Source organism: Azospirillum tabaci (genome assembly GCF_014596085.1).
GTDB classification, from domain to species: domain Bacteria; phylum Pseudomonadota; class Alphaproteobacteria; order Azospirillales; family Azospirillaceae; genus Azospirillum; species Azospirillum tabaci.
This window is the reverse complement of record NZ_JACCJY010000005.1, coordinates 56,771-109,376: the sequence shown is the minus strand read 5'-3', so window position 1 is coordinate 109,376 and position 52,606 is coordinate 56,771. Positions and strand designations below refer to the sequence as shown.

The 52,606-nt window shown below is 67.8% G+C and carries 65 protein-coding genes and 2 tRNA genes (2 of these 67 cut by a window edge); 21 read left to right on the top strand and 46 right to left on the bottom strand.

What is annotated here, in order from left to right:
* The 5 genes in view from fliR to flgB are tightly spaced (at most 49 nt apart) and all read right to left on the bottom strand, a layout consistent with a single transcriptional unit that may run on beyond the window.
* On the bottom strand, positions 1–53 hold the 5' end (the start) of the coding sequence (gene fliR, locus H0B54_RS08680; protein ID WP_188259971.1) for a flagellar biosynthetic protein FliR. It extends 718 nt beyond the left edge of the window; only the first 53 of its 771 coding nucleotides appear in the window; it begins with the start codon at positions 51–53; the stop codon falls past the left edge of the window.
* Positions 50–370, bottom strand: a complete 321-nt coding sequence (locus tag H0B54_RS08675; RefSeq protein WP_094302991.1) for a flagellar biosynthetic protein FliQ — start codon at positions 368–370, stop codon at positions 50–52. The genes fliR and H0B54_RS08675 overlap by 4 nt, the downstream gene beginning before the upstream one ends.
* Before the next feature lie 45 nt (positions 371–415).
* Positions 416–715 carry a flagellar hook-basal body complex protein FliE gene (gene fliE / locus H0B54_RS08670; RefSeq protein WP_014240969.1) on the bottom strand — a complete coding sequence of 100 codons (300 nt, stop codon included), beginning with the start codon at positions 713–715 and terminating at the stop codon, positions 416–418.
* 37 nt (positions 716–752) lie between these two features.
* A complete protein-coding gene (gene flgC, locus H0B54_RS08665) occupies positions 753–1,163 on the bottom strand; it encodes a flagellar basal body rod protein FlgC (protein ID WP_094302992.1) in 411 nt (136 codons plus the stop codon).
* Between the two features lie 49 nt (positions 1,164–1,212).
* Positions 1,213–1,617 (bottom strand): flagellar basal body rod protein FlgB, encoded by a 405-nt coding sequence (flgB, locus tag H0B54_RS08660; RefSeq protein ID WP_094302993.1) that lies wholly within the window; start codon positions 1,615–1,617, stop codon positions 1,213–1,215.
* A gap of 225 nt (positions 1,618–1,842) precedes the next feature.
* Between flgB and H0B54_RS08655 the strand changes: the two genes are divergently transcribed.
* The 5 genes from H0B54_RS08655 (at position 1,843) to H0B54_RS08635 (ending at position 5,763) form a co-directional block, all read left to right on the top strand.
* On the top strand, positions 1,843–2,169 hold the full coding sequence (locus H0B54_RS08655) for an EscU/YscU/HrcU family type III secretion system export apparatus switch protein (RefSeq protein WP_094302994.1): 327 nt from the start codon (positions 1,843–1,845) through the stop codon (positions 2,167–2,169).
* Positions 2,166–2,546, top strand: a complete 381-nt coding sequence (locus tag H0B54_RS08650; protein ID WP_188259970.1) for a hypothetical protein — start codon at positions 2,166–2,168, stop codon at positions 2,544–2,546. The genes H0B54_RS08655 and H0B54_RS08650 overlap by 4 nt, the downstream gene beginning before the upstream one ends.
* Before the next feature lie 8 nt (positions 2,547–2,554).
* Positions 2,555–2,875 carry a FliO/MopB family protein gene (locus H0B54_RS08645; protein WP_188259969.1) on the top strand — a complete coding sequence of 107 codons (321 nt, stop codon included), beginning with the start codon at positions 2,555–2,557 and terminating at the stop codon, positions 2,873–2,875.
* Positions 2,872–3,645 (top strand): flagellar type III secretion system pore protein FliP, encoded by a 774-nt coding sequence (fliP, locus tag H0B54_RS08640; RefSeq protein WP_188259968.1) that lies wholly within the window; start codon positions 2,872–2,874, stop codon positions 3,643–3,645. The genes H0B54_RS08645 and fliP overlap by 4 nt, the downstream gene beginning before the upstream one ends.
* A 219-nt stretch (positions 3,646–3,864) precedes the next feature.
* Positions 3,865–5,763, top strand: coding sequence for a potassium transporter Kup (locus H0B54_RS08635; RefSeq protein ID WP_094302997.1), 1,899 nt, complete (start codon positions 3,865–3,867; stop codon positions 5,761–5,763).
* A gap of 83 nt (positions 5,764–5,846) precedes the next feature.
* Here H0B54_RS08635 and H0B54_RS08630 read toward each other — a convergent pair whose 3' ends face one another.
* From H0B54_RS08630 to H0B54_RS08590, 9 genes are all read right to left on the bottom strand, one after another.
* Positions 5,847–9,299 (bottom strand): tetratricopeptide repeat protein, encoded by a 3,453-nt coding sequence (locus tag H0B54_RS08630; RefSeq protein ID WP_188259967.1) that lies wholly within the window; start codon positions 9,297–9,299, stop codon positions 5,847–5,849.
* Between the two features lie 5 nt (positions 9,300–9,304).
* A complete protein-coding gene (locus tag H0B54_RS08625; protein ID WP_188259966.1) occupies positions 9,305–10,042 on the bottom strand; it encodes a flagellar motor protein MotB in 738 nt (245 codons plus the stop codon).
* A complete protein-coding gene (locus H0B54_RS08620; protein WP_246472411.1) occupies positions 10,039–10,725 on the bottom strand; it encodes a hypothetical protein in 687 nt (228 codons plus the stop codon). The genes H0B54_RS08625 and H0B54_RS08620 overlap by 4 nt, the downstream gene beginning before the upstream one ends.
* A 4-nt stretch (positions 10,726–10,729) precedes the next feature.
* On the bottom strand, positions 10,730–11,446 hold the full coding sequence (locus tag H0B54_RS08615; protein WP_188259965.1) for a protein phosphatase CheZ: 717 nt from the start codon (positions 11,444–11,446) through the stop codon (positions 10,730–10,732).
* Positions 11,447–11,896: 450 nt separating this feature from the next.
* Positions 11,897–12,235: a con-10 family general stress protein gene (locus H0B54_RS30400; RefSeq protein ID WP_094303000.1), complete on the bottom strand. Its 339-nt coding sequence runs from the start codon at positions 12,233–12,235 to the stop codon at positions 11,897–11,899.
* A gap of 203 nt (positions 12,236–12,438) precedes the next feature.
* Complete coding sequence (locus H0B54_RS08605; protein ID WP_188259964.1) at positions 12,439–13,395, bottom strand: magnesium transporter MgtE N-terminal domain-containing protein; 957 nt, start codon at positions 13,393–13,395, stop codon at positions 12,439–12,441.
* Entirely contained in the window at positions 13,392–14,102 is a 711-nt protein-coding gene (locus H0B54_RS08600; protein ID WP_188259963.1) for a DUF6468 domain-containing protein, read from the bottom strand. Before H0B54_RS08600 ends, H0B54_RS08605 begins: the two co-directional genes overlap by 4 nt.
* Positions 14,099–15,181, bottom strand: coding sequence for a flagellar motor switch protein FliM (gene fliM / locus H0B54_RS08595; RefSeq protein ID WP_035674995.1), 1,083 nt, complete (start codon positions 15,179–15,181; stop codon positions 14,099–14,101). The genes H0B54_RS08600 and fliM overlap by 4 nt, the downstream gene beginning before the upstream one ends.
* Before the next feature lie 18 nt (positions 15,182–15,199).
* Complete coding sequence (locus H0B54_RS08590; protein WP_014240986.1) at positions 15,200–15,721, bottom strand: flagellar basal body-associated FliL family protein; 522 nt, start codon at positions 15,719–15,721, stop codon at positions 15,200–15,202.
* Positions 15,722–16,214: 493 nt separating this feature from the next.
* On the opposite strand from H0B54_RS08590, the gene flgF reads away from it, so the two are divergent.
* The 4 genes from flgF to flgH are packed head-to-tail and all read left to right on the top strand — an operon-like array spanning position 16,215 to position 19,382.
* Positions 16,215–16,937: a flagellar basal-body rod protein FlgF gene (gene flgF, locus H0B54_RS08585; protein ID WP_188259962.1), complete on the top strand. Its 723-nt coding sequence runs from the start codon at positions 16,215–16,217 to the stop codon at positions 16,935–16,937.
* 25 nt (positions 16,938–16,962) lie between these two features.
* Positions 16,963–17,748: a flagellar basal-body rod protein FlgG gene (gene flgG, locus H0B54_RS08580; RefSeq protein WP_094303005.1), complete on the top strand. Its 786-nt coding sequence runs from the start codon at positions 16,963–16,965 to the stop codon at positions 17,746–17,748.
* 44 nt (positions 17,749–17,792) lie between these two features.
* Positions 17,793–18,584: a flagellar basal body P-ring formation chaperone FlgA gene (gene flgA / locus H0B54_RS08575; RefSeq protein WP_188259961.1), complete on the top strand. Its 792-nt coding sequence runs from the start codon at positions 17,793–17,795 to the stop codon at positions 18,582–18,584.
* Positions 18,585–18,596: 12 nt separating this feature from the next.
* Positions 18,597–19,382, top strand: coding sequence for a flagellar basal body L-ring protein FlgH (gene flgH / locus H0B54_RS08570; protein WP_246472410.1), 786 nt, complete (start codon positions 18,597–18,599; stop codon positions 19,380–19,382).
* Between the two features lie 171 nt (positions 19,383–19,553).
* Here the strand turns inward: flgH and H0B54_RS08565 are convergent, their stop codons facing one another.
* The 3 genes from H0B54_RS08565 to H0B54_RS08555 all read right to left on the bottom strand — a co-directional run bounded on the left by H0B54_RS08565 (position 19,554) and on the right by H0B54_RS08555 (position 21,721).
* Positions 19,554–19,940 carry a hypothetical protein gene (locus tag H0B54_RS08565; RefSeq protein ID WP_188259960.1) on the bottom strand — a complete coding sequence of 129 codons (387 nt, stop codon included), beginning with the start codon at positions 19,938–19,940 and terminating at the stop codon, positions 19,554–19,556.
* A 755-nt stretch (positions 19,941–20,695) separates the two neighbouring features.
* The gene (gene dksA, locus H0B54_RS08560) at positions 20,696–21,115 is read right to left on the bottom strand and encodes an RNA polymerase-binding protein DksA (RefSeq protein WP_035675009.1); all 420 of its coding nucleotides are present in this window, start codon (positions 21,113–21,115) and stop codon (positions 20,696–20,698) included.
* Positions 21,116–21,304: 189 nt separating this feature from the next.
* Entirely contained in the window at positions 21,305–21,721 is a 417-nt protein-coding gene (locus H0B54_RS08555; protein WP_014240995.1) for a flagellar assembly protein FliX, read from the bottom strand.
* A gap of 297 nt (positions 21,722–22,018) precedes the next feature.
* Here H0B54_RS08555 and H0B54_RS08550 point away from each other — a divergent pair, with 297 nt between their 5' ends.
* The 7 genes from H0B54_RS08550 to H0B54_RS08520 all read left to right on the top strand — a co-directional run bounded on the left by H0B54_RS08550 (position 22,019) and on the right by H0B54_RS08520 (position 28,307).
* On the top strand, positions 22,019–23,152 hold the full coding sequence (locus H0B54_RS08550) for a flagellar basal body P-ring protein FlgI (RefSeq protein ID WP_188260077.1): 1,134 nt from the start codon (positions 22,019–22,021) through the stop codon (positions 23,150–23,152).
* Positions 23,152–23,559 carry a rod-binding protein gene (locus tag H0B54_RS08545; protein WP_188259959.1) on the top strand — a complete coding sequence of 136 codons (408 nt, stop codon included), beginning with the start codon at positions 23,152–23,154 and terminating at the stop codon, positions 23,557–23,559. Before H0B54_RS08550 ends, H0B54_RS08545 begins: the two co-directional genes overlap by 1 nt.
* A complete protein-coding gene (locus H0B54_RS08540) occupies positions 23,552–24,067 on the top strand; it encodes a flagellar basal-body protein (RefSeq protein WP_094303010.1) in 516 nt (171 codons plus the stop codon). Before H0B54_RS08545 ends, H0B54_RS08540 begins: the two co-directional genes overlap by 8 nt.
* 227 nt (positions 24,068–24,294) lie before the next feature.
* Entirely contained in the window at positions 24,295–26,310 is a 2,016-nt protein-coding gene (locus tag H0B54_RS08535; protein ID WP_188259958.1) for a flagellar hook-length control protein FliK, read from the top strand.
* 40 nt (positions 26,311–26,350) lie between these two features.
* Positions 26,351–27,079: a flagellar hook assembly protein FlgD gene (locus H0B54_RS08530; protein ID WP_094303012.1), complete on the top strand. Its 729-nt coding sequence runs from the start codon at positions 26,351–26,353 to the stop codon at positions 27,077–27,079.
* A gap of 175 nt (positions 27,080–27,254) precedes the next feature.
* Complete coding sequence (gene sciP / locus H0B54_RS08525) at positions 27,255–27,617, top strand: CtrA inhibitor SciP (RefSeq protein WP_425490023.1); 363 nt, start codon at positions 27,255–27,257, stop codon at positions 27,615–27,617.
* A gap of 234 nt (positions 27,618–27,851) precedes the next feature.
* Entirely contained in the window at positions 27,852–28,307 is a 456-nt protein-coding gene (locus H0B54_RS08520) for a MaoC family dehydratase (protein ID WP_188259957.1), read from the top strand.
* An 85-nt stretch (positions 28,308–28,392) separates the two neighbouring features.
* On the opposite strand, the gene H0B54_RS08515 is transcribed toward H0B54_RS08520, so the two are convergent.
* Both H0B54_RS08515 and H0B54_RS08510 read right to left on the bottom strand, forming a co-directional pair.
* Positions 28,393–28,468, bottom strand: a tRNA-Lys gene (locus H0B54_RS08515).
* A gap of 76 nt (positions 28,469–28,544) precedes the next feature.
* Positions 28,545–28,620, bottom strand: a tRNA-Lys gene (locus tag H0B54_RS08510).
* A gap of 294 nt (positions 28,621–28,914) precedes the next feature.
* Between H0B54_RS08510 and H0B54_RS08505 the strand changes: the two genes are divergently transcribed.
* Complete coding sequence (locus tag H0B54_RS08505; protein WP_188259956.1) at positions 28,915–30,441, top strand: class I SAM-dependent methyltransferase; 1,527 nt, start codon at positions 28,915–28,917, stop codon at positions 30,439–30,441.
* A 15-nt stretch (positions 30,442–30,456) separates the two neighbouring features.
* On the opposite strand, the gene H0B54_RS08500 is transcribed toward H0B54_RS08505, so the two are convergent.
* Entirely contained in the window at positions 30,457–31,254 is a 798-nt protein-coding gene (locus H0B54_RS08500) for a DUF2243 domain-containing protein (protein ID WP_188259955.1), read from the bottom strand.
* A gap of 66 nt (positions 31,255–31,320) precedes the next feature.
* Positions 31,321–33,123, bottom strand: a complete 1,803-nt coding sequence (locus tag H0B54_RS08495) for an ABC transporter transmembrane domain-containing protein (protein ID WP_343068918.1) — start codon at positions 33,121–33,123, stop codon at positions 31,321–31,323.
* Positions 33,124–33,502: 379 nt separating this feature from the next.
* Between H0B54_RS08495 and rpmE the strand changes: the two genes are divergently transcribed.
* Entirely contained in the window at positions 33,503–33,727 is a 225-nt protein-coding gene (rpmE, locus tag H0B54_RS08490; RefSeq protein WP_014241009.1) for a 50S ribosomal protein L31, read from the top strand.
* 114 nt (positions 33,728–33,841) lie between these two features.
* On the opposite strand, the gene H0B54_RS08485 is transcribed toward rpmE, so the two are convergent.
* A complete protein-coding gene (locus H0B54_RS08485) occupies positions 33,842–34,249 on the bottom strand; it encodes a DUF1465 family protein (RefSeq protein ID WP_094303016.1) in 408 nt (135 codons plus the stop codon).
* 294 nt (positions 34,250–34,543) lie between these two features.
* Between H0B54_RS08485 and H0B54_RS08480 the strand changes: the two genes are divergently transcribed.
* Complete coding sequence (locus tag H0B54_RS08480; RefSeq protein WP_038526830.1) at positions 34,544–35,005, top strand: Hsp20 family protein; 462 nt, start codon at positions 34,544–34,546, stop codon at positions 35,003–35,005.
* A gap of 83 nt (positions 35,006–35,088) precedes the next feature.
* On the opposite strand, the gene H0B54_RS08475 is transcribed toward H0B54_RS08480, so the two are convergent.
* The 5 genes from H0B54_RS08475 to H0B54_RS08455 form a co-directional block, all read right to left on the bottom strand.
* Positions 35,089–36,981: a sensor histidine kinase gene (locus H0B54_RS08475; protein WP_343068914.1), complete on the bottom strand. Its 1,893-nt coding sequence runs from the start codon at positions 36,979–36,981 to the stop codon at positions 35,089–35,091.
* A 98-nt stretch (positions 36,982–37,079) separates the two neighbouring features.
* On the bottom strand, positions 37,080–37,877 hold the full coding sequence (locus H0B54_RS08470) for an alpha/beta fold hydrolase (protein WP_188259952.1): 798 nt from the start codon (positions 37,875–37,877) through the stop codon (positions 37,080–37,082).
* Between the two features lie 10 nt (positions 37,878–37,887).
* Positions 37,888–39,198, bottom strand: a complete 1,311-nt coding sequence (locus tag H0B54_RS08465) for an O-acetylhomoserine aminocarboxypropyltransferase (RefSeq protein ID WP_188259951.1) — start codon at positions 39,196–39,198, stop codon at positions 37,888–37,890.
* Between the two features lie 174 nt (positions 39,199–39,372).
* Positions 39,373–40,503, bottom strand: a complete 1,131-nt coding sequence (locus H0B54_RS08460) for a carboxylate-amine ligase (RefSeq protein ID WP_188259950.1) — start codon at positions 40,501–40,503, stop codon at positions 39,373–39,375.
* 6 nt (positions 40,504–40,509) lie between these two features.
* Positions 40,510–41,382 carry an N-formylglutamate amidohydrolase gene (locus H0B54_RS08455; RefSeq protein WP_188259949.1) on the bottom strand — a complete coding sequence of 291 codons (873 nt, stop codon included), beginning with the start codon at positions 41,380–41,382 and terminating at the stop codon, positions 40,510–40,512.
* 185 nt (positions 41,383–41,567) lie between these two features.
* On the opposite strand from H0B54_RS08455, the gene H0B54_RS08450 reads away from it, so the two are divergent.
* Complete coding sequence (locus H0B54_RS08450; protein ID WP_188259948.1) at positions 41,568–42,482, top strand: DMT family transporter; 915 nt, start codon at positions 41,568–41,570, stop codon at positions 42,480–42,482.
* A gap of 109 nt (positions 42,483–42,591) precedes the next feature.
* Positions 42,592–43,350: a FadR/GntR family transcriptional regulator gene (locus tag H0B54_RS08445; protein ID WP_247895073.1), complete on the top strand. Its 759-nt coding sequence runs from the start codon at positions 42,592–42,594 to the stop codon at positions 43,348–43,350.
* Between the two features lie 120 nt (positions 43,351–43,470).
* Here the strand turns inward: H0B54_RS08445 and H0B54_RS08440 are convergent, their stop codons facing one another.
* The 19 genes from H0B54_RS08440 to rplB form a co-directional block, all read right to left on the bottom strand.
* Complete coding sequence (locus H0B54_RS08440) at positions 43,471–44,118, bottom strand: adenylate kinase (RefSeq protein WP_014241019.1); 648 nt, start codon at positions 44,116–44,118, stop codon at positions 43,471–43,473.
* Positions 44,118–45,458 carry a preprotein translocase subunit SecY gene (secY, locus tag H0B54_RS08435; RefSeq protein WP_014241020.1) on the bottom strand — a complete coding sequence of 447 codons (1,341 nt, stop codon included), beginning with the start codon at positions 45,456–45,458 and terminating at the stop codon, positions 44,118–44,120. Before secY ends, H0B54_RS08440 begins: the two co-directional genes overlap by 1 nt.
* A gap of 118 nt (positions 45,459–45,576) precedes the next feature.
* Complete coding sequence (gene rplO, locus H0B54_RS08430) at positions 45,577–46,062, bottom strand: 50S ribosomal protein L15 (RefSeq protein WP_014241021.1); 486 nt, start codon at positions 46,060–46,062, stop codon at positions 45,577–45,579.
* Between the two features lie 4 nt (positions 46,063–46,066).
* The gene (rpmD, locus tag H0B54_RS08425) at positions 46,067–46,258 is read right to left on the bottom strand and encodes a 50S ribosomal protein L30 (protein ID WP_014241022.1); all 192 of its coding nucleotides are present in this window, start codon (positions 46,256–46,258) and stop codon (positions 46,067–46,069) included.
* Between the two features lie 2 nt (positions 46,259–46,260).
* Positions 46,261–46,842, bottom strand: a complete 582-nt coding sequence (gene rpsE / locus H0B54_RS08420) for a 30S ribosomal protein S5 (RefSeq protein ID WP_035675037.1) — start codon at positions 46,840–46,842, stop codon at positions 46,261–46,263.
* A 12-nt stretch (positions 46,843–46,854) separates the two neighbouring features.
* Entirely contained in the window at positions 46,855–47,217 is a 363-nt protein-coding gene (rplR, locus tag H0B54_RS08415; protein ID WP_014241024.1) for a 50S ribosomal protein L18, read from the bottom strand.
* An 8-nt stretch (positions 47,218–47,225) separates the two neighbouring features.
* Positions 47,226–47,759 (bottom strand): 50S ribosomal protein L6, encoded by a 534-nt coding sequence (rplF, locus tag H0B54_RS08410; protein ID WP_014241025.1) that lies wholly within the window; start codon positions 47,757–47,759, stop codon positions 47,226–47,228.
* Between the two features lie 13 nt (positions 47,760–47,772).
* Positions 47,773–48,171 (bottom strand): 30S ribosomal protein S8, encoded by a 399-nt coding sequence (gene rpsH, locus H0B54_RS08405; RefSeq protein ID WP_035675041.1) that lies wholly within the window; start codon positions 48,169–48,171, stop codon positions 47,773–47,775.
* 13 nt (positions 48,172–48,184) lie between these two features.
* Complete coding sequence (gene rpsN, locus H0B54_RS08400; protein WP_038526805.1) at positions 48,185–48,490, bottom strand: 30S ribosomal protein S14; 306 nt, start codon at positions 48,488–48,490, stop codon at positions 48,185–48,187.
* Between the two features lie 19 nt (positions 48,491–48,509).
* Positions 48,510–49,052, bottom strand: coding sequence for a 50S ribosomal protein L5 (gene rplE / locus H0B54_RS08395; protein WP_094303024.1), 543 nt, complete (start codon positions 49,050–49,052; stop codon positions 48,510–48,512).
* Positions 49,053–49,063: 11 nt separating this feature from the next.
* Entirely contained in the window at positions 49,064–49,384 is a 321-nt protein-coding gene (gene rplX / locus H0B54_RS08390) for a 50S ribosomal protein L24 (RefSeq protein ID WP_094303025.1), read from the bottom strand.
* Entirely contained in the window at positions 49,381–49,749 is a 369-nt protein-coding gene (gene rplN, locus H0B54_RS08385; RefSeq protein WP_012973215.1) for a 50S ribosomal protein L14, read from the bottom strand. Before rplN ends, rplX begins: the two co-directional genes overlap by 4 nt.
* 17 nt (positions 49,750–49,766) lie before the next feature.
* Entirely contained in the window at positions 49,767–50,021 is a 255-nt protein-coding gene (gene rpsQ / locus H0B54_RS08380) for a 30S ribosomal protein S17 (protein ID WP_014241029.1), read from the bottom strand.
* A gap of 12 nt (positions 50,022–50,033) precedes the next feature.
* The gene (gene rpmC / locus H0B54_RS08375; RefSeq protein WP_094303026.1) at positions 50,034–50,240 is read right to left on the bottom strand and encodes a 50S ribosomal protein L29; all 207 of its coding nucleotides are present in this window, start codon (positions 50,238–50,240) and stop codon (positions 50,034–50,036) included.
* Positions 50,237–50,668 carry a 50S ribosomal protein L16 gene (gene rplP, locus H0B54_RS08370; RefSeq protein ID WP_014241031.1) on the bottom strand — a complete coding sequence of 144 codons (432 nt, stop codon included), beginning with the start codon at positions 50,666–50,668 and terminating at the stop codon, positions 50,237–50,239. The genes rpmC and rplP overlap by 4 nt, the downstream gene beginning before the upstream one ends.
* A gap of 15 nt (positions 50,669–50,683) precedes the next feature.
* Entirely contained in the window at positions 50,684–51,460 is a 777-nt protein-coding gene (rpsC, locus tag H0B54_RS08365) for a 30S ribosomal protein S3 (protein ID WP_094303027.1), read from the bottom strand.
* A 1-nt stretch (position 51,461) separates the two neighbouring features.
* Positions 51,462–51,857: a 50S ribosomal protein L22 gene (rplV, locus tag H0B54_RS08360; protein ID WP_014241033.1), complete on the bottom strand. Its 396-nt coding sequence runs from the start codon at positions 51,855–51,857 to the stop codon at positions 51,462–51,464.
* Positions 51,858–51,860: 3 nt separating this feature from the next.
* The gene (rpsS, locus tag H0B54_RS08355) at positions 51,861–52,139 is read right to left on the bottom strand and encodes a 30S ribosomal protein S19 (protein ID WP_014241034.1); all 279 of its coding nucleotides are present in this window, start codon (positions 52,137–52,139) and stop codon (positions 51,861–51,863) included.
* Between the two features lie 12 nt (positions 52,140–52,151).
* Positions 52,152–52,606: the 3' portion of a 50S ribosomal protein L2 gene (gene rplB, locus H0B54_RS08350; RefSeq protein ID WP_188259947.1), read on the bottom strand. Its footprint extends 373 nt past the window's final position; only the last 455 of its 828 coding nucleotides appear in the window; its start codon lies off the right edge, out of view — the gene reads right to left on this strand; it ends in the stop codon at positions 52,152–52,154.

Genomic DNA, 52,606 nt, shown 5'->3' with positions numbered 1-52,606 from the left:
ACCAGCAGCCAGACGAAGATCTGGTCGCCCAGAAACTGCTGGAGCAGGTTCATCCGCCGCCGCCGGGCAGGTTTCCGGCGTTGGGCACGCTGTTGACCCCGGTGCCGATGGCGACGATGCGGTCGGCGACCTCATGCTCGAAGAAGGCCCGCAGCTCGCCCAGCATGAAGGGCATCAGCAGGATCGACAGGCCGAAGACCAGCAGGACCTTCGGCACCATGGCCAGCGTCTGCTCACTGATCTGGGTGACCGCCTGGAACACCGAGATGACCGTGCCGACCACCATCATGGCAACCAGAACCGGCGCCACCACCAACACCAGCGTGACGATGGACGTGCGGCAGATCTCGATGACGTCGGTTTCGCTCATGATGCTTCGCCCGCGGCGCTTTCGCACAAGGAAGGGGCGCCGCCGTCAGATCGGCATGCGCAGGATTTCCTGATAGGCCGACAGCACCTTGTCGCGCACGGCGGTGACGGTCTGCAGAGTCACCTCGGCGTTGGTGACGGCCTGGACCACGTCGGTCAGGTCGGCCTGCCCGACGGCGGCCTTGGCGGTCATCGTCTCGCCCTGCTTCAGGTCGCCGATAACCTCCTTGGCGGTCTGCTCCAGAACGTCGCCGAAGCTGACGCCGTTGCGCGGGGCCATTCCCGGCCCGGTCGTGGAGGCGGCCGTGTTCGCGTAGGCCGCGGCGGCGTTGATCGGGTTGACCATGGGACCTGCGTCCTTCCTTTAAAAAAGCGTCGCTGCGTCAGGCGCGGAGAATGTCGATGGTGCGAGTCAGCATCTGGCGGGCGCTGTCCACCGCCGACAGGTTGGCCTCGTAGGAACGCTGCGCCTCGCGCATGTCCATCGCCTCGACCACCGAATTGACGTTGGGCAGCAGCACGTAGCCATCGGCGTCGGCGGAGGGGTGCGAGGGGTCGTAGCGCCGCTCGAAGTCCTTCTTGTCCACGTCGATCTTGGCGACGCGCACGAGATCGACCCCCATCTGGCGGTCCAGAGCGTTCTGGAACATCACGACCTTGCGCCGATAGGGCAGATCGCCCGGCGTTTCCGCCGTGGTGTTGGCGTTGGCCAGATTTTCCGCGATGGTCTTCAGGCGCGTGCCCTGCGCCTTCATTCCGGACGCGGACACTGCCATCGACGTGTAGAGATCCATCTTCCGCCTCCTTCGCCCCGAACCCTGCCGACCCGAACCCTGCCGCTTCTTAACCGCCGCTGCGGATGGAGGACCGGATCAGGTTGACCTGCTTCTTGTAGAGGTTCGTAATCGTTTGAAAGTCCATGCCGGTCTGGCCCTGCTTCAGCATCTGCTCTTCCAGGACCACGGTGTTGCCGTCCGGCGCCGTCTCGTAGGGATTGCGCTGGCGCTGCTCCTGGTTCAGACCGCCCGCGCCGCGCGTTCCCTGGAGATGCGAGGCGTTGGTCGCGGCGGGCTGAAGGCGGCGGCTGTCGGACAAGGCGTCGCGGAAGGTGAAGGGCTTCAGGTCCCGGCCCTTGTAATCCGGCGTGTCGGCGTTCGCGATGTTCTGCGCGATCACGTTCTGGCGTTCGGTCAGCCAGCCCATCTTGCGCGACATCAGCTTGAAAAGGCCGAGATTCTCGAGATTCATCGCCGGGTTCCGGTCTGAGGGCCTGCCGCCCGGACGCGCGAAGGCGCGCACCAAGGCGGGCGGGATGCATCACAGCATTCCGATCTTCCGCCGTTTCAGTTAATCAAAGATGAATCCCATCCATGACGCCGCCCCATCCTCCGCCGCCACGCTTGAGCTTCATGCTTCGTTAAGCATGTTCCGCCAGGATACGCCCATCGACACAGGCCATCCGGCAGGAGCCCCTTGTCCGAGCCGACTCCGAACCACCGCCCTCTCCCCAACCGGCCCGTCGCGGTCGCGCTGAAGTATGAGTTGGGCGACCAATCCCTGCCCCGCGTGGTCGCCACCGGCAAGGGCCATGTGGCCGAACAGATCCTGGAGCTGGCCTTCGCCAACGGCGTGAAGGTGCGCGAGGACGCCGACCTCGTGCAGATCCTGTCGGCGGTGGACATCGACTCGGAAATCCCCATCGAGGCCATCGCCGCCGTGGCCGAGATCCTCGCCTACGTCTACCGCGCCAACGGCACGCTGCCGACCGGCGCGGAGCCTGACCCCGGAGAGGTCCCGTGACCGGCACCGCGCCGCTCCGCCGGGACATCCAGGCGCTGGCCGCCGCGCTCGAGGACACCCGCGACCAGATGGAGGCGGGACTGGCGGCGGACCTCACCGGGCTCGACACCCGCGTCGCCGCCCTGTGCGCCGAGGCGCAGTCCGCCCGCGGCGACGCCGAGCTGGCCGCCGCCTTGGAACTCCTGCTTCCCGCGCTGGACGCCGTCGCGGCCGCGCTGACCCGCCAGAGGGAGACGCTGGCCGCCGCCGCCGAAGGGCGCCACGACCCCCACACCGCGCGCCAGCGCGCCAGCGCCGCCTATGGCCGCGGCACCGCCGCCGCAGCGCCCGGCGACCTTCCGTCCGACCCGCCGGCCAAGCCGACCCGACAGAGCTGACCTGATCCATGGGCCTCGACCAGTACATCCAATTCGTTTTCGCCCTCATGTTCGTCATCGCGCTGATCGTGCTGGTGGCCTGGGTGATGCGCCGCATCGGCTTCGGCGGCATGACCGCCACGTCGGGACGCCAGCGCCGGCTGGGCGTCGTCGAGGTGCTGCCGCTCGACGGCAAGCGCCGGCTGGTGCTGGTCCGCCGCGACGACCGCGAGCATCTGCTGCTGTTGAGCGCCTTCGGCGACCAAGTGGTCGACCAGGCGCCGCGGGGCGGGTTCCAGGGCGCGCTGGCCGAAGCCTCCGCACCGCCGTCCGCCGGGGATCGGTCATGAAGACCGGCACCGGCACGACGAGACGGCTGGCGCTCGCCGGCCTGCTGGCTCTGGCGGTCGGGATGGCCGGGGCGCTGGCCGCCGGGCCGGCGCTGGCGCAGAGCATGACCTTCGACCTGGGCGACGCCGGGGGATCGACCACCGGGCGCATCGTCCAGATGGTCGCGCTCATCACGGTGCTGTCGCTGGCGCCGTCGATCCTGATCATGATGACGGCCTTCACCCGCATCGTGATCGTGCTTTCCTTCCTGCGCTCGGCTTTGGGCATCCAGCAGGTGCCGCCGAACACGGTGCTGATGTCGCTGGCGGTCTTTCTGACCTTCTTCGTCATGGCTCCGGTGTTCGAGCGGTCCTACAATCAGGGCATCCAGCCGCTGATCAACCAGGACATCGACGAGACGGAGGCGTTCCGCCGCACGGTCGCCCCCTTGCGCGAGTTCATGCTCAAGCACACCAGCGAGAAGGACCTGCGCCTGTTCATGGACATGGCGCGCATCGAGAACGTGACCGACGCCGAGCAGACGCCGCTGCACGTTCTGGTCCCCGCCTTCATGATCTCGGAGATCAAGCGGGCCTTCGAGATCGGGTTCCTGCTGTTCCTCCCCTTCCTGATCATCGACATGGTGGTGTCGTCGATCCTGATGTCGATGGGCATGATGATGCTGCCGCCGACCATGGTGGCGATCCCGTTCAAGATCATCTTCTTCGTGCTGGTGGACGGCTGGTACTTGATCGCCGGGTCGCTGGCCCGCAGCTTCGGCACGCTGTAGGCGCTCCTTCCGGGGATTCCGCCGGTCGGAGATCGCCTCCGGCACAGATCGTCGCAGGCGAAACGGCCTGCGGACGGGCGCATCGGCTTGCGCTAGTATTGGATCAGGGAAGAGCGTAAGAGGATCGGCCGCGCGAGCGCACCGACCGGCGCCGTACCCGCAGCTTGTGGCTTCTTCGTCCCCCGCTCGGACTCCCAACGGACCCCCTCCACGTCCCACATGTCAGACACGACCCTGAAAGCCGCGGCACCCGACAAGGGCAGGCTGGCCGCGCTCACCCTCGGTGCGCTTGGCGTCGTTTACGGCGACATTGGCACCAGCCCGCTCTACACGCTGCGCGAATGCTTCTCGCCGGAGCATGGGCTCGCCCTGACCCCGCAGAACATCCTGGGCATCATGTCCATGGTCTTCTGGGCGCTGGTGCTCGTGGTCACGGTGAAGTACGTGCTGTTCGTCATGCGGGCCGACAACAAGGGCGAAGGCGGAATCCTGGCCCTGCTGGCGCTGGCGACCACCAGCCGTCCCGACTCCACCGGGCGGCTGTCCGGCCTGATGGCGATGGGCCTGTTCGGCGCCGCCCTGTTCTACGGCGACGGCATGATCACCCCGGCCATCTCCGTCCTCTCCGCGGTGGAGGGGCTGGAAGTGGCGCAGCCGGCGCTGGAGCGGGTCGTCGTGCCGGTGACCGTCGGCATCCTGATCGCCCTGTTCGCGATCCAAAGCCGCGGCACCGAGAAGGTCGGGCGGCTGTTCGGCCCGATCATGGTCGCGTGGTTCGCCACGCTGGGCCTGCTCGGCCTGATCGAACTGGTCAAGGAGCCGCAGGTCCTGGCCGCGCTCGACCCGCGCCACGCCATTCATTTCTTCGCCTCGAACGGCTGGATCGGCTTCCTGGTGCTGGGCGCCGTCGTGCTGGCCGTCACCGGGGGCGAGGCGCTCTACGCCGACATGGGCCATTTCGGCCGTCGCCCCATCAAGGTGGCGTGGCTGGCGGTGGTGCTTCCCGCGCTGCTGCTGAACTATCTCGGCCAGTGCGCCCTGCTGCTGAGCGATCCGACGGCGGTGCGCAGCCCCTTCTATCTGCTGGTGCCGGAGTGGGGCCTCTACCCGATGGTCCTGCTGTCGACCTGCGCGGCGGTGATCGCCAGCCAGGCGGTGATCTCCGGTGTCTTCTCCCTGACCCGGCAGGCGGTGCAACTCGGCCTGTGCCCGCGACTGGACATCCGTCACACCTCGCAGGAGGAGGGCGGGCAGATCTACATCCCGCGCGCCAACTGGGGCCTGCTGCTCGCGGTTATCGGTCTGGTTCTGTGGTTCGAATCCTCCAGCCGGCTGGCGACCGCCTACGGCATCGCGGTGACCGGCGACATGGTCATCACCACCATCCTGGCGCTGGTCGTGGCGCACCGCCGCTGGAACTGGAGCCTGCCGGCCTGTCTGGCGCTGGGCGCGCTGTTCCTCAGCGTCGATCTGGCGCTGTTCCTCGCCAACGCCGTGAAGATCCCGCACGGCGGCTGGGTGCCGCTGGTCATCGCCGCGGTGACTCTGGGGCTGATGTCCACGTGGCGCCGCGGCCGCGCCGTTCTGAACCGCCGGCTGGCCGAGGATTCCCTGCCACTGGACGGCTTCGTCAAGCGGCACGCCAAATCCTCGGACATCCAGCGGGTGAAGGGCACGGCGATCTTCCTGACCTCCAGCGCCGATACGGTGCCCATCGCCCTGCTGCACAACCTGAAGCACAATCAGGTGATGCACGAGCGCATCGTCTTCCTGACCGTGCTGGTCGAGGACGTGCCCCGCGTTCCGGCCAAGGAGCGCGTCGTCCTGGAAGGGCTGGCCGACGGCTTCTACCGCCTGACGGTCCGCTACGGCTTCTCGCAGGAGCCGAACATTCCCAAGGCGCTGCGGCTGTGCAAGGCGTTCGGGCTGGAGTTCGACGTGATGACGACCTCCTTCTTCCTGGGTCGCGAGACGCTCATCCCCCGCATCAACCCGCAGATGGCCCAGTGGCGGGAGAAGCTGTTCGTCGTGATGTCGCGCACCGCGGTCAGCGCCACCGACTTCTTCAAGATCCCGCCGAACCGCGTGGTCGAGCTGGGCACCCAGGTTCAACTCTGAGGTCCGACGCCGCGCCCACGAAAAAGCCCCTTTCCATCGGAGAGGGGCTTTTTTTCGTTGAGGACGGCAATCCGGAAACGGGTTCAGTTGATCGCCGCGCTCTGCTTGCCGCGGTAGTTCTTCAGGAACTTCTGGAACACATCCACCTCGGCCACGCGGGAACGGACGGTGTTGACGTCGATCAGGCCCAGCGCCTGCTCCGGCCGGGTCAGCACACGGAAAGCGTCGGCGTCGGGGCCGTTGGTCATGGCCATGCCGAACTCTTTGCGCAGCAGGTTCAGGTTCGTCCCGTCCCCCGCCAGCGCCAGCGCCACCGCGCGGTTCAGGACGAGCTGCGAGGTTGCCGGGTTGATCGGCTGGGCCGGCGGCGGCGGCGGGCCGATCAGCTTGTTCAGCGCGAAGGCCGCAGCCTCCCACTTCTGGGCCTTCCACGCGATGTCCACCCGCAGCGAGTTGGCCGGCTTGCCGTCGTCTTCGGAGAGCAGAAGCAGCGCTTCGTCGCCACGGCCCAGCTCGGCCAGCGCCTTAGCCTGCATCAGGCGGCGTTCGCCCACCAGATCCGCCGGCAGGTTCGGCACGTTGGACAGTTCCAGCGCGCGCAGGGCGTCCTCCGGCTTGTTGTCGAGCAGGCGGACGGAGGCGAGCCGGGTGCCGACGCGCGCCTTGTCCTCGCCGGACAGGCGGTATTCAACCTGATGCTGCAGCAGATCGGCGGCGCGGTTCAGCAGGTCCACGGAAATCAGCCGCTCGGCGAGCTGCCGGATCACCTCGTCGCCCGCCTCCCCCACCGGGGTCAGCTCGCGGAACTGGTCGTAGAGCTGGAGCGCCTCGATGGTCGGCAGCTTCTGCGCCCCGTCCTTGTAGAGGTCGGCGAAGATGCGCGACATCTCGCGGGTGATCTCCTCCGCCCGCGGCGTGTCGGCGACCAGCGCGGCGGTCTCCTTCATGGCGTTGAAACCGTCGGCGTACTGGCCGGCGGCGATCAGCACCTCGCCCATGCGCTGGCGGATCTGCATCTCCAGCTCGTCGCCGCGCCAGGTGAAGGTCAGTCCAGCCAGTTGCTCCGCCGCGGCGGGCGGCGACATGCGGCCCTCCGCCAGTTGCAGGTTGACCAGCGCCAGCCCGGCCTTGGCCCGGTAATAGCGGTCGAGACTGTTGTAGGAGGCGGTCAACTGCTCCAGCGCCCGCTCCGGCTCGTTGGTCTGGGCGTAGTGGAGGCCGCGGAGATACTGGACGTCGGGCCGCTCCTCCGCGTCCGTGCCGCCGCGCTCGACGATGCGGTCGAGCAGCCGCTTGGCAAAGGGCGCGTCGCCGGTCTTCAGCGCGGCCTCGGCGGCGCGGGTCGCCAGCTTGGTCAGGATCGGGTCGGGGTAGGAATTCAGGATTGGCGCCGCCGCCTTGAAGCCGGCCTGGGCCGCCGGCCAATCGTTGCGGTCCGCCGCGATGGCGGCGCGCCACAGCGCGGCCTCGCCGTTGTTGGCGAGGTTCGGATGGGCGAAATCCTCCGCCGCGGCGTCGGTGTTACCGGCCAGGAAGCGCGCGGCCCCGCGCAGGGCGCGGAATTCCGGCCAGCCTTCCAGGTCGGGCTGGGCCTCCTGCAGCACATCCATCATGCCGATGGCCTCCTGCCCGAAGCCGTTGGCCAGATAGAAGCGGGCGAGGTCAAGCTGGGCGCGGGGCCGTTCGGAATCCGGCGCGTTGACGATGTTGAGCTGAAGATTCTGCCGCGCCTCGGTGTAATGGTCGAGGTCGCCCTTTTTCCAAGCCGGCAGGTCGAACAGGCGGCGCCCGGAGGGCACCGGCTTCGGATCGGTGGGCGGCGTCAGCGTGTTGGAGGCGCCGCCGGGAGACGGCTTCGGCGGAAGCGACGCGGTCTGCGCCGCGGCCGGGCGGCTTCCGGCGTCGGCCATGGGCGACAGGTGGAGCCCCCCGGCCGCGGTCACCTCCACCCCTTCCTTGACCGGGCGGACTGTGACGGCGTCGGCGATCGGCCGAACGACGACACCCTGGTAGCTGGGCAGCAGTTCCAAGTCCGCGTAGCGGTGCGATTCGGGAATGGCGTTGCCGGGAACCGGCAGCGGCACGACCTGGAGACGGTCGCCGACATCGGGGTCGGACAGCGTCACCACGGTCGCCGCATCCGCGGCGCGCACCACCAAGCGGGCGCCCAGCAGGAAGTCCGGTTCCGGGTCGATCTTCAGCTCGAAGGGCGGCGTGCCGGTCAGACGGCTGGTCGGCGTGATCTTCCAGCTCGTCCCCTGCCGTTCGATCTTCGGCCAGACCAGCGGCCCGATTTTGGTGCGGAAGGCGCTTCCGCCGGTGGCCGGCACCGGCTCGATCGCGCCGACCGTCCCGGCCCCGCCGATGGCCTTTCCGGCGCCGATGGGCAGCGGCTTGTCGAACACGATGTAGAGATGCCCGGCGCGCGGGTAGACCGCGATGGACGCCGGACCGCCCGCGTCGAACACCAGCGTCGGCCCCTGCGGCTCGGCTTTCGCCGGATCGGGTTTGGCCGGATCGGGTTTGGCCGGATCGGGTTTGGCCATCTCCGGCTTTGCGGCTTCGGCTTTGGCAACTTCGGGTTTCGCGGGCGCAGGAGGTGCCGCGGCCGGCCTGGCGGCCGGGGGCGTTGCCGCCGCGGACGGTGGAGGTGCAGGTGCGTCGGACGGTGGACGCACTGTGGTCGTGGTGGCGCCGGGCGGCGGGGCCGCACTCGCCGCATCGCTCGCCGGCAGACCGGCCCGCGTGCCCGGATTCTGCACGTCGATCACCACGGAACGGCCGGACTTGCTGTCCTTGATCTCCGCGTCCTGCGGCACGGCGAAGGTGACGGCCAGCGCGCCGTTGGCCTGCCGGAACTGCTCCACATTCTGAATGTTGCGCAGCGCCGTCCTGGTCGCCGGCGCCAGATCGGCATTGCCGTTGCGGTCGAACAGCAGCGTGGCCGATGCGCCGTCGCGGCGCAGCGTGTAGTTGGCGCCCTCCGGCCAGGTGAAGGACAGACGGCTCTGCTCCGGCGTGTCGGCCGCGCTGACCGTCACCCGCCCAGCGGACCGCGCCGGAGCGGGAGCGGCCGGCGTCTCGGCCTTGGCCGCTGGAGCGGGGGCTGGGGTTGGCGTCTGGCTTTGGGCCTGGGCCGGCGCCTCCGCGGCGGGGGTCAGGTCGAGCGCCACGGCGTTGCCGTTGCGGAAGCTCTTCAGCGTCACCGGGCGCTTCAGGTCGAAGGTCACCGTCTTGCCGTCGCCGCCGATCCGCACCCCGGACAGATAGCCGGGCAAGGCCGCCACCGTTCGGTCGAGCGCGGCGTTGATCGGCTCGTCGAAGCGGACGACCAGCGTGTTGCCGTCCACCGACGCGCTGTAGCCGGTCTGGCGCGGCCAATCGAAGACCATGCGCCCGAAGGTCTTGTGGGTGGCGGCGCGCACTGGAACGTCAACGGCCCAGGCAACCGGCGAGGCGGCGATCTCGGCGGCAAGCAGGGCCGTGGCGGCCACGAAGCCGCTCAGCCAGCGCCGGTTTGCCCTGCCCCGCCCCATCCGATTCACTCCTCCGGCTCCGCATCGGTGGCCGCCCCGGATATGGGCGGCCCCGCCGTTTCCTCACGCACCACCACATCCACCCGCGCCCCGCCGGGCACCGGATCGATACCGGGCGGCTCGCTCATCAGGCTGCGCGCCACGAGGTCGCGCTTGTAGCCCGTCTCGCGCAGCAGCGCCGCAACGGCGACCGCGCGCGTCAGGGCGCGTTCCCAGGCCAGCCCCGCGGACTGGTCCTCCCGCTCGGCATGGCCGACCACCTCGATCCGGTTGCCGATCCGGCCCACCGCGGCGCCCAGCAGATACAGCACCCGCCGCCCCTGGTCGGTGAAGCTGCCGCCGGTCGGGTCGAACATCACATGGGCCGGCAGGCCGATCACCACACGGTCGTCCTCACGTCGCACCTCCACCGCCGCCAGATCCTCATTGGCGGCGGTCTGGGTCCGCAGAAGGGCGCTGAGATAATCCAGGTTGATCGCCGAATATGACTCCACGGTGGCGGCGTTGAAAGCGGCCTTCGGCTCGGGCGGCGTCGCGGAGGGCGTCACCGCGGTGGAGCGGGCCGACGACAGCGACTTGACCAGTCCGGTCCAGCGTTGCGCCTCAGGCTCGCTCATCGAGTACATCAGAACGAAGAAGGCGAGCAGCAGCGACATCAGGTCGGTGAAGCTGATCAGCCAGATCGTCCGGTTGTGGCCGCCGCTCTTGTCCTCGGCCTTGGGGAGTTTGGGGAGGCGGATCATCGGCGCCCTCCCCCCGGCTCGTCGTCCGTGGCGCGCAGGCTGAACAGCAGGCGGACGGCGCCCGGCGCGCCACGCTCGATGCCCACCGTCACGGCGTCCGGCGGCGCCCCGTCGGCGATCAGCAGGCGGGCCAGCGCGCCGGCCCGCACGACCGGGCCGGGCGGCTGGCTGGGACCGCCCGCCGGACCGATGGACAGCAGCGCGTCCAGCTCGATCCGCTCGCCGGGACGGTTCTGCAGCAGCGCGTCGGCCACCCGGTCGATCAGCCCGATGCGGTCCGGACGCAAAGCGGCCGTGCCGGGCAGGAACAGCTCGTCGGCGGGGAGGCGCACCTCCAGCAGGCGGCCCGGCGTGACGCTGTCCACCTTCGCCACGGCGATGGCGGTGGCGAACAGATTGCCCAGGCCGTCCAGCCGCTGAACGGCGAAGACGGTGCCGGCGCGCGAGGCCAGCGGGTCGGCCGGTTCCCGCAGGCGGGGGTCGATGTAGAAGGCGGGGAAGCTGCGCTCCAGCGACACCAGAACCGTGCGCACCCGCTGGGCGGTCTGCACGGACTGGGCGTTCAGCACGATGAAGAAGACGAGCAGCAGCAGGAACAGCGACAGCAGAAGCACGATGCTTCCGTTGTTCGGGTTCGGCCGGCTGCCCGACAGGTCCGGCTTCCTGTGGCCGGGCGCAGCCATGGGATTAATCGAAGCTCGCCAGCAGGCGGTCGATCTCGTCCTGATCCATGGCGGCACTGGTCATCTGCGGGCCGTGCAGCAGCCCGGCCTCCGGGTCGTCCGCCGGGCGGTCGGTGGCGAAGTTCGGCGCCGGATCGGTGTGAACCTCGGTCGCGGCGACCACGGCGGCGGGGCGGGTGTGGTTCTGCCGCACCTCGTCGCCGAAGGCCGCGACGATCATGTCCACCTTCGATTCGATGTGCTTGAGCGTGCGCACGACCTTGGAAATGCGCTGGCCTGTGATGTCCTGGAAGTTGCAGGCCTCGAAGATCTTGGTCACCTGCTCGGTCAGCTTCGCGGAATTCTCCGCGTCGATCTGGCCGGAGATGCCGGTGATGACGTCGCAGGCGTCGAAGATGGCGAAGGTGGCCTGCTCCGTCGCGCCGACGACGGCGTCCAGCTCATCGGTGGCGTTCGGGATGTGCTGGTCGCGGATTTCCGCGGGCTGGAGCGCCGCCAGCTCCTGCTTGGCGCTCTCGATGAAGCGGGCGAGGTCCACCACCTCCTTGTAAAGGCGCAGGTCGGTGGCGGAAATGTCACCGTCCATGCTGCCCAGGATGGAGCGGACGATGTCCGTCACCTCCTCGCGGGTCAGCGGCTGGGCCGCCTCGGCGTGGGCGGCGTCGAGTTGCTGGCGCAGGATCTTCTGTTCGGCGAGCGAGGTGGAAACGGGCGGGGCCATGTGCGTTCCGATGTGAGCGTTCCGTGGTCTTGTCCGGCCTGCGTGCGATCGGGTGCGTCGGCCGGCCCGGACGCAGGCGCCCGAAGCGGGTCCGACCCAACCTCGCGCCCTCGCACGGCCGCCGCCGACTCGGAGCCTCGTCAGCCTTTCCAACCCTAAATTCGCTCGGTTAACACGCCGTTAAGCGCCTGAAACGTCGCAACGCAAAGATGGGGCGGAATCACTCTGCCGGAAAGAAAGCGGAAGCGTTGTTCTGCACCCGCAGACCTTCAACCAACGCCCCCCATTGTCGAACTTCAAAGAGAGATGCGGCAATTTGTTTCAATCGGAGTCCACAGAACGGACAAAGGGCCGCCTTGGGGGGCGGCCCTTCTTCACCGTTGCACAGAGCGACTGTTCCGTCAGGCTAGTTCGCCAACAAAACAGTCAGGGGTGAAACAGTCCCGGCGGTCAGCTCCCGCTGCTCCGCCCGCCGCCATGGCTGTGTTCGCCGCCCTTGCGGCCCGCTTCCGATGCGCGTTCCGGGTCGTTCTTGAAGTTGCCACCGGACGCCTGACCACCCTTGTGGCCGGCTTCCGCCGCACGTTCCGGATCGTTCTTGAAGTTGCCGCCGGACGCCTGGCCACCCTTGTGGCCGGCTTCAGCGGCGCGCTCCGGGTCGTTCTTGAAGTTGCCGCCGGAAACCTGGCCGCCCTTGTGGCCGGCTTCGGCCGCACGTTCCGGATCGTTCTTGAAGTTGCCGCCGGAATGCTGACCGCCCGAGCTACGGCCCTGGTTCTGGTCGTTCATCTTGTCTCCTTCCTTCTTGTTGTTGGGCAAACTTGCGTTGCCCGAACACGCCGGAGCCAACATGAACCGAAGCCAACCGTTGCGGAGCTTCTACCATCCTGACAGTACGTATACGTATATTCAGCAGATACGGGGCTGGCACTGGGTATGACCATCCGCAAGGTCATACCCAGCCCTCACCTCATCGCAACCAAAAGGCGTATTCAATTCTTCGGTCCCGCGGGCAGACCGCGCCGCTCGATGAGTGCGGAGGTGAGTTCCTTCGCCTTCAGCGGGTCCATCGCGGCCAGGATCGGCGCCGTCTTGGTTTCCTTCATCCGCTCCACCACCCCCAGCAGGACGGGCATGTCCAGTTCCTCGAAGATGCGGGCGGCTTCCTTGGGCTTCATCGTCTCGTAGATCTTCACGAGGCTTTCGAGCTGGGCGGCCTGCTTCTCGTCGCCCTGGCGCATCAGCTTCTGGATGTCGGTGCGGACCTTGTCCATCTCCTGCACCTTCTGATCGATTCGCTTCTCAGCGGCGGTCAGCAGCGCTTCGCGCTGCTCCAGCTCCTTCGTGCGGCGCTCGATCTCGGCGCGGCGCTCGGCGAAATGCTGGAGCAGTTCCTCGTTCTTCACCGGGCCGAGGGCGGCGTTGTCCGGCGGCGTCGGGTTGGGCGGCGCGCCGTTGCTCGACCCGCCCTGGGCCGGAGCCGGTTCGGGCGAGGGCTTGGCGCCGTTGGCGGCAAGCTGCATCGGCGGGGCCGGAACGGCGCTCTGCCCCTGCGCCAGGGTCGCCGGGAACTCCGGCAGACGGGCGTCGCGCGTGGTGATCCGCCACAGGTCGCCGACACGCACCCCCAGCATCAGGACGGCGACGAAGATGGTCAGCGGCAGGATGCGGAACCGCCACGCCTTCAGCTTCTCGCGCATCCGTTCCGAAAGCGGACGGCGTGGTACGGCGGGCTTGCGCTTGGCCTTGGCTTTCACCCTGGCCTTCGGCTTCGCTTTGGCCGCGCTTTGAACGGCGGGTTGCGCGGCGCCTTGGGCCGGTGGCTGACCGGCCACGCTCGGGCTGGTGCGTACGCCGGTCGGGGTGGCCCCGGCCGGGCGGATGACGACTTTGGGCTCCCCGCCGCCGACGGCAGCGGACGCGCCTTTCGTGGTGGTGGCGTCGCTCATCCGACCCCCTTGCCGGCGTTCTCGATGGCTTGCAGAAGTTCACGTTCGGCGCGGGACAGGCTCTCACCCTCGCGCACCATGGGATCGGGCGCCGGCGCCGGGCGGCGCGCTAAAGGATCGGCCCGCAACGGGTCGGCGCGCAGCGGCTCGTTCCGGAAGACGGCGGAGCGCAGCGGCGGCAGGTCGTCGTGATCGTCGTGATCGATGTGACCATCGTCGCGGAGATCGTGGCCATGGAGATCGTGGTCATCGTGATCGTGATCGTCGTGACCGTGATCATCCTCGACGATCGGGCGCGGAGCGGCAATCGGGCGCGAGGCGGCGGGCGGTCGGGCGGACAGGCCGGGGCGCGCCGCCGGACGCGCCGCGGGACCCGGCTTCGGGCGCTCTCCGCCGACGTTGCCCAGCCGGTTCGCCATGGCGTCGGCGGCCTCGATCATGAATTCCAGCTCGTCGCGCAGGGTCTGCGCCTTGGCGACCGTGCGCTGCAGATCGTCGCCGGTTTCGTGGGCCGTCTTCTTCAGACCGCGCACGCCGGTTTCGGCGCGCGACATGGCCTCGTTCAGGCCGCGCACCAGCTCGGCCATCTCGCCGCGGCTCTCGCGCAGCTTGATGATCTGCCGGTTGAGGATGATCGCGTAGGCGATGGTCGCGGCGAGCAGCCCCACCATCACCAGATCGAGGACGAGCGTGAGGGTCGGGCTCATAGCCGCATGACCTCCTGCTTGGGCAGCTCCCGCTCGATCCGCACGGCGATGTGTCCGCCCTTGCGGCCCATGCGGCCTTGGAACATGGAAACGTCGCCGCAGCGCAGCTCGATGGTGCCGTCCGGCGTGGCGTTCAAAAGGATTCGCGTGCCGACGCGCCAGTTCAGCACGTCGTGGAGGGTCATCGTCACCTCGTCCAGAACCGCGGAGATGTCCACGTCGGTGACCAGCAGTTCCGAGGCGAGGTGGGTTTCCCAGATCGAGTCGCGGCCGAACTTCTCACCCATGAACATCTGGAGCAGAAGCTCGCGCACCGGCTCCAGCGTCGCGTAGGGGATCATCAGCTCCAGACGCCCGCCGCGATCCTCCATGTCGATGCGCAGCTTGACCAGCACCGCCGCGTTGGCCGGGCGCGCGATCGTGGCGAAGCGTGGGTTCGTCTCCAGCCGGTCGAAGCGGAAGGTGACGGGCGACAGCGGGTCGAAGGCGGCGGACAGGTCGGACAGCACCACATGGACCATGCGCTCCACGAGGTTGCGCTCGATGGTCGTGTAGGGGCGGCCTTCGATGCGCATCGCCGCCGTGCCGCGCCGGCCGCCCAGCAGCACGTCCACAATGGAATAGATCAGGGCCGAATCCACGACCATGAGGCCGTAGTTGTCCCACTCCTCCGCCTTGAAGACGGACAGCATCGCCGGCAGCGGGATGGAGTTCAGGTAATCGCCGAAGCGCACCGAGGAGATCTGGTCGAGGCTGACCTCGACGTTGTCGGAGGTGAAGTTGCGCAAGCTGGTGGACATCATGCGGACGAGGCGGTCGAAGACCACCTCCAGCATGGGCAGGCGTTCGTAGTTGACCAGCGCCGAGTTGACCAGCGCCATGATGCCGGAGTTGTCGCCGTCCCCGGCCCCGCCCTGGTCGAAGCCGAGCAGGCTGTCGATCTCGTCCTGGTTCAGGACGCGGGTCGAGCCGCCGCCGCCCATGTCCGCCATGTCGCCCATGTCGCCGCCGTCTTCGGCGAGGGCGGCCCATTCGGCGGCAAGGCGTTCTTCTTCGCTCAGTTCCTCGGTGTTGCTCATGGCCCGTTTCCGCCGCCCCTACTGGACCAGCATTTCCTTGAACAGAACGTCCTTGACCTTCACCGGATGGGCGGACGCGGTGATCCGCATCAGCAGCTCCTGGCGCAGGCGGTACATGCCCGCCGATCCCTTCAGATCCTCCAGCCGCAATTCGCGCAGATAGACCTGGAAGTTGTCGATGATGCGCGGCAGCACATGCTCGATCGCCGGTATGTCCTCGCCCTTGGCAAGCTGGATCGAGATCTTGATCTTCAGGAAGGCCGGACGCTTGCCACTGCTGTTCAGGTTCACCAGCATGTCCGGCAGGTCGTAGAAGACCGGCGCCGCGTGCGGATCGGGCTGCGCCGGTTCCGCCGGCACCTCCGCATGCTCCTCCTTCTTGCCGAGCAGCGAATCGAGCAGGCCGCTGAAATACACGCCCGCCCCGGCACCGATCAGCAGGACCAGCGGCAGGATGACGAAAAGGACCAGCTTCTTGCCGCTGAATTTCTTGCGCGGCAGGCCATCGGTCGAAACGTCGTCTTCAGCGTGCGCGGTCATGGAATCCTAAGCGCGAGCGGTGGCGGAGCGTGGCCTTACCAGCCCAGCAACCCTATCTTTCGGATAGTTAACAAAGCCTTTCAGGCATGGCCTGGGGCTGTGACAGAAGCGCAACCACAGGCGGCGGCACGGTTCTTGATTGGGGCATCGCCGGAAATCCCCGTCAACCGAGGAGCGAACGCCCGAGCCACACCCGCAGCCCACTTCAACCGCACCGCCCCGCCTCCCCGCCACCCGTCCGCCCGCTTCAGGCGAAAGGAGCGGCCTTGCGATCCGCGCGCCTCCCGCGCCGCGGCAACGGGACGCTTTTGCCCGGTGTCGGGCGGCAGCCCTTGCCATCCCACCGGCAGTTCTTGCCCGGCAGGCGCTTCCCCGTCACCGCCACCGGCCATCGCCGCCGCCTTTCCAGCCCTCTCCAGCGCTGGCACGTTCCGTGCATTGCCCTTGGCGCCGGTCGGGACGCTCCCCCGGCCCGAATGGAAAGAGGTCGCCGATGGAAAACCCGATCTACGTGTCCCTGTCGCGCCAGATGACCCTGCGCCGCCAGCTGGACGTGATCTCGAACAACATCGCGAACATGAACACCACGGGCTTCAAGCAGCAGCGCATGCTGTTCACGGAGTTCCTGGAGCGTCCGGGCATGCACGAGCAGGTCAGCTTCGTGCAGGACCGCGCCGTGGTGCGCGACCTCTCGGCCGGCGGGATGATGCAGACCGGCAACCCGCTGGACTTGGCGCTGACCGGTCACGGCTACTTCACGGTCGATACGGCGAGCGGCCCCCGCTACACCCGCGCCGGCAACTTCCGCCTGAACGACCAGCGCCAGATCGTCGACGGCGGCGGCCTGCCGGTCCTGGGCGACAACGGCCAGCCCCTCGCCATCCCGAACGGCACGAGGGACATCATGGTGTCCGGTGACGGCACCGTCTCCACCGAACTGGGTCAGGTGGGCCGGCTGAACATCGTCACCTTCCGCAACGAGCAGCTGATGACCGAGGTCGGCGCCGGCCTCTATGTCAGCGACGAGGAGCCGCAGGCGGCCCCCGCCGACACGAAGGTGGCACAGGGAATGCTAGAGAATTCGAACGTGAAGCCGGTGGTCGAGATGACGGCGCTGATCGAGATCCAGCGCCAGTACCAGTCCAACCAGAAGCTGATCGAAAACGAGCACGAGCGCATCCGCAGCGCCATCCAGAAGCTGGGCCGCACGGCCTGATCGACCGCGTAAAGGAGCAAGAACCATGCGCAGCCTCGCCATCGGCGCCACCGGCATGATCGCCCAGCAGCTGAACGTCGAAACCATCTCGAACAACATCGCCAACGCGACGACCACCGGCTTCAAGAAGCAGCGGGCCGAGTTCCAGGACCTGCTGTACCAGAACTTCCGCCGCATCGGCTCCACCTCGTCGGACGCCGGCACCATCGTGCCGACCGGCGTGCAGGTGGGTGCGGGCGTGCGCGTCGCCGCGGTGGCCCGCGTGCTGGAGCAGGGCAACCTGACCGTCACCGACAACAAGCTGGACGTCGCCGTCAACGGCTCCGGCTATTTCCAGGTGCAGCTCCCCAGCGGCGACACGGCCTATACCCGCGCCGGCAATTTCAAGCTGTCGCCGGAGGGCATCATCGTCACCGCCGACGGTTATCCGGTGCAGCCGGCCATCACCATCCCGGCGGAAGCCGTGGACGTCGCCATCAACGCCTCGGGCGAGGTGATGGTGAAGCTGGATGGCCAGGTGGCCCAGCAGAACGTCGGCCAGCTCCAGCTCGCCACCTTCGCCAACGCGGCCGGCCTGGAAGCCGTCGGCGACAACCTGTTCCTGCAGACCGGCGCCTCGGGCGAGGCGGTCAACGGCAACCCCGGCGCTCCCGGCTTCGGCCGCGTGGTGCAGGGCGCGCTGGAGACCTCCAACGTCAACATCGTGCAGGAGATCACTACCCTGATCTCGGCCCAGCGCGCCTACGAGATGAACTCCAAGGTCATCAAGACCACCGACGAGATGATGCAGCAGGCTTCGCAGCTCCGCTGATGCCGTCATCGTCCTAAGGCCCGTTCTTGCAAGGAAGTCCCGTCATGCCCCGCCCCGCCCTCCGCATCCTCGGCACCGCCCTTCTCGCCGCCGCCCTCGCCGGCGGCCAGACGGTCTTTGCCCAGACGGCCCTCGCCCAGACGGCCCTCGCCCAGACGATGGACGGCACCGCGGCGGCGACTCAAGCGGTGGTCTACAGTCCGGCCCACGTCGAGGCGGTGCTGTCCGACGCGCTGTCCCGTCAGATCACCACGGGACGCCTGCAGATGGAGCTGGACAACCGGGCGGTGGAATTGCGCGCCCCGGCGGGCGCCGGCAGCCTGACGGTGGAGAACCTCTACTACAACCCGGCGCAGGGCCGCTTCGCCGCCGAGATGATCGTGGCCGACACCCGCCCGGTCGTGCGCCTTCCGGTGTCGGGTCGTGCCTATGGCGTGGTTCAGGTGCCGGTCCTGTCGCGGCGCATCGCGCCCGGCGACGTGATCGGCCCCGGCGACGTGGATTGGCAGGACGTGCGCGCCGACCTCGCCGGCAGCGACATCGCCGCCACCGACGCCCAGCTCATCGGCCTGACTCCCCGGCGCGGCGTCCCCGTGAACCAGCCGGTCCGGCTGCGCGACCTGCAGTCGCCGCGGGTCGTGGACAAGGGCGCTCTGGTCACCATCACGCTGGCCACCGAGAACCTGACCCTGTCGGCCCAGGGCAAGGCCCTGCAGGACGGCGGCCGGGGCGACGTGATCCGCGTCATCAACACCCAGTCGAACCGCATCCTCGAAGCGACCGTCGCCGGCCCCAACACCGTCGCCGTGGCAAAGCCCGGCGTCATTGCGAAGTAAGGAGAAAGCTCCATGCGCGCCTTCAAGATGCCCGCCCCCACGAACACCGCCCGCACGGCTTTCCGCTTCGCTCTGCTCGCCGCCGTCGCCGCCGGCCTCCCCGCCTGCAACGCCATGTCGCGCGTGGCGGACATCGGCTCCGCTCCGGAGCTTACCAAGATCAAGGACCCGCAGGCCCAGCCCGGCTACCAGCCCGTCAGCCTGCCAATGCCCACCCCGCTGCCGACGGAGCGCAACCCGAACTCCCTGTGGCGGACCGGCGCCAAGGCCTTCTTCAAGGACCAGCGCGCGGCCAAGGTCGGCGATCTGCTGACTGTCGACATCCAGATCAACGATCAGGCCCAGCTCAACAACCAGACCACCCGCACCCGCGGCAACTCCGAGAAGGCCGGCATGCCGAGCTTCCTCGGCTTCGAGGGCAAGGCCCTGCAGCACGTCCTTCCCGACGGGGTGAGCGCCGACAGCCTGGTGGACCTCTCCAGCTCGACCTCCAACGACGGCAAGGGCGCCATCAACCGCAAGGAGCAGATCACCCTCAAGGTCGCCGCTCTGGTCACCCAGTCGCTGCCCAACGGCAACATGGTGATCCAGGGCCGCCAGGAGGTCCGGGTGAACTACGAGGTGCGCGACCTCATCATCACCGGCGTGATCCGGCCGGAGGACATCACCGCGCAGAACACCATCAGCTACGAGAAGGTCGCCGAGGCCCGCATCTCCTACGGCGGACGCGGCCAGATCACCGACGTGCAGCAGCCCCGCTACGGCCAGCAGCTCTTTGACATCATCATGCCCTTCTAAGGACGTTGCGGGAACGCAGGGCTGAAAAGAACCGGCCATCGTTCCGGAAGGGGCGCCAATCCCCTTCCGGCCGGCGGCCGGGAGCCTCGGCCGGTCCACATGCATGTGGGCGGGAAGTTTCTGCCGCCCGGCCGGATCTGCCGCGCCCCTTCCTGCCGCCCCTCGCCCCCGTCACCCGTTCCGAGCCAGAAGCGCCTCGTAACGCCGGGCGGTTTCCCGCATCTCCTCCAGGATCTGGCGCTGCTCTTCGTTCACCGTCCGGGTGCGTTCCGCATCGGCACGCGCTTGCTCGGCATGAAGCCGGGCTTCCTCGGCGAAACGCCGGGTGGCCTCATGGAGCAGCCGCGCCTGTTCCTCGGCGCGCCTCGCCTCCTCCGCTGCAAGTCTGGCCTCCTCGGCGGACCGGCGAAGCTCTTCGTCCAGAATGCGCGTCTCCTCAGCGTCCTGCCGCTGCGCCTCGCCGGTGATCCGCCCCTCTTCCGCGATAAGTCGCGCGCCCTCCGCCTCGACCTGGTGCTGAAAGCTCGCGGCCCGTTCCTTTTCGGCCGCGTCGCGCATCCGTTCCGCCCCGGCACGGGCGTCTTCGGCCCTGCCGCGCCGCGCCTCGCTGCGCCGACGCCAATCCTCCGCGTCAGCGTCCCGTGCCTCAACGTGGTTCACCGGATGGTATCTCTGAGTCATGAGCCTTCCCTTTCAACAGGCGGCGAGACCCTTCCAACGCCTTCTCGGCGGAGCGCAGACGCTCGCAGGATCGGGCCAGGAGGCGCTTCCTCCGTGTTTGCGTCTCACGGACCAGGGCCTTCAATGTCTCGATCCGCTTCAGTACGTCCATCTCACCGTCAACAGGCCGTTCTGGCAACCCGCACCATGGGGCCGAGCAGGCAGCTGAGCCGGGTGCGCCGTCAGGCGCGCGAAAGCGCCACACCGAACGGCGAGGCGGTCATCGGAAGACGTTCTTCAAACGGCGACGGGGGCGATAGGGAGTGGCAAGCCGTTTCCCGGGGTGGCCGGGACCGGTCGGGGCGGGTAGCTTGATGGCTCATTGCAGCGGGCTCGCGGCCGGCCCGAGCGAACCAAGCTCCGACAGAGGGGCGGGCCGCCCATTCTTCAGGTCATAGCCAGGACCTTGCCGGAAGGCCCTTGATCGCCGGGATCCCGATGTCGGAGCGCGTGGCCGGTCCGGGGGCGATCGATCGGCGCGACAGCGGCCCCCGACGGACAAAAGCCCCCACCGGGATCGGTGGAGGCTTGTCCAGAGGCGGCGGCCCGAGACGCAGCCAGTGACGCGGCCAGTGACGCGAGTGACCGCCGCGTCAGTCGTCGCGCTGGGTGCGCTCCATGCGCTCATGCCGTTCCTGGGCTTCCAGGCTCAGCGTTGCGATGGGGCGGGCGTCGAGGCGGCGGACGGAGATGGGCTCCCCCGTTTCCTCGCAGTAGCCGTAGGACCCATCCTGCAACCGCTCCAGCGCCGCGTCGATCTTGGAGATCAGCTTGCGCTCGCGGTCACGGGTGCGGAGTTCCAGCGCGCGGTCGGTCTCCGCCGACGCGCGGTCGGCGATGTCCGGTTCCTGGATGCCGCCTTCCTGAAGGCTGCTCAGGGTCTCGCTGGATTCAGCCAGCAGCTCCGCGCGCCAGCGCAGCAGCTTCTGGCGGAAATATTCCCGCATCACGGGATTCATGAACTCCTCGTCTTCCGACGGGGTGTAGTTCTTAGGCAGAAGCGGAGACGACATCCGAGAGCATCCAACGCAAAAGGGTGATCCGGGCGGCGCGGAGTATAGGTAGGCGCATCGGCAACCGCAACCCTGCGCTTCGCCTATCGAAGCGCGAACAAGCCCTTGGAGAAGCAAAGTTTTGTGAAACGTTCAGCGATGGCCGAATGGGCGATGCCGAAAAGCCGGTCCTATGGCTGGAAAAGGCGCTCAGGGGGTGAGCTTCGCCAGCTCGACCTGGGCGCGCAGGTCGATCTGGTCAAGAATGTCGGCCAGCCGCGGGTCGTCCACATGGACGCGGCGCGACTGCACCACCTTCACGAGGTCCATCAGCTTCTGCGCCGGAAGCGTGCCGGCCAGAAGCCCGTGCTGGATCTCCTCCAGCTTGTCGAGCATTTCCTCGGCGCGCATCTTGCCGCGCGAGGCGCGGGCCGTGGCGTCGTCCACCTCCTGCAACGCCAGCACGCTGGCGATGCCGGCGAGCGGCGCCGCGGCATGGACGCCCTGCGCGGTGTTGGTCTCGCCGACGAGCTGCTTGGAAAACGACGCACCGGACGAGCCTTCGGCCTTCCCCGTGCGCCGGACCGAGCTGCTGCCGCGAAGTTTTCCGGGGCCTTCGACTTTCATGTTCCGTGCAACCGGTTTCGGAAAAGCGCGATACTCTAGATGGAAGCACCTTAACATCCGGTCAAGGTTTGCCGCAATCGGGCAAAAATTGCCCCGCTTCCGTGACATAAAGCGGTCGGGCGCCGTGCCAATTTCCGGCCTTTTCATCCGCCTCCGCCGCGTCCCCTTGCCGAACCTGCCCTTCGCCTGCCGTCCGCGGCTCTGGCACGCCGTTTGTATGGGAAGGGGCAGCCGTTGAGGAGTGTCCCTGCCATGACCGCCACCGCCCTGCCCCGCGCCGCCCTGCGCCATGCCGTCATGCCCCGCGCCGCCGTCCTGCTGCGCGCGGTCGCGATGCTGGCTGCGCTGGCCGCGGCGCTGCTTGCGCTGTCGGCGCCGGTCTCGGCCTCGTCGGCGCGCATCAAGGACGTGGTGGATGTCGAGGGTGTGCGCGACAACATGCTGATCGGCTACGGGCTGGTGGTCGGCCTGAACGGCACGGGCGACAGCCTCAACAACTCGCCCTTCACCGAGCAAAGCCTGGTCGGCATGCTGGAGCGGATGGGCGTCAACACCCGCGGCACCAACCTGCGCACCAAGAACGTGGCGGCGGTGATGGTGACGGCGACCCTGCCGCCCTACTCCGCCCAAGGCACCCGCATCGACGCCACCGTGTCGGCGATGGGCGATTCGAAGAGCCTGCTCGGCGGCACGCTGCTGGTCACCCCGCTGCTGGGCGCCGACGGCGAGGTCTACGCCGTGGCCCAGGGGCCGATCGCGGTGTCGGGCTTTTCCGCCCAGGGCCAGGGGGCCAGCGTGACCCGCGGCGTCCCCACCTCCGGCCGCATCTCCTCGGGCGCCATTGTCGAGCGCGAGATCCAATTCTCGCTGGCCGAGCTTCCGGTGCTGCGCCTGTCGCTGCGCAACCCGGACTTCACCACGGCCCAGCGCGTGGCCACCGCCATCAACATCCAGCTCCGCGGCAACCGCGCGCAGGCCACCGATCCGTCCTCGGTCCTGCTGAGCGTGCCGGAGGCCCGGCGCGGCGACATCGTCGGGCTGATCACCGAGATCGAGCAGCTCCGCGTCACCCCCGACCAGGTCGCCCGCGTGGTGGTGGACGAGAAGTCCGGCGTGATCGTGATGGGCGAGAACGTCCGCATCTCCACCGTCGCCATCGCCCAGGGCAACCTGACGATCCGCGTCACCGAGACGCCGCAGGTCAGCCAGCCCGGCCCCTTCAGCCAGGGCGAGACCGCCGTGGTGCCGCGCACCGACATCCAGGTGGACGACCAGTCCAACAACCGCCTCGCCGTGATGAATTCCGGGGTGACGCTTCAGGAGTTGGTACAATCCTTGAATGCGCTTGGCGTGGGTCCCCGGGACATGATCGCCATCCTTCAGTCGATCAAGGCCGCCGGAGCCCTGCAGGCGGAGATCGAGGTGATCTGATGGATACGACGCTTTCCCTTCCCGGCCTTCCGCCTCCGCGCCTGCCCGCGGCCGCCGAGCGCGCCCAGAGCAACGCCCAATCCAGTGCGCAGGCGAGCTTCCGGGCGGCGGTGCGGACCGATCTGGCCGATCCCAAAAGCGCGGAAAGCAAGGTGGACCCGGCGGTCCGCGCCAAGATCCGCCAATCCGCGAACGAGTTCGAGAGCGTCTTCGTCTCCCAGATGCTGGGCCACATGTTCGACGGGATCGAAGTGGACCAGACCTTCGGCGGCGGCCATGCCGAGGAGATGTTCCGCTCCATGCTGACCAACGAATACGGCAAGCAGGTGTCCCGCAGCGGCGGGTTCGGCATCGCCGATCAGGTTTACCGCGAACTTCTGCGCGCACAGGAGGGCAATCATGGATAAGGTCGACGTCCGTTTCCCGCAGCCGTCCAAGGCTCCCGCCACCAACCTGCCCAAGAACGCGGAGGAGCGCGCCGTCGCCCTGGTCGAGCTGATGAACCGGCTGAGCGCGCATCTGGCGCGCGAGACCGAAGCGGTGATGCGTCACTGCACCAGCGCCGAGCTGGCCCGGCTGGGGCGCGAGAAGCAGCCGATGATGCTGGTCTACGAGGAGGTGTCGCGCCTGCTCCGCGTCGACCGCGAAGGCATGGCCAGCCTGCCCGATGAGGCCAAGGCCCAGCTGCGCGAGGCGACGCGCGGCCTGTACGAGGCGTCCGCCGCCAACGCCGACGCGCTCCGCCGGAACAGCGCGGCGCAGAAGATCCTGGTGGACACCGTGGTCGGCGCCATCAACCGCGCCCGGCAGACCACCACCCCCGCCTACGGCACCGCCCCGGTTCCGCCCCGCGCGACCTACGTCACGCCAAGCCACGGGCCGTCCACCTCCGCCACCCTGAACACCCGGCTCTGACGCTTCCCCAGGCTTCACCGAGATCCGCAGCAAGGGCCGTCCGACCGGGCGGCCCTTCGGCGTTGCCGGGTCCGGCAAGAAGCGCCGGGCACCCGGCGGAATTTGCCGCCCGGCGGCCGGAACTGCCGGGCACGCGATCACAGGGGGGCGCGTCGGCGCCGGCCTGAAACTGGCCCGTTAGTTGCTTCTGGATGGGGTGCACCTGTCCGCTTCGGGGATTCCTTTCCATGGCCATCCAAACGAACATCGCGCCCTCCGCGTTCGAAAGCCTGGTCAGGGGCCAGACCTCCTCCAGCCAGAACACGGCTCCGCGAAGCGACAAGTTCGCCTCCATGATGGACCGGCTGATCAGCGAGGCCGCCACCCGCAAGCGCGATCAGGCCCAGGCGGAAGCCGCGGCCCAGGAACGGCGCAACGCCGCGGCGGGCGCCGCCGATCAAGCTGCTGCAGATCGGGCCGCCGCCAACCGGGCCGCCGACCGCAAGGCCGCGGAGCGCAGCCCGCCATCGCGCCCCGAACCCATCCGCGCGGAACCGGCAAAGCCGCGGCAGTCCGCTGAATCCACCTCCCAGGCCACTGCCCAGGCCGCTGCCCAGCGCACCGCCGAACGCAAGGACGCCCGCGCGTCCGACGCGGCGAAGGCCGGCGACTCCGCCCACGCGACGCGCACCGAACGGCGGGAGGAAGCCGCTGCGAGCCACGCTGCGGCCAAGGACGCGAAGGCCGCCAGCGCCAAGGCGGTGCAGGAAGACGCCGCCGCCAAGCCGGCGCCCACCGATGCCGCCCCGGCCGGCACGACGGAAGAGGTTCCGCCGGACGAAACCGGCGGCGCGATGGGCGATGGCACCGCGCAGGACGATGCCGGCAATCAGGCCGCGGAGGACGGGAACGGCGAGGCGGTGATCCTCGATCTGACCGTCACGGTGACCGAGACCACCGTGGAGCTGGTCACCGCCGACCAATCCACCACCTTGACCGACATGGAGGCCGCCCTGTCGCTGGCCGTCGCCCCGGTGGCCATCGGCACGCCGGATGCCGAAGAGGCCGACAAGACGACGGAAGACGGTGCGATCGAGGCGGCGGCTCCCGTCGAGGCCACGCCGTCCGTCCCCCCGATGCCGGACGGCGACAAGGCCCCTTCGGCGGTTGACGCCGCCGAAGCCGCATTGGCCGCCCTGGCGACCGTCGGCGCTCCCCATCAGGATGGCAAGGCCAAGGTCGCCTCCGACGAGTCCGTGAAAGCCGCAGCCGCGGCCAAGCCGGTCGCGGAAGCGCTTCCGACGATGGCGGACGCCGTGCCGGCGGACGGCTCGCAGACCGAAATCTTCGCGTCCCACACCGAGGCCAAGGACGCCGCCGCCAAGGACAAGCCAGCAAAAGCCGCCGACGCGCTGTCCTCCGGCGCCCTTCCCATCGCCGACCTGCCGAACGACGACAGCGCGCCGCTGCCGCAATCCCTGACCGATCTCGCCGCGGCCAAGGCCAAGGGCGCGAACCGGACCGGGGCGGACGGCGATGCCGGAGCCAACGCCGGCAATCGCGGCAACCAGGACCCGAACGGCAACGCCGCCTTGACGCAGCCTCCGGCGCCCCAGGCACCGGTTGCCGACCCGGCAAAGCCTGCCGGGCAAAGCGCGTTCCTGACCGCTGCCGCTGCGGCCGCAGCCACGGACGCTCCCCCGCCGACCGACAGCGCCGCCCACCCCACCACCCCCACGCACCCGGTTTTCGCCGGGGTCGAGGGCGTGCACACGACGGGCGGCGTGGAGGCGGGGCTGACCACCGCCCAGCTTCGTCCGTCCCGCGGATCCGCCGGTCTGCCGATGGGCGTGCAGGATCAGGTGGCCGTCCACATCCGCAAGAACGTGTCGGACGGCAACGACCAGTTCACCATCAATCTGCGCCCCGCCGAGTTGGGCCGCATCGACATCAAGCTGGAAATCGGCCAGGACGGGCGGGTCACCGCGTCGGTCGCCGTGGAAAAGGCCCAGACCCTCGAACTGCTGCAGCGCGACAGCCGCAATCTGGAACGCGCCTTGCAGGACGCTGGACTGAAGGCGGACAGCAACAGCCTCAACTTCAGCCTGCGCGGCGAAGGCGGCCAGTCGTTCCAGGATTCGGGACGGCAGGGCGGCTCGGGCCGGCGGGGTCGCGGCTTCGGCGGTGGCTCGGGTGAGGTGGAGGATGCGCAGGCCGCCTACACCCTGACGCTGGCCCCGGGCCGCGTCGACATCCAGGCCTGATTCAGACCAGCCGCAGCCATTCCAGCGAAGGACCACGACCATGGCCACCACCAACACCGACTACGGCAGCAGCTGGAACCTGAACCAGACCAAGACGAAGACGGACACCACCACCAAGACCACCAAGAGCGCCGACGAGCAGAAGCTCGACACCGCGGTGAAGGGGCTGGGCGACAACTTCGAGCATTTCCTGAAGCTGCTGACCACGCAGATGCAGAACCAGGACCCGCTGAAGCCCATGGACACGAACGACATGACCAAGCAGTTGGTCGACTTCGCCAACGTGGAGCAGAACATCGGGACCAACAGCCGCCTGGACAAGCTGCTGAAGCTGCAGAACGCCTCGACCAACTCGACCAATCTCGCCTATCTGGGCCGCACGGTCACCTTCGAGGGCGACAGCTTCGACTACACCCAGGGCATGACGGCGGCCCCGCTGGCCTACGAGTTGGAAAAGTCGGCCAAGTCGGTGCGCGTGGACATCCTGGACAGCAAGAACCGCGTCGTCCGGTCGATGACCGGCGAAACCGCCGCCGGCACCAAGCATGTCGTGAACTGGGACTTCAAGGACGACAGCGGCAACGCCGTTCAGCCGGGCCAGTACCGCCTGAACATCGCCCCGGTGTCGGAGAAGAAGGACGACATCATCAAGGCGACCCCCTACACCTTCGGCACGGTCAACGGCATCGGGTCCAACAAGGACGGTGAAACGGTGGTTTCCGTGGGCAGTGTCGAGGTTCCACTGTCCAAGCTCACCAAGGTGTATTGAGGGCCTCGCCCTCCCCCTCATAGGCGTCGTCCAAACGCATGGAAAAAGGCATGGGCATGGGTCCGGATGGGTCTATGCGCCATGCCTTTTATGCTTAAAACATTAACCCTATCGTTTAGGCTTTTGTTAAGCGGAGAAGGGGTAGGTTACCACCAAATCGTGGAATACACTGCTGATGGTGGAGCGTCCGCGCATGTCATCTCGCGAGCTTGAAATGAGCGACGATGGCTCCAGTGGAGCGTCGGTCATCGGTCCAGCAGGACGGCCGATGACAGAAAATGATCTTCCCCCTCCTGATACCAAGCGCTGGGTCATGCGGCGCAAGGCGGAGGTTGTGGCCGGCGTGCGTTCGGGGCTGATCAGCCTTGAGGAAGCGTGCCGCCGCTACACCCTGTCCGTGGAGGAGTTCCTGTCCTGGCAGAGGCTGATCGACAGCCACGGCATGCGGGGCCTGCGCGCCACGCGGCTGCAGGATTATCGTGGGAACCAGCCGCCGCCGTCCGTGCGCGGCCGCATGGCCAGCACCGCCGCCGAATAAGCGACTCTCAACCGTCCGACCGGACCAGACCGCCGCAGGCCCGCCCTGCGGCGTCGTTGTTTTGTGTCTCGGCGCAATTCATGTCTCGGAGCATTGTGTAGGGGCGTTTTCCGTCCCGACATTTTGCGTCCCGGCTGCTTTGCAATTTTTACGTGGCAGGTATCGCTTTCGTTCCTGCCCTTCGAAGGTTAACGCAAAGCGACGGGGCAACCAGCCACGGGAGTCCACCAGCCAATGCGCTATCTCGACGACCTCAGCCCCGGCGACCGCTTCACCGGCGGCCCGGTGACCGTGACGGAGGAGGACATCGTCGCCTTCGCGCGGCAGTTCGACCCGCAGCCCTTCCACCTCGATCCCGAGGCGGCGCGGGACAGCGTCTTCGGCGGGCTGGCAGCCAGCGGCTGGCACACCGCCGGTCTGACCATGCGGATGATCGTCACGGGAGACGGCGCCCTGGCCGACGGCTTCGTCGGGATGGGGGTGGAGGACATCCGCTGGCCCAAGCCCACCCGCCCCGGCGACGTGCTGCGCATCGAAAGCGAGATCCTGGAGGTCCGCGTGTCGGCCAAGCGCCCCGACCGCGGCATCGCCCGCGTGCGCACCACCACCCTCAACCAGGATGGCGAGACCGTGCAGCAGATGACCGCGAACCTACTCGTCCCCCGCCGCCCCGGCGCCGCTCCGGCGTGATCGCGCGAGCGAAGCCCCAAACGCACAAAGGGCCGCCCGAGGGCAGCCCTTTTTGTGTGCGTCGCTGTCGTGCCGTTTGGGGGAATGGTGGGCGCACAAGGACTCGAACCTTGGACCCGCTGATTAAGAGTCAGCTGCTCTACCAACTGAGCTATGCGCCCATTCCCATCCGGGCATCGAAATGCTCGGCGGCGTGAAAGGGGCCTTGGAAAGGATCCCTTTCGGTCTGGAAAGTGATGGTGGGCGCACAAGGACTCGAACCTTGGACCCGCTGATTAAGAGTCAGCTGCTCTACCAACTGAGCTATGCGCCCATCACGTTCCATTCACACCGGCACCGGAGCCTCGTCTCTGTGTCAGGGGGTGCCTGACCGTATCGACTAGGGTTCCTGTCCGGCCAAGCCGTCGTCCCGGCCGGTGTGGCGCGGTTTATAACGAAGGGTCCGGGGCTTGTCGATACCAAAATGGATAGGATCGAATTTTTTTGCAGGGCTCGTTCCGGCTTCGCATTCACCCTTATACCCGCCTTCTTTGGCGGCCTTCTTTGACAGCCTGCCAAGCCCGGCGCTATCACCCTTTCCCAGCGGATGACGAAGGGGTTGGGGATCATGCAGGGCTGGACCGAGGGTTATGTGGACGGGATCGGCTACATCCACGCCTTCTATCGGGAGCTGTCGCCGGCGCTGCTGTCCTTCGCGCTGACCCTGCGCGGCTGGCGGTCCCCGATGGACCTCGCCGGGTCCTTCACCTGCGCGGAAGTCGGCTGCGGCCATGGCGTGAGCAGCGCCGTCCTGGCGGGCTGCCATCCCGACGCCCTGTTCGAGGCGGTGGACTTCAATCCCAGCCACATCGCCGGTGCCCAGCGCCTCGCCGCCGAGGCCGGGCTGGGCAACGCCGCCTTCCTGGAAGAGAGCTTCGCCGAGTACGCGCAAGGCGGGTCCAAGGACCTGGACGTCGTGACGCTGCACGGCGTCTGGTCCTGGGTCAGCGCGGAGAACCGGGCCATCCTTGTGGATCTGCTGAAGCGGCGGCTGAAGCCCGGCGGGCTGGTCTTCGTCAGCTACAACGCCCTGCCCGGCACGCTCGCCTACATGCCGCTGCGCCGTGTCCTGGTCGAGCATTGCGCCGACCGCACCGGCCCGCTGCCGGCACGGATCGAGGAATCCCTGGCCTTCGCCAGCCGCCTGACCGCCCTCAACGCCGGCTGGTTCGCCCAGGCTGACGCGGTGCCGGCGCGGCTGGATTCGCTGAAGCGCAAGTCGCCCAACTACATCGCCCACGAGTATCTGAACCGCGACTGGACCGCCTTCTACCACGCCGACGTGGCGCGGGAACTTGCCGCGGCCAAGCTGGACTTCGCCGGCCCCGCCGTCCCGATGGAGCAGATGGACGAGCTGTCCCTGCCGCCGGACGCCCTGCCCCTGCTGGCCGAGGCGCGCGACCCCGCCTACCGCGAGACCTTGCGCGACCTGCTGACCAACCGCGCCTTCCGCCGCGACCTGTTCGTGAAGGGGGCGGAGCGGCTGACCGCGGCGGAGCGGCGGGACCGGCTGCGCGCCACCCGCTTTGCCCTTCTGGTGTCGCCCGACGATCTGCCGGAGGTGGTTCTGGCCCCGGTCGGGCGCGTGCCCCTGCCCCAGGACCTGCACGGCCCGCTCGCCGAGGCGCTGGCCGCCGGCACGCCGACGCTGGCCGAGTTGTCCGCCCTGCCCGCCTTGGCCCGCCATGGCGAGGAGGCCGTGCTGCGCGCGCTGATGATCCTGACCAGCTTGGCGCTGGCGGCGCCCGCCCTGCCCGAGGCCGGTCAGGCGGCACGCGCGCTCCAGACCGACCGCTTCAACGCCGCCATCCTGGAGCGCAACCGCCGCGACGACACGTTGGACACGCTGGCGTCGCCCGTCCTCGGCTCCGGTGTCGCCCTGTCGCGGCTGGAGGCGCTGTTTCTGTTGGCGCAACGCACCGGCGCCGACCCGGCGGCGACCGCCTGGGAAGCGCTGTCGGCGGATGGTTTCGCCCTGTCCCGCGACGGCGCGCGGCTCGACGGGGAGGAGGCGAATGTGGCGGAACTGCGTGTCCGGTTCGACCGCTTCACCCGTCAGCGGCTGCCGATCCTGTGCCGCCTTGGCGTGGCGTGACCGCGGAGCTGGCCGTCAGGTCCGAAACCAGTCGAGACAGCCGGTCGGCAGCAGCGTGTTGCTGACCAGCAAGGCGCCGTGCCGGTAGAGCGCCGTCGGATTCCCCTCCTCGCCGAGGTCGATCGCCCAGAGCTGACCGGAGGGGTCCTGCCACACCGTCCGGCCGTCCACCGCGGCCACGGCGGCGAACACGTCCGGCGCCGTCGTTCCAGGCTTGAACAGCACCATCACGGTGGTCACGCCCGGCGGCGGCAGGGCGGCGACCGGCCCGGCGATCAGGACCGCCAGCGTCAGGACGACCGGTGCGGTGCGGCCACCGTCACCCGTTCCCCCACTGCGACGCAACCGCCAGCCCGCCACGACGACGACGACGCCGAAGACGGCGAACCACAGCAGGTCCCAGAGCAGCGGGTTCGCCGAGTCCATGCGGATGCGGTGGATGCCGAGAATCCAATGGGACAGGACGCCGTCGAGGATGTGCCAGACACCGAACCCGATCAGCGCGTTGGCGAACAGCAGGCGGTCCGCCCCCGGTTCGGCGAAGCGGCGCCGGCTCCGCCACAGCGCCCACAGGCCGCCCGCCGCGACGAGGTACATCGCGGCGTGGAACAGCCCGTCCGCCAGGATCTGGACGCGGATGTCCTGGACGGCGGAGGATTCGACGGCCGACAGCAGATGGTGCCACTGCAGCACCTGATGCAGCAGAATCCCGTCGAAGAAACCGCCCAGGGCGAAGCCCAGCAGGTATCCTGCCCAGGGAAAGCCCGCCGTGGCCCGTGCCGGTGAAGGAGGATGCGCCGTGTCTGAAAACATGGCCCGACAACCGCCGCAATCACGGACGGGTTCCGGAATCGGCATCCGAACGGCGGCAGAGGGTCCTTACCCGCCGACCAGCCCGGCCTCGTCCGCGGCGCGGTCGAACTGCAGCGCCGCGAGGCGGGCGTAGAGGCCGCCCTCGCGGACCAGATCGGCGTGGCGCCCGGTGGCGACGACGCGCCCCTGCTCCATCACCACGATCCGGTCGGCGTTCAGGACCGTCGCCAGCCGGTGCGCGATGATGATGGTGGTGCGCCGGGTCATCAGCTTGTCCAGCGCGTCCTGCACCATGCGCTCGCTCTCCGCGTCGAGCGCGCTGGTCGCCTCGTCGAGCAGCAGCACCGGCGGGTCGCGCAGGATGGCCCGCGCGATGGACAGGCGCTGGCGCTGGCCGCCGGACAGCCGCACGCCCTTCTCTCCCAGGAAGGTGTCCAGCCCCTCCGGCAACGCCTGCAGGAACTCCAGCGCGTGGGCGGCCTCGGCGGCGGCGAGCACCTCGGCGTCGCTCGCGTCCGGACGCCCGTAGCGGATGTTCTCCCAGGCGTTGGCGGAGAAGACCACCGGGTCCTGCGCCACGAGGCCGAGCCGCCGCCGCACCTCCACCGGGTCGGCGTCGCGGACGTCCACCCCGTCCAGGGCGACCGATCCGGCCTGCGGGTCGTAGAAGCGCAACAGGAGCTGGAACACCGTGGATTTGCCGGAGCCCGATGGGCCGACCAGGGCCACCGTTTCCCCCGGTTCGATCTCCAGCGAGAAATCCTTCAGCGCCGCCCAATCCGGCCGCGACGGGTAGTGGAAGCGCACGTCGCGGAAGGACAGCGCCCCCTGCGCCGGCTCCGGCAGGGCGCGCGGGTTGGCCGGGGCGCGGATTTCCGGTTCGGTGTCGAGCAGGTCGAACAGCCGCTCCGTGGCGCCGGCGGCGCGCTGCAGGTCGCCGGCCACTTCGCTGATCGCCCCGACCGAACCGGCGACGACCACCGAATAGATGATGAAGGCCGAGAGCTGCCCCACCGACAGCCGGCCGGCCAGCACGTCGTGCCCGCCGATCCACAGGATGAGGCCGACCGAGCCGAACACCAGCACGATGACGATCATCGTCATGATGGCCCGCACGGTCACCCGCCGCCGGGCGGTGGTGAAGGCGTCCTCCACCCGCGCCCCGAACAGGCTGCGGTCGATGGTTTCGTGCGTGTAGGCCTGCATCGTGCGGATGGCGCCCAGCGTCTCCTCGACGAAGGAGCCGAGGTCGGCGATCTTGTCCTGACTTGCCCGCGACAGGGCGCGCACACGGCGCCCCAGGATGATGATCGGCAGGATGACAACCGGCACGCCCAGGAACACCAGCCCGGCCAGCTTCGGCGAGGTCACCAGCAGCATCGCCGTGCCGCCCACGAACATCAGCGTGTTGCGCAGCGCGATCGAGACGGAGGAGCCGACCACGGTCTGAAGCACCTCGGTGTCGGTGGTCAGGCGCGTCAGGATCTCGCCGGTCTTGGTCGTCTCGAAGAAGCCGGGGGAGAGCTTCACCACATGATTGTAGACGGCGCGGCGGATGTCGGCCACCACCCGCTCGCCGATCCAGCTCACCAGATAGAAGCGCCCGAAGGTCGAGGCGGCCATCAGCACGATGACCACCAGCAGCACCAGGAGCGCCCGGTCGAGCAGCGCCGAATCGCCCGCGACGAAGCCCTGGTCCACCAGGACGCGCATCCCTTGCCCCAGCCCCAGAACGGTCCCGGCGGCCACGGTCAGGGCCAGCATGGCACCCAGGATCTGCAGCCGGTAAGGCCATAGGAAGGGGAACAGCCGGCGCAGCGGCGACAGGTTGCGGCGGCGCGTTGCGGCGGAGGGCGTCCCTTCGGACACCCGATCGGACGTGACCGGATTGGACTTGGACGAATGACGGGACACCGGGGCTCCCCAGCGGCAGGACGGGCGGCAGGACGATGTGCAGGCGGTGCACGGGGGCAAGCTCGGCATATAGCAAGAGGGGGACCTATGAACAAGGTATGGTGTAGCCACAGGATTGAACCACTGAGGCACGGAGACACAGGACTCCGGCCGGCAGCGCCCCGTTCCAGAAGCGCGCGAATCCTCAGTGCCTCTGTGTCTCCGTGGTGAATGATGCGGCGGCACACCGAAGCTGCGGTCGTTCGGAAGCGCTTGCCTTTCCGGCGCAGGAACGCGGTTGCATCATGCCGCATGCTTTGCTATAGACCGCGCTCGCTTTGCAGGAACCCCGGCCATGAAGACTGATATCCATCCCGACTACCACGAGATCAACGTGGTGATGACCGACGGCAGCACGTTCAAGACCCGCTCCACGATGGGCAAGCCGGGCGATACGCTGCGCCTCGACATCGACCCGAAGTCGCACCCGGCCTGGACCGGCGTGCAGAAGCTGCTGGACACGGGCGGCCAGATCGCCAAGTTCAACAAGCGCTTCGCGAGCTTCGGCCTGAAGAAGTAAGCTTCTTCGCCCGCAAAACGAAAAGGGGCGTCCGGTTCGCCGGGCGCCCTTTTCGCGTTCGCGGGCCTTGGTTTGCGGGACTTGATGAGGCCGCAGGTCGCGGCCGTTCTCGCCTCAGCCGGCCAGCGCCACCGCATCGCGGGCGCGCTCGTCCAAGCGGGCGACGCGCATGTAGAGCCGGTGGCTGCGCTCCAGAAGGCTGCGCAGCCCCTCTGGCAATTGCTCGTTGTCGGGGCCGGAGGGATCGGTGCAGATGTCCCCGCCCGACAGCGCGAAGTCTTCGCTCGCCGCCTGCTCGCGGGTCATTTCCCCGGCATGGACGGCCTTTTGCGCCAGCAGCCATGCCATGACCTGGGTCAGGCGGCTGGTCACCCGCATGGATTCGTACGAGATCTGGAGCCGGACCTGGGGCGGCAGCGCCCGATGGCTGACGGCGTCGTGATAGGCGATGTAGTTGCGCGCTTCGATGAGCAGCGCCATCGTCTCGTCGTAGGTTCCGTTGAAGAAGGTCGGTGTTTCCATCACGGCCGTACCCCTCCCGCGGCCGAGAGGCCCGATTCCGAGCCTCGCCGCAACTGATTAACAATCGATGAGCGCTCGCGGGCCCCTGCCGTCCGCCCTGTGGACGGTGGCGGCCCGGCCCGGCGATTTTCAAAAAGCGCCCTCTTGAACGGCCCCCTCTTGAACGGCCGGGACGCTCGCTTATCTGTCGCGGTGTCGGCGGACGCCCAGTTGGGGTTCGCCGACACCGCAAGCCGGGAGACCGACGATGATCGTGGTCTCCGATCGCTGTATCGCTCTTTTGGAGGATATGTCATGCGCTCCTACGACCTTTCGCCCCTGTTCCGTTCGACCGTCGGGTTCGACCGCCTCTCGCGCCTCCTGGAGAACGCGATGACCGGCGACGAGGCCGCCGCGTCCTACCCGCCCTACAACATTGAAAAGACGGGCGACGACGCTTACCGGATCACCATGGCCGTCGCCGGCTTTGGCCCGGAGGACCTGGAGATCACCGCTCAGCAGAACTCTTTGGTGGTCACAGGGAAAGCTAAGAAGGAACAGGAGACCGGCCAATTCCTCTACCGGGGTATTGCCGGCCGCGCTTTCGAGCGCCGCTTTCAGCTTGCCGACTTCATCAAGGTGGGCAACGCCAATCTGCTGAACGGGCTGCTCCACATCGATCTGGTGCGCGAGGTTCCGGAAACGATGAAGCCGCGGACCATTCAGATCGGCACCAACGGCACGGCGAAGCCCGCGCTGACCCAGCAGGCCGCCTAACCGCAAACCTCCACGCGTCCGCACGGCGCCCAGGGAAACCTGGGCGCCGTTTCTGCGTTCGCAGCGAACCGTCGCCGCCCTCGTCATGCGCCGCCGATCACCCGGTCCGGCGGCAAGACAACGGTCACCGTGGTCCCCTGCCCCGGCGCGCTGTCGATGCGCAGCGTGCCGCCATGCGCCTCCACCAGCCGTTTCGAGATGGACAGACCGAGCCCCATTCCCTCGTAGCGCCGCGCCATCGACTGATCCACCTGGACGAAGGGGGTCATCGCCTTCGGCAGATCCTCCGCCGCGATGCCGATTCCGGTGTCCGTCACCGACAACTCCAGCCCGCCGTCGTTTCCGCGGCCTGCGCGGATGAGGGCGGTTTCACCGGGATTGGAGAATTTGACGGCGTTCGACAGCAGGTTCACCAGCACCTGCCGCAGGCGCAGCGCGTCGCCGGACAGCATCGGCAGGCCATCCTGCAGGTCGATGTGGATCGGCACGCCGCGTTTGCCCGACTGGATGGCGACGAGATTGAGGGCCTCCCCCACCAGGGCGGACGGATCGATGGGGGTTTCGTTCAACCGCAGCCCGCCGGCCTCGATGGTGGTGATGTCCAGGATGTCGTCGATGATCGCCAGCAAATGCTCGCCCGACTGGCGGATCGACCCGGCATAGTCGATGTAGCGGTCCACCTCGCCCGCGCCGAGCAGACGCATTTCGATCACCTGGGCGAAGCCGATGACCGCGTTCAGCGGAGTCCTCAGCTCATGGCTCATGACTTGGAGGAAGGTCGACTTCGCGCGGTCCGCCGATTCGGCGGCTTCCTTCGCGGCGATCAGGTCGCTTTCGGTCCGCTTGCGCGCGGTGATGTCGCGGATGATGCCGGTGAAGACGCGGCGCCCGCCCGTCTCGACCGCGCTGACCGACACTTCGATGGGAAAGCGGCTGCCGTCGCCGCCCCGCACCGCGACGGCTTCGCGCACGGCCCCGGCGCCGCGGGCCTCACCACCCGGCTGGTAAACAGCCAGGCCGCCATCCTGAAGAAGCGCGCCGATGTCCGGGATCAGCCGGTCGATACGGCTCCACAGCATGTCCGCAGCCGGAACGCCGAACATCGCCTCCGCCGCCGGGTTGAAGCTGTGGACGATCCCCTCTCCGTCCATGGTGACGATGGCGTCGGCGGCGGCGTCCACGATGGCGTTGGTCCGGGCTTCCGCCATCAGGAGCGCGTCGGCGGTCCGCACATATTCGGTCATGTCGGTCAGCGTGCCGACCCAACCCTGCACCCGCCCGTCCGCCTCGGTCAGTGGCGAGCCCTGGCACAGGGCGAAGGCGACCCCGCCATCCGGCCCGCAGAAGCGCAGATTCAGCAGAAGCGGTTGCCCCGACGCCACGGCCTCCGCCCAATCCTCCTCCAGACGCGCGCGGTCGTCCGGATGCAGGACGGCGCGCCAGCCATGACCGGGGAGCGCGTCCGGCGACAGCCCGGTGATGGCGGCAAAGCGGGGGTTGGCGAAGACGATGCCGCCGTCCCGGTCCGTCTGGAAAATGCCGACCGGGGCGGAGCGGGTCAGCGTCTGGTAACGCGCTTCACTGGCCCGCAGCCGCTGTTCGGCCTCCACCCGGTCGGTCACGTCGCGGACGTTGAGGACGATCCCCCTGACGTCAGGGTCGTCCAACCGGTTTTGCGACGTCACTTCCGCGTGCCGCCAGCCACCGGCCGCGTGGCGCAGCCGGCAGGCGAACGGGCCGATGGGGTCGGTGGATGCCCCGCGGCCGCGTCGGGCGAGGCACCGGGCGACCTCCTCCCGGTCATCCGGATGGACGCAGTCCAGCGCGGCTGTGCCCAGCAGCGACTCCGGTGGAATGCCAAGCACGCGCAACGACGCAGCTCCCACATCGGCGAACCGGCCGTCCGGCGCCACCACCGCGACGACATCGCCAGCATTCGCCATCAGGGCATGAACATACCGCTCAAGACTCCGCACAGCTCACCATTCCGCATCGCCACTCCAGTGCAGAACAGTAAGACGCGAACCCGTTAACGATTCATGACGCCATTGTAATCAGTGAAGAAATAGCAGATTCAGAACGCAGAAAATCGAGCGGCGAATGCATCTGTGGCTGCGTTTGGTGCTTCCGTCATAACCATATGGCCTATGCCAGACAGCAGAATAACTTCAGATCCACGAACTTTGGCGGCAAGCGCCTTGCCGGATTTCGCCGGAGTCATACGGTCGACTCCACCCAGCAGGAAGAGCGCCGGGCAGGACACCGCCGCAGCCGCCTCGCCGCCCCGGACGTAGGCGTTGCAGGCGCCCAGATCGACGCCCAGCACACCGGGCCGCGCTCGCTGCATCAACCGCCGCCCACCGGGAACCAGCGACAGCCCCGGAGCCGCCGCACCGCCAACATGACCGCGCGGCCCGTGCCCCCAGCCGATGACCAGCTCGATGGCGGACGGGTCGTTCAGCGCGGCGGCGGCCAGCAGGTCGGGATGGACCGGCATCGTCTCCGCCACCCCCAACAGGGCCAGCGATTCGACGCGGTCGCCATGCCGCGCCGCCGTTTCCAAAGCCACCAGAGCGCCCATGGAATGGCCGGCGAGCGCGGCCTTCGCCACACCCGCGGCGTCCAGCAAAGCCACGATCCAGTCCGCCAACTCCTCGATGGAGGGAAGCGGCGTCCCGGCCGAACGGCCATGGCCGGGCAGATCCACCGCCAGGACCGACCGCCCGTGATGGGCGAGGTAGCGGCTTTGCAGGCTCCACACCGTGTGGTCCATGCCGGCGCCGTGAATCAGCACGATCACCGGCCGCGCCGGATCGAAGGGCCGTCCGCCGGTGTGGGCGTAGACGGCTTGGCCCTTGACGGTCAGTTCCATGACAGCCTCCTCACGCCTTGGTGGCGGCGCGCAGCGCCTGGCGCAGATCGTCGATCAGGTCGTCGCAATCCTCCAGCCCGATGGACAGGCGGATCATGTCCTCCCCCACCCCGGCGGCGGCGAGCGCCTCGGCGTCGAGCTGGGCGTGGGTGGTGCTGGCGGGATGGATGACCAGCGACTTGGCGTCGCCGACGTTGGCGAGGTGGGAGAACAGCGCCAGCTTCTCGATGAAGCGCCGTCCGGCCGCCCGCCCGCCCTTGATGCCGAAGGAGATGATGGACCCGGCGCCGTGCGGCAGGAGCTGGGCGCGCAGCCGGTGGTCGGGGTGGTCGGGCAGTTCCGGATGGGTGACCCAGGCGACGCTGCCGTTCTCCGCGTAAGCCTCCGATTCGAGGAAGCCCAGCACCTTGCGGGTGTTGTGGATGTGGCCCTTCATGCGCAGCGGCAGGGTCTCCACGCCTTGGAGGATCTGGAAGGCGTTCATTGGGCTCATGCAGGCGCCGAAATCGCGCAGGCCCTCGGCGCGGGCGCGCATGATGAAGGCCGCCGGCCCGTACTCCTCCGCGAAGTCGATGCCGTGATAGCCGGCGTAGGGCTCGGTCAGGGTCGGGAACTTGCCGGACGCCTCCCAGTCGAAGGTGCCGCCGTCGATGACCACCCCGCCGATGGCGACGCCGTGCCCGGCCAGCCACTTGGTGCAGGAATGCATGACCAGATCGGCGCCGAAACTCAGCGGCTTGCACAGATAGGGCGTGACGAAGGTCGCATCGACCATCAGCGGCAGCCCGGCCTCATGCGCGATGGCCGACAGGCTGGGGATGTCCAGCACCTCCAGCCCCGGATTGCCCAACACCTCGCCGAACAGCAGCCGCGTCTCCGGCCGGATCGCCGCGCGGAAACCGTCGAGGTCGCGCGGATTGACGAAGGTCGTGGTGATGCCGAATCGCGGCAGCGTGTAGGCCAGCAGGTTGCGGCTGCCGCCGTAGATCGAGGAGGAGGCGACGATGTGCCCGCCCGCGTCCATCAGCGTCATGATGGCGAGCGTCAGCGCCGCCTGGCCGCTGGACGTGCAGACCGCGCCGACGCCGCCGTCCAGAGCCGCCAGCCGTTCCTCCAGCACCGCCACCGTGGGGTTGGAGATGCGGGAGTAGATGTGCCCCGGCCGTTCCAGGTTGAACAGCGAGGCGGCGTGGTCAGTGTCGTCGAAGACGTAGGACGTGGACTGATAGATCGGCACCGCCCGCGCCCCGGTGGCCGGGTCGGGCCGCTGGCCGGCGTGCAGGCTCAGCGTGTCGAACTTGAGGAACTTGGCGTCGGCCATTCCCTTCCCCCTGAAAAAGGTAAGGGCCGCCCGTGGTGCGAGCGGCCCTCTGCTGCTTCGTTTTTTTTGCCTGCCCTGCTCAACTCGGTGAGCTGATTTGCGGCGAGGGTATGGCTGGATGACGCAAAGGTCAAGTAGTGGCTTTCCGAAAGTTGCCTCAGAATTCGAAGCAATTCATTCCACCCCGACCATCGTCTCCTCGACCAGCCAATCGACCACCTGGGCAAGAGCCTCCCAGCCGGTGGCGCCCTGCTCCAGCGCCTCGCGGTAGATGGCCACCTGACGGTGGGCGCTGGTGCCGCGGCGGATGATGTCGCGGGCGTGGGCGACCTCGGCCACGCAGTCGAATCGCTCCGCGTCCTCGCGGGTCAGCTCGATCAGCTCCTCCATCAGGTCGGCGTAGGGAACGATGGTGCCGCGCCCGAAATCGACCAGCCCGTCGTCGAGTCCGTAGCGTTGGGCGCGCCAGCGGTTCTCGCCGATCAGCAGGTTCTTGTAGGGCCGCCACGTCACGTTCCGCAGCCGCAGCCGCCACAGCATCCGCAGCAGGCAGCGGAACAGCGCGGCCACCGTCACCGCGTCGTCCAGCCGGGTGCAGACGTCGGTGATCCGCATCTCCAGCGTCGGGAAGCGCTGGGACGGGCGGATGTCCCACCACAGCTTGCTCGCGTCCTCGATGATCCCGGCGTTGACCAGCACGTTCACCTGCTGCTGGTACTCGCCGAAGCTCTGGAAGCTGTCGGGCATCCCGGTGCGCGGCAGTTCGTTCCACACCGCCAGCCGGTAGGATTTCCGCTGCATGTCCTGCCCCCGCCAGAAGGGCGATGAGGTGGACAGCGCCAGCAGATGCGGCAGGAAATAGCGGACCTGATTCATCAGGTCGATGCGCAGGTCGTCGTCCTCGATCCCGACATGGACGTGCATGCCGCAGATCATCAGCCGCCGCGCCGGTGCGCCCAGATCGCGGGCCAGCATGTTGTAGCGGTCGCGGTTGGTGTGCTTCTGCGGTTCCCACGCGGCGAAGGGATGGGTGGAGGCCGCGATGGGCGCCAGATTGTGGGCGCGCGCCACCCCGGCCACCGTCGCGCGCAGCCGCGCCAGTTCCGCCCGCGCCTCCTTCAGGTCGGAACAGACCGGCGTGCCGACCTCGATCTGGCAGCGCAGGAATTCCGGATGGATCTGGCCCGGCGCCTGCTCCTGGCAGGCCGCCAGCATCTCGTCCGGCGGGTTGCGCGCGATGTCCCGCGAGTTGCGGTCCACCAGCAGATACTCTTCCTCAAGCCCCAGCGTGAAGGCCGGCTCCATGAACGCTCACTCCCGCGGGAACAGTTTGATTTGGTAGAGGCCGGGGTCGGCCAGAATCGGCTCCAGCGCATCGCCGAGCACCGTCGCCCACAGCTCCGCCCCCTCCGGCGTGGCGATCAGGTCCTGGCGCACCTCGACCAGGACGTTGGGCAGCCCGGCGGGGGTCGCGTGGCTTTCCACCGTGCCGCCCAGGGTGGTCCGGCCCGAATAGGGCTCGTTGTCGCCGACGCACCAGCGCCCGTCGGCGCGCAGCCGTGCGATCATCGGGATCGGGATGCGCGGGTCGTGGTCCCAGAGGATGCCGACGTGCCAGGGCCGGGCAACGCCACGCATGGCGGGCGTGAAGCTGTGGATCGACAGCAGCACCGGCACCTGCCCGCGCTCGCGCCGCCGGGCGACCTCGGCGGCGACGGCCTCATGATAGGGCCGGAAGATGGCGTCGATCCGGCGCTCCTCCTCGGCGCGGTCCAGGGCACGGTTGCCGGGTATCACCACGTCGTCGCTGACCACCGGGATCGCCGTGGGATCGTCCAGCGCACGGTTCGGGTCGATCACCAGCCGGGAATAGCCGGACAGCACCGCCGTCGCGCCGAACCGCTGCGACAGCCGCCGCGTCACCTCCGCCGCCCCGATGTCATAGGCGATGTGCCGGCACAGATTCGTCTCGTCCAGCCCCAGTGTCCCGAGTGCCTTCGGAATGGCGCGCGAGGCGTGGTCGCACAGCAGCAGCACCGGGCTGTCCGACTCCGGGCGCAGCACGGTCACCGGCGGCGGATCGTCGGGACCCCGCAACGGTGCGGTCGGCGCGGCGCGGGGCGGCGACGGCAGGGTCACCGGTCGGGGGTGTTCGGTGGGCTTGCAGGGGGATCGCTGCGTCATGATGGCACAGTATTGCAGGGTCTCGGTCGCAGCGGAAGTTCCCGCCGGTTGGTCCCAAGGCAACGGTCCGGACGCGTGGATGATCCCACGGCAAAGGCAATGTCCCACAATCCGGGCCTTCCGCAGGTGAGCCATGCGGCGGGGGGACGTGGCGCCCGTAGGTTGCGTCCGTTATAACGGACGCCATGCCGGACGCCAGCACCCTCGCCCCCGTCGCGCGCGTCGATTCCGCGCAGCGGATCGCGCTGATCGCCCTTCTGACCGGAGCGCTGGGCATCGCCTTCGCCCCGATCTTTGTGCGCCTGTCCGAACTGGGACCGAGCGCCACCGCCTTTTGGCGCCTCGCCTTCGCCATTCCCGCTTTGTGGGTCTGGATGGCCATGGAGCCGAAGGGCGGCGCGCGATCCCGCAGACCCTCCTCGCTCTACGACTACGCCCGGCTGATCGCCGCCGGCCTGTTCTTCGCGGGCGACCTCGCCATCTGGCATTGGTCGATCCGCTACACCTCCGTCGCCAACTCCACGCTGCTCGCCAACTTCGCGCCGATCTTCGTGACCTTGGTGTCCTGGCTGGTGTTCAAGGAGCGCTTCAGCCGGACCTTCCTCACCGGCCTTGGGCTGGCCCTGTGCGGGGCCATGGTGCTGATGGGGCAGAGCCTGCAGTTGAGCCCGGACCATCTGTTCGGCGACGCCCTGGGGCTGCTGACCGCGGTGTTCTACAGCGGTTATTTCCTGGTGGTCGGCCGTCTGCGGGCGGAGTTCTCCACCGCCACCATCATGACCTGGAGCGGCGTGGTCACCGGCGTCGCCCTGCTGCCCATCGCCCTGCTGTCGGGGGAAAGCCTGATCGCCGGCTCGCTCGGTGGCTGGGGCGTGCTGCTGGGGCTCGCCCTGGTCAGCCACGCCGGCGGCCAGAGCCTGATCGCCTACGCGCTGGCCCATCTGCCCGCAGCCTTCTCCTCCGTCAGCCTGCTGCTCCAGCCCGCGGCGGCGGCGGTGCTGGCCTGGGCGCTGCTCGCCGAGCCGCTCGGCATGTTCCAGGCGGTCGGAGGCACCGTTGTGCTGGCGGGCATCCTTGTGGCGCGCCGCGGGAGCCGATGAATCGCCTCTCGTGAGGCCGACCATACGCCGCCGTCCGGATGCGAGTTGACGTGATTTACCCGACTCGGGTACGACCTATGACCGATTGCTGATGAAAGGGCATGCCACCGTGTCCGACACCGAAGAACCCCACCACGTACCGGCCTCCTCCCAGCGCATTTCCGAATGGGTGGCGGAGCGGATTCTCGAACGGATCGCCCGTGGCGAACTCGTTCCGGGTGAGCGTCTGCCCGGCGAACGCCAGCTCGCAGAGCAGCTCCACGTCAGCCGGGTGTCGGTGCGCGCGGCCCTGCAAAAGCTGAAGACGCAAGGCTTCCTGACCGCCGTGCAGGGCGGCGGCACGCGGGTGGTGTCCTCCGCCGGCGCCATGGACGGCGCCCTGACCGAGATGGTCCGGGTGAAGCACGCCAACCTCTGCGACCTCGTGGAGATCCGGCAGGCCCTGGAAAGCTGGGCGGCCCGGCGCGCCACCGAGCGCGCGACCCAGGAGCAGATCGACCACATCGGGCGGGTCCTCGCCGCGATGGGCGAGACGGGCCGCGACGGCAAGCAGGCCGCCGACGACATGGACTTCCACCTCGCCGTCGCCCAGGCGGCGGGAAGCCCGGTCTACCTGCACCTGCTGGCGACCATCCGCGACATCCTGAGCCAGATGATGGAGTACCATCACACCGAGCCCTTCGCGTTGGGCCGCGAGGCGCTGATGATCGACCATCACCGCGCCATCTACGACGCCATCAGGCGTCGCGACGCCGATGCCGCCGCCGCTGCGGCCACCGATCACCTCGGCTGGGTGCTCGACCGCTACAACGACCTGAGCCGCAAGGCGGAAGACCTCTCGCGTCCTGACACCGACGCCGCTCCGTAAAGAGGGGCGGCACCTCCGGAGAGGACCGCCCTCCCCGCCTCATGGTCACGGCATAGAAAAAGCCGCGAGGGTCCGAAGATCCTCGCGGCTTTTCTTTTCAATCGATCACGACGATCCCGGTCAGGCGGCCAGGATGCCCTCGATCTGTTTGGTCACGTCGTCGATCTCGGCCATGCCGTCCACCGTCTTCAGAACACCGCGGCTCTGGTAGTACGGAAGGATCGGCGCGGTCTGCTCGTGATACTGGGCGAGGCGGGTCTTCACCGTGTCCGCGTTGTCGTCAGCCCGGCGCTTGAACTCGGTGCTGCCGCAGACATCGCAGACGCCCTCGACCTTCGGCTTCTCGAAGACGTCGTGATAGCCCTTGCCGCACTTGGCGCAGGTGTAGCGGCCGGTGATGCGCTCCACCAGGATGTCGTCCACGACTTTCATCTCGATCACATGATCGAGCTTGAGGCCCTTGTCCGACAGCATGGTGTCCAGCGCCTCGGCTTGGGCGACCGTACGCGGGAAACCATCGAGGATGAAGCCGTTGGCGACATCCGGCTTGGAAATCCGCTCAGCGATGATTTTGACCATCAGCTCGTCCGGCATCAATTTGCCGGCGGACATGATGTCCTTCGCCTGCTGCCCAAGCGGACCGCCCTCGGCGACCATCGCGCGGAGCATGTCGCCCGTGGAAAGCTGGACGAGCCCGCGCGTGTCTTCGAGACGCCGCGCCTGGGTCCCCTTCCCGGCGCCCGGCGGTCCGAGCAGAATGAGATTCATTACTTTCTCCCCCGAAGCTTCGCTTTTTTAATCAGCCCCTCATACTGGTGGGCCAGCAGATGGGAATGAATCTGCGCAACCGTGTCCATCGTCACCGTGACCACGATCAGCAGACTGGTGCCGCCAAAATAGAACGGAACCGAATGCTGGGAAATCAGGATTTCGGGGAGGAGACAAACCGCCACAAGGTAGGCCGAACCGATCACCGTCAGGCGGGTCAGCACGTAGTCGATATAGTCCGCGGTGTTCTTGCCCGGACGGATGCCGGGAATGAAGCCGCCATACTTACGAAGGTTCTCGGCCGTGTCCGCGGGGTTGAAGACGATGGCCGTGTAGAAGAAGCAGAAGAAGATGATCAGCGCCGAATACAGGATCATGTAGAGCGGCGTGCCGTGCGCCAGATAGCGCGTGACGGTCTGCAGCCACTCCGGACCTTCACCGCCGGCGAAGCCGACCGCGGTCAGCGGCAGCAGCAGCAGCGACGACGCGAAGATCGGCGGGATGACGCCCGACGTGTTGAGCTTCAGCGGCAGGTGCGACGCTTCGCCGCCGAACACGCGGTTGCCCATCTGCCGCTTCGGATACTGGATCAGCAGCCGGCGTTGCGCGCGCTCCATGAACACAATGAAGAACACGACGCCCACCGCCATCAGCAGCAGGAAGACGATGAACAGCGTGGACAGCGCGCCGGTGCGGCCCAGCTCCAGCGTGCTGACGAGAGCGCGCGGCAGTTCGGCGACGATGCCGGCGAAGATGATGAGGGAGATGCCGTTGCCGATGCCGCGGGCGGTGATCTGCTCGCCCAGCCACATCAGGAACATCGTGCCGCCGACCAGCGTGATGACCGTGGCGATCTTGAAGAACAGCCCCGGCTCGGGGACCGCGGCGCCGGATGCGCCGGTCATCGCCTCGAGCCCAACCGCCAAGCCCCAGGCCTGCACGGTCGCCAGCAGCACCGTGCCGTAGCGGGTGTACTGGTTCAGCTTCTTGCGGCCCGACTCGCCCTCCTTCTTCAGCGCTTCCATCTGCGGAGACACCGCGGTCAGAAGCTGCACGATGATGGAGGCCGAAATGTACGGCATGATGTTGAGCGCGAAGATCGTCATGCGGTGCAGCGCGCCGCCGGCCAGCATGTCGAACATGCCCAGGATGCCCCCGCCCTGCTGCCGGAAAATATCGGCCAGGATCTGCGGGTTGACGCCCGGAATCGGGATGTAGGTGCCCAGGCGGTAGATGATCAAGGCACCAAGGGTGAACCAGATCCGCTTCTTCAGCTCGGTCGCCTTGGAGAAGGCACCGAAATTAATGTTCGCGGCAAGCTGCTCGGCCGCTGATGCCATGGGTCGTATCCCTGTCCCTAATGCACGAACGGGGCGGTCCTGCAGGATGCAGGCCGCCCCTCGCAACTTCGCTTCATTTAGTGCCGGAAGATGCCCGCGCGCAAGCGCGGGCTTCCGATCACTCGGCGGCTTCGGCGGCGGACGCGGTCAGCGTGACGCTGCCACCCGCCTTCTCGACCGCTTCCACAGCCGACTTGGAGGCGCCGGCCACGGTGAAGCTGGCCTTCGTCGTCAGGGCGCCCTTGCCCAGCAGACGGATGCCGTCCTTCTTCACCTTGCCGGTGACGCCCGCCGCTTCCAGGGCCACCGCATCGATGGTCTGGCTGGCGTCGAGCTTGCCGGCGTCGATGAACTTCTGGACCAGGCCCAGGTTCACGACCGAGTATTCCTTCGCGAAGATGTTGCGGAAACCGCGCTTCGGAAGGCGGCGGTGAAGGGGCATCTGGCCGCCTTCAAAGCCGTTGATGGCCACGCCGGTGCGCGAGGTCTGACCCTTGACGCCACGGCCGCCGGTCTTGCCCTTGCCCGAACCGATACCGCGGCCGACGCGCATGCGCTCCTTACGGGCACCGGGGTTGTCCCGGAGATCGTTCAGCTTCGTCATGGGTTCAGCCCTCGTTCTCGACGCGGACCAGGTGCGCGACCTTGGCGATCATGCCCCGCACGGCCGGAGTGTCCTCCAGCTCGCGGGTCCGGTGCAGCTTGTTGAGACCCAGACCGACCAGCGTCTCGCGCTGGTCGTGCTTGCGGCCGATCGGGCTGCCGGTCTGGGTGACGATGACGGTCTTCTTCTCGGCCATGATCAAGCCTCCTGCGCACCGGCAGCGCCGGTTTCACGCTTGCCGAGGATGTCGCTCACGCGACGGCCGCGACGGGCGGCGACGCTGCGCGGGCTGGAAACCTGCGACAGGGCATCGAAGGTCGCCTTGATCATGTTGTGCGGGTTCGAGGTGCCGATGGACTTCGTCACCACGTCCTGCACACCCAGCGCCTCGAAGATCGCGCGCATCGGACCGCCGGCGATGATGCCGGTACCGGCCGGGGCGGTGCGCAGCACGACCTTGCCGGCACCGAAGTGACCGTTGGAGTCGTGGTGCAGCGTGCGGCCTTCGCGGAGCGGAACGCGGATCATGCCGCGCTTCGCCTGGTCGGTGGCCTTACGGATCGCCTCCGGCACTTCACGGGCCTTGCCCGATCCGACGCCGACGCGGCCCTTGCCGTCACCGACCACCACCAGGGCGGCGAAGCCGAAGCGACGGCCGCCCTTCACAACCTTGGCGACGCGGTTGATACCAACGAGCTTTTCGATCAGCTCGCTCTCTTCCCGGTCGCGATCGCGCGGCTGCCGATCACGGTCGCTCCGCTCGCCTCTTTCACGTGCCATTTCGGAGCCTCCTTAGAACGACAGCCCGCCCTCGCGGGCGGCGTCAGCCAGGGCCTTGACCCGGCCGTGGTAAATGTAGCCACCACGGTCGAACACGACCTCGGTGACGCCCGCCGCCTTGGCGCGCTCGGCGATGAGCGCACCGATCTTCTGGGCGGCTTCGACGTTCCCACCGTGCTTGAGCTGCTCGCGCAGCTCCTTTTCCACGGACGAGGCCGAGGCGACCGTGCGGCCGTTCTCGTCGTCGATGATCTGGGCGTAGATGTGCAGATTGGACCGGAAAACCGAGAGGCGAGCCCGCCCGCCGGCCTTCTTGGCAATCTGCGCGCGCACGCGCTGCTTGCGGCGCTCGTGGAGTTGCTTTGGCTTGAGCATGGCGGACCTTACTTCTTCTTGCCTTCCTTACGGATCAGCGTCTCGGTCTCGTACTTGATGCCCTTGCCCTTATAGGGCTCCGGCTTCTTCCAACCGCGGATCTCCGCGGCGACTTGACCGACTTTCTGCTTGTCGAAGCCCGACACCGAGATCGCGGTGGGCTTGTCACACTTGATGGTGATGCCCTCCGGGATCGGGTACTTGACGTCGTGCGAGTAGCCGAGCTGCATGACCAGCTCCTTGCCCTGCACGGCGGCACGGTAACCGACGCCGTTGATCTCGAGGTTGATGGTGAAGCCCTGGTTGACGCCCGTGACCATGTTGTTGATCAGGGTGCGCGAGGTTGCCCACATGACGCGGGCGCGCTTGCTGTCGTTCGCCGGGGCGACCACGACCTTGCCGTCTTCCAGCTTGGCCGTGATGTCGTCGATGAGGGTCAGGCTGAGCGAACCCAGCTTGCCCTTGGCCGACACCTGCTGGCCGTTGACGGAGACGTCAACACCAGCCGGAACCGGCACGGGATGCTTTCCAATGCGCGACATCGAAGGGTCCCCCTTAGAACACGCGGCAGAGGACTTCACCGCCGACGTTGGCGGCGCGGGCCTCATTGTCCGACATCACGCCGCGCGGCGTGGAGAGGATCGCGATGCCGAGGCCGTTGAAGACGCGGGGCAGATCGGTGATCTTCGAATAGACGCGGCGGCCGGGCTTCGACACGCGGGCGATCTGCTTAATGACAGGCTCGCCTTCGTGATACTTCAGCTCGATCTTCAGGTTCTTGATGCCGGGGCGCAGCTCCTCCTCGGAGTAGCCGCGGATGTAACCCTCGCGCTTGAGAACCTCAAGCACGTTGCTGCGCAGCTTCGACGCCGGGCTCTGCACAACAGACATACGGGCGTGCTGACCGTTGCGGATGCGGGTCAGCATATCGCCGAGCGGATCGCTCAAAGACATTCTCCGACCCTCCTTACCAGCTCGACTTCACCATCCCCGGGATCTGGCCGGTCGAGGCCAGTTCGCGGAGGGTGACGCGGGACAGCTTGAACTTGCGATAGAACGCCCGCGGACGGCCGGTCATTTCGCAGCGGTTGCGGATGCGCACCTTCGACGAGTTGCGCGGCAGCTCAGCCAGCTTGAGGCGGGCGGCGAACTGCTCTTCCGGCGGGAGGGAGCGATCGGAGGCGATGGCCTTCAGGCGGGCACGCTTGTTGGCGAATTGCTTCACCAGCTTGGTGCGACGCTTGTTCTTCTCGATGGCACTGGTCTTAGCCATGGGGTCGTGCTCCAGCCAATCAGGCCACAAACGGCATGTCGAAGGCCTTCAGGAGAGCCTTGGCCTCCTTGTCGGTCTTCGCCGAGGTGACGAAAATGATGTCCATGCCGCGGATCTGATCGATCTTGTCGTAGTCGATCTCCGGGAAAATGATCTGCTCCTTCACGCCCATGGCATAGTTGCCACGGCCGTCGAAGCTGTTGCCGGGGATGCCGCGGAAGTCGCGGACACGCGGCAACGCGATCGTGACCAGGCGATCCAGGAACTCGTACATGCGGTCACGGCGGAGCGTGACCTTGCACCCGATCGCCATGCCCTCACGCAGCTTGAACTGCGCGATCGACTTGCGGGACTTCGTGACGATCGGCTTCTGGCCGCTGATCGCCGTCAGTTCGCTCACCGCATTCTGGATCTTCTTGGAGTCGCCGACGGCCTCGCCGACACCCATGTTGATGACGATCTTCTCGATCCGCGGAACTTCCATGTCGTTCGCGTAGCCGAACTCAGCCTTGAGCGCGGCGCGGATCTTGGAGTCGTACACTTCCTTCAAACGTGCAGCCATTGGTCCGGTCCTCACACGTCGATGACTTCGCCGGACCGCTTGGCGACACGCACCTTGCGGCCATCCTCAAGGACCTTGAAACCGACGCGGGTCGGCTTGCCGTCCTTGGGGTCGACATGAGCAACATTCGAGACGTTGATCGGCGCCTCGAACTCAACGATGCCGCCCTGCGAGGTGGCGCTCGGACGCTGGTGCTTCTTCACCACGTTCACGCCCTGCACGACGACACGGTTTTCCGCCGGGATGACCTTGAGGACCTCACCGGTCTTGCCCTTGTCCTTGCCGGCCAGGACGACGACCTTGTCCTTGGTCTTGATCTTCGCGGCCATCACAGCACCTCCGGCGCCAGCGAGATGATCTTCATGAACTTCTTGCCGCGAAGCTCACGAGTGACCGGCCCGAAGATACGCGTGCCGATCGGCTCGCCCTGCTTGTTGATCAGCACGGCGGCATTGCGGTCGAAACGGATCGCGGACCCGTCCTCCCGGCGCAGTTCCTTCGCGGTGCGGACGATGACGGCGCGATGCACGTCGCCCTTCTTGACGCGACCCTTCGGAATGGCCTCCTTGACCGAGACGACGATGACGTCGCCGACGGTGGCCACCTTCCGCTTGGACCCGCCAAGCACCTTGATGCACTGCACCCGGCGCGCCCCGCTATTGTCGGCGACTTCCAGGTTGGTTTGCATCTGGATCATGGTTTGTACCCTTCCGTTTACGCGGCGCCGCTAACGGCGGCGGACTCAAGCACGACCGTCCAGCGCTTGCGCTTGGAGATCGGGCGGCATTCGATGATCGAAACGGTATCGCCGACCTTGAACTGGTTGCCCTCGTCGTGGGCGGCGTACTTCTTCGACTGACGAATGAACTTCTTGTACACGGGGTGCATGACGCGGCGCTCGACCAGGACGATAACCGTCTTGTCGCCCTTGTCGCTGACCACCGTGCCCTGCAGAACGCGGCGAGGCATAGGTAGCCCTCCTTACTTGCCGGCTTCGGCAGAGCGCGAACGCTCGCCGAGGATCGTCTTGATGCGCGCGATGTCGCGACGCACCACTCGCACCCGCGCGGTGTTCTCCAGCTGGCCGGAGGCCCGCTGGAAACGCAGGTTGAACTGCTCCTTCTTGAGCTGGAGGAGCTGATCGTTCAGCTCCTCCGTGCTCTTCGCACGAACGTCGACGGGCTTCATGCCGCCACCTCCTCACCGCCGCCGAGGCGGGTCACCAGCTTGGTCTTGATCGGCAGCTTGGCGGCCGCCAGGGCGAACGCCTGCTTTGCCACATCCGCGGGCACGCCGTCCAGCTCAAACAGGATACGGCCGGGATGAACGCGGGCCGCCCAGTACTCGGGCGTGCCCTTACCGGAACCCATGCGGACTTCGGCGGGCTTGGTGGAGACCGGCAGGTCCGGGAACACGCGGATCCACACGCGGCCCTGACGCTTCATGGCGCGGGTGATCGCGCGGCGGGCCGCTTCGATCTGACGGGCCGTGATGCGCTCCGGCTCCAGGGCCTTGAGGCCGAAGGAGCCGAAGTTCAGCTGGGTGCCGCCCTTCGCGTTGCCGTGGATGCGGCCCTTGTGGGCCTTGCGGTACTTGGTACGCTTCGGAGAAAGCATCGCTCGTGCCCCTTACTAGCGGTCAGCCCGCTCGGAGCGGTCACGGTCGCCGCGACCACGGCCCCCACGCTCCTCACGGTCACCACGCTCGCGACGCTCACGCCGCGGCTCGCCATCGGTCGACACCGGCTCGGTGCCCATGCGCTTGTCCTGCGCCATCGGGTCGTGCGCCATGATCTCGCCCTTGAAGACCCACACCTTGACACCGCAGGTGCCGTAGGTGGTCTTCGCGGTCGCGGTGCCGTAGTCGATGTCCGCACGCAGGGTGTGCAGCGGAACGCGGCCCTCGCGGTACCACTCCAGACGGGCGATCTCGGCGCCGCCGAGACGACCGGAGCAGTTGATCCGGATGCCCTGGGCGCCCAGACGCATGGCCGACTGCACGGCGCGCTTCATGGCGCGGCGGAAGGCCACGCGGCGCTCCAGCTGGCTGGCGATGTTCTCGGCGATGAGCTTGGCATCGATCTCCGGCTTGCGGATCTCGATGATGTTCAGGCTCACCTCGCCGCCGGCCATCTTCGACAGCTCGGAACGCAGCTTCTCGATGTCCGCGCCCTTCTTGCCGATCACCACGCCCGGACGGGCTGAGTGGATGGTGACGCGGGCCTTCTTGGCCGGACGCTCGATGACCACGCGCGAGCAGCCGGCCTGCTGCAGGCGACCCTGCAGGTAGCCGCGCAGCTTCAGGTCCTGGTGCAGCAGGTTGGCGTAATCGCGCTTGGCGAACCAACGGCTGTCCCAGGTCCGGTTGATGCCGAGGCGCAGCCCGATCGGATTGACTTTCTGACCCATCTTACTCGGCCCCTTCGGCAGCGGCGGCGTCGCGCTCACGCACGATGATCGTCAGGTTGGAGAACAGCTTCTCGACCCGCGCGCCGCGGCCACGGGCGCGGGCGTGGAAGCGCTTCATCACCAGGGCGCGGCCGACCGTCGCCGAGGAGACGTACAGGCGGTCCACATCGAGCTGATGGTTGTTCTCGGCGTTGGCGATCGCGGCCTGCAGAACCTTCTTCACCTCGCCGGCGATGCGGCGCTTGGAGAAGGTCAGCTCGGCCACGGCGCTGCTGGCATCCTTGTTCCGGATGAGCTGGGCGACGAGGTTCAGCTTGCGCGGGCTGGTGCGGATCATCGGATTGGAGGCGATCGCCTCGTTCTCCGCGATACGGCTGGGGTTGGAGGGCTTGCCCATGGCTTACTTCCTCTTCGCCTTCTTGTCCGCCGCGTGCCCGTAGAAGGTGCGCGTCGGAGCGAACTCACCGAACTTGTGGCCGATCATGTTCTCGGTCACCAGAACCGGCAGGAACTTGTGGCCATTGTACACGCCGAACGTGAGACCCACGAACTGCGGCAGGATCGTCGAGCGGCGCGACCAGATCTTGATGATCTCGTTGCGGCCCGAGGCCCGCGACTTGTCCGCCTTCTTGAGCAGGTAGCCGTCGACGAACGGGCCCTTCCAAACGGAGCGTGCCATCGTCCGCCCTCCTTACTTCGAATGACGGCGGCGCAGGATCAGGCCATCCGTCTTCTTGTTGTGACGAGTCTTCTTGCCCTTGGTCGGCTTGCCCCACGGCGTGACCGGATGACGGCCACCCGAGGTGCGGCCTTCACCACCACCGTGCGGGTGGTCGATCGGGTTCATGGCGACACCACGGACGGACGGACGGATGCCCAGCCAACGGCTGCGACCGGCCTTGCCCTTGTTGGTGTTCATGTTGTCCGGGTTCGACACGGCACCCAGGGTGGCCATGCAGTCGCCGCGGACCACGCGAAGCTCGCCCGAGGGCAGCTTCAGCTGGGCGTACCCACCGTCGCGGCCGACCAGCTGCAGGTAGGTGCCGGCCGAACGGGCCAGCTGACCACCCTTGCCGGGCTTCAGCTCGACGTTGTGCAGCACGGAACCGACCGGGATGTTCTTCAGCGGCATGGCGTTGCCGGGCT

What these genes read in the sequence shown, in the direction of transcription:
- H0B54_RS08535 (WP_188259958.1), top strand. Translation starts at nt 24,295, where the DNA reads ATGGCCATCCAAACGAACATCGCGCCCTCCGCGTTCGAAAGCCTGGTC.
- H0B54_RS08605 (WP_188259964.1), bottom strand. Translation starts at nt 13,395, where the DNA reads ATGAGCGACGCCACCACCACGAAAGGCGCGTCCGCTGCCGTCGGCGGC.
- secY (WP_014241020.1), bottom strand. Translation starts at nt 45,458, where the DNA reads ATGGCATCAGCGGCCGAGCAGCTTGCCGCGAACATTAATTTCGGTGCC.
- H0B54_RS08540 (WP_094303010.1), top strand. Translation starts at nt 23,552, where the DNA reads ATGGATAAGGTCGACGTCCGTTTCCCGCAGCCGTCCAAGGCTCCCGCC.
- rplP (WP_014241031.1), bottom strand. Translation starts at nt 50,668, where the DNA reads ATGCTTTCTCCGAAGCGTACCAAGTACCGCAAGGCCCACAAGGGCCGC.
- H0B54_RS08505 (WP_188259956.1), top strand. Translation starts at nt 28,915, where the DNA reads ATGCAGGGCTGGACCGAGGGTTATGTGGACGGGATCGGCTACATCCAC.
- flgF (WP_188259962.1), top strand. Translation starts at nt 16,215, where the DNA reads ATGGAAAACCCGATCTACGTGTCCCTGTCGCGCCAGATGACCCTGCGC.
- rpmD (WP_014241022.1), bottom strand. Translation starts at nt 46,258, where the DNA reads ATGGCCGAGAAGAAGACCGTCATCGTCACCCAGACCGGCAGCCCGATC.
- H0B54_RS08460 (WP_188259950.1), bottom strand. Translation starts at nt 40,503, where the DNA reads ATGGAGCCGGCCTTCACGCTGGGGCTTGAGGAAGAGTATCTGCTGGTG.
- rplO (WP_014241021.1), bottom strand. Translation starts at nt 46,062, where the DNA reads ATGACGAAGCTGAACGATCTCCGGGACAACCCCGGTGCCCGTAAGGAG.
- flgC (WP_094302992.1), bottom strand. Translation starts at nt 1,163, where the DNA reads ATGGATCTCTACACGTCGATGGCAGTGTCCGCGTCCGGAATGAAGGCG.
- H0B54_RS08520 (WP_188259957.1), top strand. Translation starts at nt 27,852, where the DNA reads ATGCGCTATCTCGACGACCTCAGCCCCGGCGACCGCTTCACCGGCGGC.
- H0B54_RS30400 (WP_094303000.1), bottom strand. Translation starts at nt 12,235, where the DNA reads ATGAACGACCAGAACCAGGGCCGTAGCTCGGGCGGTCAGCATTCCGGC.
- rpsS (WP_014241034.1), bottom strand. Translation starts at nt 52,139, where the DNA reads ATGGCACGCTCCGTTTGGAAGGGCCCGTTCGTCGACGGCTACCTGCTC.
- flgA (WP_188259961.1), top strand. Translation starts at nt 17,793, where the DNA reads ATGCCCCGCCCCGCCCTCCGCATCCTCGGCACCGCCCTTCTCGCCGCC.
- H0B54_RS08550 (WP_188260077.1), top strand. Translation starts at nt 22,019, where the DNA reads ATGCCCCGCGCCGCCGTCCTGCTGCGCGCGGTCGCGATGCTGGCTGCG.
- H0B54_RS08465 (WP_188259951.1), bottom strand. Translation starts at nt 39,198, where the DNA reads ATGGCCGACGCCAAGTTCCTCAAGTTCGACACGCTGAGCCTGCACGCC.
- rpsC (WP_094303027.1), bottom strand. Translation starts at nt 51,460, where the DNA reads ATGGGTCAGAAAGTCAATCCGATCGGGCTGCGCCTCGGCATCAACCGG.
- rpsQ (WP_014241029.1), bottom strand. Translation starts at nt 50,021, where the DNA reads ATGCCTCGCCGCGTTCTGCAGGGCACGGTGGTCAGCGACAAGGGCGAC.
- H0B54_RS08635 (WP_094302997.1), top strand. Translation starts at nt 3,865, where the DNA reads ATGTCAGACACGACCCTGAAAGCCGCGGCACCCGACAAGGGCAGGCTG.
- rpmE (WP_014241009.1), top strand. Translation starts at nt 33,503, where the DNA reads ATGAAGACTGATATCCATCCCGACTACCACGAGATCAACGTGGTGATG.
- H0B54_RS08455 (WP_188259949.1), bottom strand. Translation starts at nt 41,382, where the DNA reads ATGACGCAGCGATCCCCCTGCAAGCCCACCGAACACCCCCGACCGGTG.
- H0B54_RS08485 (WP_094303016.1), bottom strand. Translation starts at nt 34,249, where the DNA reads ATGGAAACACCGACCTTCTTCAACGGAACCTACGACGAGACGATGGCG.
- H0B54_RS08555 (WP_014240995.1), bottom strand. Translation starts at nt 21,721, where the DNA reads ATGAAAGTCGAAGGCCCCGGAAAACTTCGCGGCAGCAGCTCGGTCCGG.
- H0B54_RS08615 (WP_188259965.1), bottom strand. Translation starts at nt 11,446, where the DNA reads ATGGCCCCGCCCGTTTCCACCTCGCTCGCCGAACAGAAGATCCTGCGC.
- H0B54_RS08470 (WP_188259952.1), bottom strand. Translation starts at nt 37,877, where the DNA reads ATGGAACTGACCGTCAAGGGCCAAGCCGTCTACGCCCACACCGGCGGA.
- rplR (WP_014241024.1), bottom strand. Translation starts at nt 47,217, where the DNA reads ATGCTCAAGCCAAAGCAACTCCACGAGCGCCGCAAGCAGCGCGTGCGC.
- rpmC (WP_094303026.1), bottom strand. Translation starts at nt 50,240, where the DNA reads ATGAAGCCCGTCGACGTTCGTGCGAAGAGCACGGAGGAGCTGAACGAT.
- H0B54_RS08440 (WP_014241019.1), bottom strand. Translation starts at nt 44,118, where the DNA reads ATGAATCTCATTCTGCTCGGACCGCCGGGCGCCGGGAAGGGGACCCAG.
- sciP (WP_425490023.1), top strand. Translation starts at nt 27,255, where the DNA reads ATGGTGGAGCGTCCGCGCATGTCATCTCGCGAGCTTGAAATGAGCGAC.
- rplF (WP_014241025.1), bottom strand. Translation starts at nt 47,759, where the DNA reads ATGTCGCGCATTGGAAAGCATCCCGTGCCGGTTCCGGCTGGTGTTGAC.
- H0B54_RS08530 (WP_094303012.1), top strand. Translation starts at nt 26,351, where the DNA reads ATGGCCACCACCAACACCGACTACGGCAGCAGCTGGAACCTGAACCAG.
- flgG (WP_094303005.1), top strand. Translation starts at nt 16,963, where the DNA reads ATGCGCAGCCTCGCCATCGGCGCCACCGGCATGATCGCCCAGCAGCTG.
- rpsE (WP_035675037.1), bottom strand. Translation starts at nt 46,842, where the DNA reads ATGGCACGTGAAAGAGGCGAGCGGAGCGACCGTGATCGGCAGCCGCGC.
- H0B54_RS08630 (WP_188259967.1), bottom strand. Translation starts at nt 9,299, where the DNA reads ATGGGGCGGGGCAGGGCAAACCGGCGCTGGCTGAGCGGCTTCGTGGCC.
- H0B54_RS08675 (WP_094302991.1), bottom strand. Translation starts at nt 370, where the DNA reads ATGAGCGAAACCGACGTCATCGAGATCTGCCGCACGTCCATCGTCACG.
- H0B54_RS08565 (WP_188259960.1), bottom strand. Translation starts at nt 19,940, where the DNA reads ATGCGCGACGCGGCCGAAAAGGAACGGGCCGCGAGCTTTCAGCACCAG.
- H0B54_RS08590 (WP_014240986.1), bottom strand. Translation starts at nt 15,721, where the DNA reads ATGACCGCGCACGCTGAAGACGACGTTTCGACCGATGGCCTGCCGCGC.
- flgB (WP_094302993.1), bottom strand. Translation starts at nt 1,617, where the DNA reads ATGAATCTCGAGAATCTCGGCCTTTTCAAGCTGATGTCGCGCAAGATG.
- flgH (WP_246472410.1), top strand. Translation starts at nt 18,597, where the DNA reads ATGCGCGCCTTCAAGATGCCCGCCCCCACGAACACCGCCCGCACGGCT.
- dksA (WP_035675009.1), bottom strand. Translation starts at nt 21,115, where the DNA reads ATGTCGTCTCCGCTTCTGCCTAAGAACTACACCCCGTCGGAAGACGAG.
- H0B54_RS08625 (WP_188259966.1), bottom strand. Translation starts at nt 10,042, where the DNA reads ATGATCCGCCTCCCCAAACTCCCCAAGGCCGAGGACAAGAGCGGCGGC.
- rplN (WP_012973215.1), bottom strand. Translation starts at nt 49,749, where the DNA reads ATGATCCAGATGCAAACCAACCTGGAAGTCGCCGACAATAGCGGGGCG.
- H0B54_RS08450 (WP_188259948.1), top strand. Translation starts at nt 41,568, where the DNA reads ATGCCGGACGCCAGCACCCTCGCCCCCGTCGCGCGCGTCGATTCCGCG.
- fliP (WP_188259968.1), top strand. Translation starts at nt 2,872, where the DNA reads ATGAAGACCGGCACCGGCACGACGAGACGGCTGGCGCTCGCCGGCCTG.
- rpsH (WP_035675041.1), bottom strand. Translation starts at nt 48,171, where the DNA reads ATGTCTTTGAGCGATCCGCTCGGCGATATGCTGACCCGCATCCGCAAC.
- rplV (WP_014241033.1), bottom strand. Translation starts at nt 51,857, where the DNA reads ATGGGCAAGCCCTCCAACCCCAGCCGTATCGCGGAGAACGAGGCGATC.
- fliM (WP_035674995.1), bottom strand. Translation starts at nt 15,181, where the DNA reads ATGAGCAACACCGAGGAACTGAGCGAAGAAGAACGCCTTGCCGCCGAA.
- rplE (WP_094303024.1), bottom strand. Translation starts at nt 49,052, where the DNA reads ATGGCTGCACGTTTGAAGGAAGTGTACGACTCCAAGATCCGCGCCGCG.
- H0B54_RS08645 (WP_188259969.1), top strand. Translation starts at nt 2,555, where the DNA reads ATGGGCCTCGACCAGTACATCCAATTCGTTTTCGCCCTCATGTTCGTC.
- rpsN (WP_038526805.1), bottom strand. Translation starts at nt 48,490, where the DNA reads ATGGCTAAGACCAGTGCCATCGAGAAGAACAAGCGTCGCACCAAGCTG.
- H0B54_RS08600 (WP_188259963.1), bottom strand. Translation starts at nt 14,102, where the DNA reads ATGAGCCCGACCCTCACGCTCGTCCTCGATCTGGTGATGGTGGGGCTG.
- H0B54_RS08620 (WP_246472411.1), bottom strand. Translation starts at nt 10,725, where the DNA reads ATGGCTGCGCCCGGCCACAGGAAGCCGGACCTGTCGGGCAGCCGGCCG.
- H0B54_RS08500 (WP_188259955.1), bottom strand. Translation starts at nt 31,254, where the DNA reads ATGTTTTCAGACACGGCGCATCCTCCTTCACCGGCACGGGCCACGGCG.
- fliE (WP_014240969.1), bottom strand. Translation starts at nt 715, where the DNA reads ATGGTCAACCCGATCAACGCCGCCGCGGCCTACGCGAACACGGCCGCC.
- H0B54_RS08480 (WP_038526830.1), top strand. Translation starts at nt 34,544, where the DNA reads ATGCGCTCCTACGACCTTTCGCCCCTGTTCCGTTCGACCGTCGGGTTC.
- H0B54_RS08545 (WP_188259959.1), top strand. Translation starts at nt 23,152, where the DNA reads ATGGATACGACGCTTTCCCTTCCCGGCCTTCCGCCTCCGCGCCTGCCC.